Origin of the sequence: Binatus sp. (SeqCode) (assembly GCF_035272065.1) — a bacterium.
Classification (GTDB): Bacteria; Desulfobacterota; Binatia; order Binatales; family Binataceae; genus Binatus.
Genome location: NZ_DATEQZ010000046.1, coordinates 1 through 57671, shown reverse-complemented (window position 1 = coordinate 57671; position 57671 = coordinate 1). Strand labels below are relative to the sequence as shown.

Here is a 57671-nt window from a genome sequence, read left to right as displayed (position 1 = left end):
TTGATCGTCGCGAGCACGTCTTCGGCGGCGTTGCGCTCGAAGAAGAAAAAGTCACCTTCGGCGTCGTTCGATATTTGCGGGAACTCGCCCCGATTTAAACGATGCGCGTTCGCGACGATCAGGCTGCGGTGCGCCTGCCGATAAACCTCCTTCAACTGCACGACCGGCACGAAGTCGGATGCGATCACGTCCTTGAGCACGCTGCCGGGGCCGACTGACGGCAGTTGATCGCGATCGCCGACCAGCAACAACGAGCAGTTCGGCATAAGCGCGGATAGCAGGCTGGAGGCGAGCTCGACGTCCATCATCGAGGCCTCATCGATGATCAGATAGTTGGTGCGGAGCGGAAAATTTTTACAGCGGATGAATCCGCCGCTCTGCGGGTCGTATTCGAGTAGCCGATGGATAGTCTTCGCGTCGCGGCCCGCGGCGTCCTGGAGCCGGCGAGCGGCACGCCCGGTCGGTGCGGCAAGCGTGGGCTTCAGACCGACGTCGGCGAGCGCGACAAGCAGCGACCGCAGCAAGGTCGTCTTGCCGGTGCCGGGACCGCCGGTGATTACAGTGACGCGGCTCGCCAGCGCGCATCGGAGCGCGCTCTTTTGTTCAGCTGAGAGTTCGAGCTCGGATGATTTGATCGCGGTCGCGACCGCGCGATCGATGAGCTCCTTGTTCATCGCGCGGCCCGCGTTCAATTCCGCGATTCGCGCGGCAACGTTCACCTCGGCCTCGTGCAGCCGCGCGAGGTAAATCGCGATGTGATCGTCCGCCTCTTCGGCAATCACCTCACCGCTGGCGGCTAGCTCGTTGACGGCGTCGTGCGCTAGGTCGGGCTCCATTTCGAGCGCAGTGCGGAACTGGCCTTCGAGATACTCGAACGGCGAATAGACGTGGCCCTCGTCGGCCATGCGTTCGAGAATGTACAGGACGGCGGCGCGCGCGCGCTGGATCGAGTTGCGCGGGATGCCGAGTTTCTCGGCGATTGTGTCGGCGGTGCGAAATCCGATGCCGTGAATGGTGCGCGCGAGCACGTACGGGTCGCGCTTCACGACCTCGAGCGCGTCCTTGCCGTAGAACTTGTGGATGCGCCGCGCATGCGACGCCGCCAACCCGTGCCCGCGCAGGAAGACGGTCAGTTCGCGCAGACCCGACGCGTCGCGCCATGCGGCCGCGATTGTGCGCGCGACAGCGGCGCCGATGCCGGGAACTTCGCGCATGCGCTCCGGCGCGTTGTCGAGCACTTCGCCGAGCGTGTCGCCGAAGTGCTCGGAGATTCGGCGCGCGAGCCTGGGGCCGATGCCCTTTATTTCCGAAGCCAGGTAGCGTTCTATCGCGACCGCACCGGCTGGCCGCAGCGTTTCAAAATCTACGACGTGAAACTGTTCGCCGAAACGCTGATGCTGCTCGAAGCCGCCTTGCGCGCGGATGGTCGAGCCAACTTCGAGACCCGCGAGATTTCCGACGACCGTAACGCGGCGGAAGTCGCCATGCTCCTGCGGCACGACGACAACGGCGACCGAGTAGCCGTTCTTGTCGTTGACGAACAGGACCTGATCGAGGATACCCTCCAGCGTCTCGTTCGCTTGAACTGCTTGTGCCACGGATAGAGGATTACGCGCGCCGCGCGCCGCGTCCAGTTGACGGCGATGCGCGCTTCGACCGGCGGCGGTGAGATAAGACTTCAGACTTCGATCGTTTCCCAGTGGCCGGTCTGGAAGCGCCAGACTTTTACTGTCGAGCGGACGACGTAGTCGGCGAGCAGGGACCACCAGATGTAGTTGATGCTGCCGCCGTGGTACCAAATCAGAATAGTGAGGAAGAGCCGCATTCCGTAAAAGCCGGCGAGCGAGCCGTAGAGAGGAAACTGCGAATCGCCCGCGCCGCGCAATGCGCCGGTGATGGTCCAGTCGATCGCCATCAGCGGTTGCGCGGCCGCCAGCGCGTACATGAATTGCACCGTGTACTCGATGACCGTTTTGTCGTCGATGAAGAGCGCCGCGATAAAATGGGCGAAGGTGATAAACACCAGACCCATGGCGGTCATCAGCACGATCGACATCCTGGTCGCTTCCCATCCGGCCTTGCGCGAGAACTTCGGGTCGCCCGCACCGAGCCCCTGACCGACGAGAGTCGCGGAGGCGGCCGAGAATCCGAAGCCAGGCAGAAATGACAGCGCGAGGATCCGCACGCCGATGAAATATGCGGCGATTTCCTTGGCCCCGTAGCGCGCGACGAATCCGACGTAGGCGACGAAGCCGAACTGGATCAACAATTGCTCGATGGCGGCGGGATTGCCGACGCTGAGAATTCGCCAGCCGAGGCCGAAGTCGGGCCACAGCCCCTGCCATCGGAAGTTCAGGACCATCCCGTCGATCGAGAGCGCGTAGAAAAATAAAATTCCGCCGATTGCGATCGCGAGCAAGGTCGCGACCGCCGAGCCGTCAACGCCGAGCGCGGGAAATCCGAGCTTGCCAAAGATGAGCACGTAGTTGAGGAAGATCGCGAGCACGTCGATAATGCCGCCGATCCAGAGCGGCGTGCGCGTGTCACCGGCGCCGCGCAACGCCGATGCGCACATCAGGAAGATTCCCTGGAACGGCTCAGACAGCATCACGACCTGCAAATAACGCGCGCCCATGTCGGCCATCTCGCCATGCACCTGGAACAATCCCATCAGCGGACGCGCGAAAATGATTACGGGGATCGCGATGATCGTCGAAACCAGCACGCCGAAGACGACGGACTGCTTCAGCACGTCCTCGGCACTGTCACGATCGTTCGCACCCACGTAACGCGCCACCAGCGCGACGGTGCCGGTACCGACGGCCGCGATGCCAGCGCGCACCGCGCCGAGGATTTGCGTCGCAAGTCCGACCGCGCCGACCGCGTCCGCGCCGAGCCGTCCCACCATCAGCATTGAGGAGAGGCCGAGAATCGAATCGAGTCCGAATGACAGGATCACCGGCCACGCGAGCGCCCACACCTCGAAGCGGATCCGCTCGATCGGTGGCAGGGTCATCGCGACCCCGCCCTGCCCGCCGGCTTCGGGGACCGCCTCGAGAAACTCGGACATGATTGTGATCAGTTACGCCAGCACAAGGCGCTATAGTCAATGGACCATGTTCGCGGCGGCGCGTGCACGCGCGAACAGGTAAAGATCGTGCGCGCGCGCGGAATCCGCTATATCTCGCGCGCTGGCGGAACGGGGAATCTCGATGACCGATGGATTGCGGCGACGGCCGGTTGAAATCTTCGCGGCGATCTTCGTCGCCGCCGGCATTACCTACGCGTATCATCTTGGCACCGATCCACTCGGCGCGAGCGAGGCTTACAGCGCGTGGGCGGCGGCAAAACCGGGAGTCGGCGCGATCGTTCGCACGCCGGTGCTGCACGATCCAGGCAAGCAGGTCTTTTACTACGTTGTGCTTCATTACTACGCGCGGATTTTCGGACTGAGTGAAATTTCATTGCGCTCGATGTCGGTGATCTTTTCGCTGACAACGCTCGTGCTGGTGTTCGCACTCGGCTGCGAAATGTTCGACGACAATACCGCACTCGCGGCAACTACAATGTGGGCATTTAACCCGCTGGCTGTGGTGTTCGCGCACGCCGCGCGAATGTACCCGATGATCCTGACGCTCGCGCTCGCGCAACTCCTGTCGTTGTGGAGGGTGCGCAAGCGCCCGAGTGCGAGCCTCGCGGTGCTGTGCGGTATCGCTGGCGCCGCGCTGCTCTACACTCACCTGGGCGGCATCCTTTTCATCGGGGCGGGAGTGGCGATGCTAGTGCGCGACTTCATACGCGGGCGGCGAAATCCGATGGCGTGGCTGGCGATGGCTATAACGCTCGCACTGTTCGTCCCGTACTGGCCCGTGGCGCGCGAGCAGAGCGAGACACTGATCGCGGGCCATTGGCTCGATTGGATCGGAACCGCGTATCAGTATCCACTCTCCATCAAAATAGTATTGGCACTCGGAGCGGCTGCGATAGCGGCCTGGTTCGTATTTGGCGCGACCGCAGAATCGGATCGTTACGACGCACTCCGCTGGCTTGGTGCGTGGACGATCCTGCCGGGACTCATGCTGGCCGCGGGTTCGATCGTGATTCGCCCGATGTTCAACCTGCGGTACATTGCGCCGTCAACGGCTACTCTTGCATTGCTGATTGCGGCCGGAATCGCGCCTGTGAGCGTGAAATGGCGCAATCTGACGGCGGCAGGTTTCGCGCTGGCATGCTTGATCATGGTGCCGTACGCTCGGACCACGCCGCAGCCGTGGCGAGCGCTGGCCGCGCGAGTGGCGGCAGGCGGAGCGTCAGAGCCGGTCTTCTTCGAGTCGGGGTTTGTTTCAAGCGAGAACGCGGCGAACGTCGGCAATCGCGGATTTCCGTTTGGCTATTACTCAGTTCCGTTCGATTACTACTTCAAGGGCGCCAATCCACGAGTAGCTATTCCGGGATTTGATAACGCAGCCGCGCGAATGACTATTGAGGAACGGGTGTCATCGGCCGGCGGAGGATGGCTCGTCAGTTGGAAGGAAGGTGATGCAGTTAATTCCGAGCTTCCCGATCCAAAGCGCTTCAGTGTGATCGAAAAATTTCGCGGCGACCGCCTAGCGTTCTACCGGATCACACCGATTGGCAAATGATGGGCCAAAAAGACTACGCGGCCCGCGAGGTTTGCGGTATCGCCATCGAGCCCGCGCCGACGCGAACCGGCAAAATCACCAGGCTGTAACCGTAGAGCTGCAGCCAGTTCTGGATTTCGACGGAGGTGTGATTGTGCAGGAAGCGGCCGATAAACCCTTCGATCTCGTCGGAGAAGATGAGCTTGCCGGCGAAGAACACTACGTGCGGAAATTCGTGCGCGACTTCCAGGCATAGCCGCCGCAGCTCGACGACGACGTCAGGCGCCAATCCGGCGCGCAATTCGGGATGAAGCCCGAGGTCGGCGGCAAACTGGCAATACTCATTCAAGTCTTCCGTCATCCGCGTCTCGAGCTCGTGCACTTCTTCGGGACCCTTCAGCAGCGCCGCATCCACTTCGCCAACTCCGATGAAGACCACGTTGCGGAACTCGCCCTCGAACAATTGCGTGACTGCGATCAGCGTCGCCAGTCCGAGACCGTTGTAGCCGCTGACCAGGATGGCTGCCGTCGGTGCGTTGGGATCGCGCTTGGCGGGCCCGAGCTTTTTAACGGCGTACAGTTTCGGCAGGATGTCGGCCTCGAGCTGCTCGATTGCCTTCGAAACTCTTTCGTAGTGCCGCCGCACTGTGTAGCACAGCGCGATCAGTCCGCCGGTTATGACGACGGTTACCCATCCACCGTCGTGGAACTTGAGTGTCAGCGTGATCATCAGGATTGTCGCAGTGAAAAATGTGCCGACGCCGTTGATGGTTAGCTTGCGGAGCCATCGCTTCTCGTTCTTGCGCTCGAGCCACCAATGCGTCGTCATCCCGAGCTGCGAAAGCGTGAACGTTACGAATACGTTGATTGCATACAGGACGACCAGCAGGTCTCCCTTCGCCTCGGTGCCGATGAGCAGCAGGATGGCGGCGAGGCCGATCGTGATGACGCCGTCCTGCGTTACCAGCCGCGCGCTCAGATTTGCGAAACGCCGCGGCAGCCATCTGTCAGTCGCCATCGTGGCAAGCACGCGCGGTCCGTCCACGAAGCCGGTCTGTGCGGCGACGAACAGCAGCGCGCCCTCGGTCAACAACGCGAAGGTGATGATGCTCGGTCCGACCTGCAGGCCGAATAACTGCCAGTTGCTCGCGAGCCGCTCGAACATCACGGGGTTAAGCGTCTTGCCGGTTTCGGCCTCGACGTTGAGCAGCAGGTAGCCGATCAGAATTCCGCCCGCGACGAAGGCGAGCGACACCGCCATGTAGATCATCGTGCGCTTGCCGGTCTCGGCGCGCGGCTCGCGCAAAATCGGCAGACCGTTGCTGACGGCCTCGATCCCCGTGTAGGTGCCGCCGCCAAGGCTGTAGGCACGGAAAAAAATCACGGCGAGCGCGAGCATCCCGAGGCTTTGCGAGCTGGCGTGGACCTCGCGCACGGCATGGCCCACGATCGACGGCAACTCGGGCGCGCGGCTCAAGATCGCGTAGCCGACCAGCCAAACATGCATAATGATGAAGGCGATGAAGATGGGCAGGAGCGACAGCACCGATTCCTTCACCCCGCGCAGGTTCATCAGGACCATCAACGCCACGACGAGGAGACACAACCAGAACTTGTAGGGCAGCCAGGTGACGGGCAGGAAGCTGAAGATCGCGTCGGCGCCGCTCGCGATTGAAATCGCGATGGTCAGCACATAGTCCACGACCAGCGCCGAGCCGGAAACCAGGCCGAAATATTTGCCGAGCAATTTGGTTGCGACCAGATAGCCGCCGCCGCCAGTTGGAAACAGATCGATCGTCTGCGAGTACGACGCCGAGATAATGAAGACGGTCAGCGCCATCAGCATCGCGAGGAACACTGCCAGGTATTGATGATGCCCGAGCGCGAGGAAGGCCTCTTCTGGCCCGTAGCACGAGGAGCTCAGCCCGTCGGAGCCGAGACCGACCCAGGCGAGAAACGCGATCAGAGAAAGGCTGTGAAAGATCTCGGGATCGCGGACGTCGCGCGGCGGTCCGATAAGAACGTCGCTCAACGTGCGCTTGCCCGATCTCTCGCTGTTCGAGCTGGTAATCTTCGAGCCGATGGTCGGTGATGTCATTCGAGTGCTGCTGCGGACGGTCCCCTACTGCAATTTGCAAATGTACGGGAAAGCAGCTGTTCCGTATTGCTTTGCGCAATCTTTGACTTTGTCGAGCGTACTAGACAGTGTAGCTGGCGCGCTGCAGTCCGAGCTGATAGCGGGCCGCGTCGATCAGGTTCTGCATCAATGCCAGCACGGTCATCGGACCGGTGCCACCCGGGTTGAGCGTAATCCAACCCGCGACTTGCCTGACGCCTTCGAAGTCGACGTCGCCGACGAACTTACCCGGACCGACACGCCTGAAGCCAACGTCAATCACGCATGCGCCCGGCTTCACCATATCGGCAGTGATCAAGTATGCGCGGCCAGTGTCGGCGCCGACGCAGGGGATCAGGATGTCGGCCTCGCGGCAAATGGCGGCGAGCTCGCGCGTGTGACGATGGCACCAGGTAATTGTCGCGTTGCGCAACCGCCCGCCGAGAATCAGCGCCATGGGCTTGCCGGCAATATCGCTTCGCCCGATCACGACGGCGCGCTCACCATCGACGGGCACATGGTAGTAGTCGAGCAAGGTAAGCACACCGCGCGGAGTGCACGGAATAAAGCGTCCCCACTGACCACGATAAAAGCCGCCGACGCTGGCCGAGCTGACAGCGTCGAGATCTTTTTCCGGCGCGATAGTGTCGAACAGGCGGAAGCGATCGACCGAATCGGGGATTGGCAACTGCAGCAGTATCGCGTTGACGCCGGCGTCGGTGTTGAGTTCCGCGATCACGTGGAGCAACGCGTCGGTGGTCGCATCGGAGGACTTCATCCTCACCGTGCGGCTCTCGCACCCAAGCTCGGCGGCTACGCGCTGTTTGTTCTTTACGTATTGGCGAGATGCAGGATCGTCGCCGACCAGTATCGCCGCCAACGATGGCGTGCATCCGAACCGGCTCTTGAGCTCGTCAACGTGGGCGCGCAACTCTGGCATCAGATGCGCGCTCAGCGCCCGGCCATCCATGATGATCGCAGCCATCGAGTATCAGTCGATTATAGCACCGGTTGGCGGCGAGCAAGCCGCTGTGGACAGAAGCCGGCGCTTGTTGGCAGATCGCGCGCGGTTGTCTCGTTCGGCGCAAACGGGTCTGTTAAGATTTTGCCGCTGATGAATGCGCCCAAGCGCACCGTTCTGTTCGACCTTCACCAAAAACTCGGGGCACGGATGACGGTTTTCGGTGGTTTCGAGATGCCCGTCAGTTACAGCGGGATTATCGAGGAGCATCTTGCGGTCCGTACCTCGGCGGGAGTTTTCGATCTCAGCCACATGGGCGAGTTCGAAATCAGCGGACCGCACGCGCTCGCGACGCTCGAGCGCGCGTTCACCAATTCCGCGGCGCGGCTCAAGCAAGGGCACGCGCAGTACACGATTATGTGCGCGGAGGACGGCGGGACTATCGACGATCTGATCGTGTATCGGCTCGGACCTGAACGCTACTTGCTTTGCGTCAACGCATCCAACGTCGACGCGGATCGCGAATGGATTAAAGAACTCAACGGCGGTCGCTCGAAGTTCGAGGATGTGAGCGACGCCACTGCGCTGATCGCAGTGCAGGGACCGGTGGCCGTCGCGATATTGGCGGTGCTCGCGGATTTTCCAATCGCGGACGTCCCGCGCTTCGGAGTCGCCGGCGGACAAGTCGCGGGAATCACCTGCCTGGCCGCGCGGACCGGCTACACCGGCGAGGACGGCTTCGAACTGTTCGTGGAAAATGCCGGCGCGCGCAAATTGTTCGAAGCGATCCTCGACGCCGGCGCCGGCGCCAATGTCAAACCGGTCGGGCTGGGCGCTCGCGACACGCTGCGGCTCGAAGCGGGGCTACCGCTCTATGGTCACGAACTGGATCGCAATTCGTCGCCACTCGAAGCTGGCCTGGCGGCCTACGTCAAGCTGGGGCGTCCGTTCATCGGAGCTGCTGCACTTACTGCGCAACGCGACAACGCGCTGAAGAAGACATTGGTAGGGCTGCAGACTGACGACGGCAGGATGGTCGCGCGTCAGGGCTACCGCGTCTTTCGAAACGGCGACGAGGCCGGCGTCGTCACGAGCGGGACGTTCGCGCCGTCGATTCAACGGCCGATCGCGATGGCGTATCTAACCGTCGCGAGCGCGAAGAATCTGCCGGCCATTGGCGAGTCGCTCGAAGTTGAAATTCGCAATCGCAAAACTCGCGCGACCATCGTGCCGCGGCCTTTCTATCGGCGCGACGAGGGCCATGCGGCATCAACTGCGAGCGTATGATTGAATTGTCAGGCCAAGTGGAGGCTGCGCGGGTGAAGGACAAGTTGATTCCATGAGATTCATGCCACATACCGACAGCGATATCGCGGCGATGCTCGAGACGATCGGCGCGAAGCATCTTGATGATCTGATCGCGCACGTGCCCGCAAACTTGCGCGCCAGCGCGACAATCGATCTCGAGCGCGGGTGCAGCGAAGCGGATGTCGTCCGGGAGATTTCAGTTCTCGCGGCGCGCAACACCGGCGCGTCCGGATTCACGAGCTTCCTCGGCGCGGGTTACTACCGCCACTACGTGCCCGCCGCGGTGCGCGCGGTCATCGCGCGCGCCGAGTTCGCGACCAGCTACACGCCGTACCAAGCCGAAGCGAGCCAGGGAACTACGCAGGCGATTTTCGAGTTTCAAACGCTGATCACGCAGCTCACCGCGCTGGAAGTTGCCAACGCCAGCATGTACGACGGCGCATCGGCCGCCGCCGAGGCGGTCCTGATGGCGCGACGCCTGATGCCCAAGCGTCCGGTCGTCGCACTCTCGCGAGCGCTGTGGCCGGAGTATCGCGCGACCATTCGCACCTACTTGAGCGCGCTCTCCGGGCTCGAGATCGTCGAAATTCCATTTGACGACGCGACCGGCGCGACCGACATCGCCGCGTTCGATCGTGTCGCCAACGATCGCCTGCTTTGCACCGTCACCGGCTATCCCAACGCGCTCGGCGTCATCGAGCCGCTCGGTGCGATCGCCGAGATGACGCATCGCGCGGGCGCTCTCGCAATTTCCGCCACTGCGGAGGGTATCGCGCTCGGCCTGCTGCGCGCGCCGGGCGAACTCGGCGTCGATATCGCCGTCGGCGAGGGTCAGAGTTTCGGACTGCCGCTTCAATACGGCGGACCCGGCGTCGGCTTCATGGCCGCGCGAACCACTCATCTGCGCCAGATGCCGGGCCGGCTGGTGGGACAGACTCTCGATCGCGACGGTCGCCGCGCGTTTTGCCTGACGCTCAATACTCGCGAGCAGCACATTCGGCGCGAACGCGCGACCTCGAATATCTGCACCAACCATTCTCTGTGCGCGCTCGCGGCGACGGTCTATCTCTCGCTGATGGGCCGCAGCGGACTGCGCGATCTGGCGGAGCGAAACGTCGAGCTGGCGCATCAGGCGGCCGCGGAGCTCGACGCTGCGGGCATCCGCCGGCGTTTCTTGGGACCGTTCTTCAACGAGTTCACGCTGAAGCTTGCGAACCCCACGGCCGCTCTGAAAGCGGCAGAGCGCAGACAAATCCTCGCAGGCATCGCACTCGGTGGCGATTATCCCGAACTTTCCGACGCGCTACTGGTTTCAGTCACCGAGATGAATCGCGGCGACGGGTTCAGCAGACTTGCGGCGGCAATTGCGGAGGTGCGGTGATGGCAAGTGCGGGCAGAATCCGGCCAGTCGCGGTCGTTGAAACTCCTTCGACTCCGGACCATATCGAGTCGGTGGCGGGCGTGCCGCTTATTTTCGAACTTTCATCCGAAGGCCGCCGCGGAACCGACCTTTCGCCGCGCGCTGCCGGCGATCGGAGTGGCGCCGAACTGCTGGGTGCCGAGCTTTGCCGCGAGGATCTTCCCGGCTTTCCCGAACTCAGCGAGCCGCAGGTGTTGCGGCATTTCCTGCGTCTGTCGCAGCTCAACTTCGCGCAGGCCCTTCAGTTCTACCCGCTTGGCTCATGCACGATGAAGTACAACCCGGTCGTGAACGACGAACTCGCGGCGCTCCCGGGACTGGCGGGGCTGCATCCCTCGACTCCCGCGCATCTCGCCCAGGGCGCGCTGGAACTGATTGCGCGGATGGAAGCGGCGCTGGCCGAAATCACCGGCATGGACGCCGTGTCTCTCCATCCCGCGGCCGGCGCGCAAGGCGAGCTGACGGGACTGCTGATAGTCCGCGCATATCATCGCAAGCGCGGCGAAGTGCGGCACAAAGTGATCATCCCGGATACCGCGCACGGTACCAATCCGGCGAGCTGCACGCTCGCTGGCTTCGAAGTGATCGTCGCGAAATCGAACCGGCGCGGCTATCTCGAAGCGGCCGAGGTGCGCCGGCTGGTGAGTGACGACGTAGCCGCGATGATGGTCACCAACCCCAACACGCTGGGAATCTTTGAGCCGGAAATCCAGGAGATCGCGGCTACCCTGCATGAACGCGGCGCGATGCTATATCTCGACGGCGCGAACATGAACGCGCTGCTCGGCGTCGCGAAGCCAGGGCACATGGGCGCGGACATCGTTCAACTCAATCTGCACAAGAGTTTCTCGACACCGCACGGCGGCGGCGGGCCGGGCGCTGGGCCGGTCGCGGTGAAAAAGCATCTCGAGCCGTTCCTGCCCATGCCGCGCTTGAAGCATTCCAGCGCCGGTTACGAATTCGATGGCGAGCGGCCGGATTCGATCGGGCGGATGCGCTCGTTTCACAACAACTTCGGAATGATCGTGCGCGCCTACGCGTACATCCTCGCGCTCGGCGGCGACGGACTGGGGATGGCAAGCCGGCTGGCGATCCTCGGCGCGAATTACGTGCGCAAGCGGCTTCAGCCGCATTTTCCGAGCGCGACCGTAGAGCCCTCGATGCATGAATGCGTGCTCTCGCACGACCTCGAAAAGCGCGCCGGCGTGAGCACGCTCGAAATTGCCAAACGCCTGCTCGATTTCGGAATCCATCCGCCGACGATCTATTTTCCGCTGGTGGTGCCCGGTGCGCTGATGATCGAACCTACTGAGACCGAGAGCAAAGAAATACTCGACAACTTCATCGTCGCAATGGAACGGATCTACGACGAAGCGTTGAACGATCCCAAGCGCGTCAAAAATGCGCCGCAGACCTTGCCGGTCTCGCGCGTTGACGAAGCCCTGGCAGCCCGCCGCCCGATCCTGCGCTGGGAGAAGAAAGCGTAGCGCCCGATTTATCTGGCGATGCCCGCCATCTTGAGAGCGTGCTGGTAATCCTCAGGCCTGTTCACGTTGAGGAAGCTCCGGAGGTCAGTATCGATCTTTCTCAGATCCGCCTCGCCCACTCGTCGAGCGTTGATCGATCCCGCAGCGGCGGTTAGCCGCTTCTCACCGCTCGCCGCGAGCGTGTTGATCTGTCTTGCGCATTGCTTGCGATAAACCGCGTGCAGCGGCTGCAGCTTGCCGCCGACTTCCGGAATAACGGCGTCGAAGTCATTGAGCATAGCGACCAAATCTGCCGCAACGTCGGAATTCAACAGCGGTAGATCGCACGAGCAGGCAAAGGCGACGCCGTGTTCGAGCGCATCGAGACCCCGCCCCAATGCGTCTAGCGGCCCGGCGAATGCGGTCTCGTCATGGATGATCTTCAATCCCGGAATCTCGATGCCAGGTTGGCCAGCCGATGCCGGCGCCGCGACAATCACGATTTCGTCGAACCGCCGTTTGAGCTCGATGACTATCCTGGTGAGCAGCGGGACGCCGCCGAAGTCGAGCGTCGTCTTGGGCTGGCCCATCCGCGAGCTTTGCCCGCCGACCAGCACGATCGCGCCGGCTTCATTCGCTAAGTGCACTACTCTCTGGTGCGCGATTCGCGCGCAACTCGGTGCCGATGATCCGCAACACCTCGGGATGAAAGATCAGCGCGAGATGCCCGACGTCGTGCAGCGTCACGATCCGCCCGAACGCGATGCGACTCATCAGCGCCTCAATCGGCGCCGGCACGATCGGGTCGTCGTCGCCGAAGATCCCGACTTCACGGGGACTCCATTGACCGTATGAATACGGCGAGCCGAGCGTGATCAGCGAGCGCACCGCACGCTTCGGCGCACCAGCCGCGTAGCGCCGCGCCACCGTGCCGCCCAGGCTGTGGCCTATTAGATGAACGCCCCTGCCGCCGGATTTTTCCTCCGCGATGCGCCCGAGTTGCGCGGCGGAATCGCCCAGCGTCTGCCATCGCGGGTACTCGAAATATGTCACGTGGTCGAACCCCGCCAACCTAACGTACGCCGCGAGCGCCAGCAGATTGGAGCGGCTGCCGCCGAAGCCGTGGATGAGAAAGACCGGTTCGCTGGACGGCTCGCAGAAATACGGCTCGCCTCTTTTTACAAGCCAGTCCAGAGGATACGAGCCGATTAGCGCACCCGCAGCAGCAATTTCGCTGATAACAGTTCTCGAGTTCACAGTTCCGCTCTCCCGCGACCTAAAGCTAATCACACCGAATGTCTTCGGCAACCGCCTCCACGGGGGTTTGCGCCTGCTCGTATGACCGGCGCACAATGCCAGAAACGCGACGCCCACACCATCAGTTCCGTGCCGCGGCGCCCAATCGAGGTGACCCCAATGAGCGAAGCCAAGCGGGAATCCAAAGGACCGGTGCGCGGATACTTCTTCGACAAATCGGTGGTGGTAACCGGGGCATCGAGCGGTATCGGCCACGACGTCGCGCTCGCATTCGGCGAACAAGGCGCGCAGGTCGCTTTGCTCGCACGCCGGCGCGTCCAGCTCGAAGAACTCGCACACAAAATAAATAAGGCGGGCGGCAAGGCGCTCGCGCTCGATTGCGACGTCACGGATCGCGCGCGCGTATTCTGGGCAATCGAGCAGGTCAAGGAAGCGTTCGGCAAAGTTGACATCCTGATCAACTCGGCGGGATTGCTCATCACGGACACGGTCGAGCAGATGCGCCCCGATGATCTTGAAAAGATGATGGCGGTAAACGTCTTCGGCGCGCTCAACGCGATGCAGGCCGTACTGCCCGTGATGCGCAAGGCCAAGTCGGGCAACATCGTGAACATCTCGTCGCTGGCGGGACGCCGGGGAGTCAGCCCGCTCGGCGGCTACAGCTCGACCAAGTTCGCGCTGGTCGGAATGACGGAAGCTCTGCGCGTCGAGCTGTTCAACACCGGAATAAAAGTGTCGCTCGTGATGCCCGGGGTGATCGACACGCCGATGGCGCGCAACGCGCTCAAGCACGATCCGCTCAAAGCGGTATCCGCCTTGACGGCGATGCCGCCGCGATTGGTGACGTGGGCGGTGCTGGCCGCGGCCGCGTTCGGGCTGACGGAAGTTGACGTCCCTCCCGGCGCCGCGGTAGCGGAAAAACTCGCGTCACTGTTCCCGGGCGTCACCGACGCGCTGCTGAGCGTCGGCACCAGGATCATGCAGGGTGCTGGAACGCTGATGGGCGGGGGCGCCAAGGCGGAGCAGAAAACGAAGTCCTAGCTGAGCAAGTAGAATCCTACATGAAGTACGGTTTCGACATCTCGTCGAATTTGCCGTACATCAGCCAGACGCGGACGTTGAACGCATGCGGATGCTCGACGGGCTCGCGGCCCACCGTCTTGAGCCCGAGTTGTTTGTACATTTCGTAAAGCGGCTCGACCGGATTGGTGATTAGCAGCTTGGGACGCCGCGAAAAAACAAACAGTCGCGCGGTGTCGGACATCATCTTGACCAGGCCCTTGCCCTGGTAGGTCGGGTCGATCACCATCCCGCCGAACTCGAATACTTCCGACGCAAGCAGCCCCTTGAACAACTGCGCGGGATACAGATGGCCAAGCGTCAGCGGCGCTTCCGCCAGGCATCGCGCCCAAAATGCGCCAATCAGCGGTGGGCGCCGCCGCTCGCTGCCCGGACTTACGGCGTAGAGGCCGAAATGGATCGCGAGCGGCCAAAGCAACATGTGCACTCGCTTTTCCTGCACGTTCAGCATTTTCCAGGTCCGCTTGTGCAGCGCCGCGAGCTCGCGCAAGCCCATCGGAGTTCCGATCGGACGAACTTCGAGCCGCCCTTCGATCTGCGAATACGTCGGCGGACGCAGCGCAGGAGAATGAGGCTCGCGCGGTTCGGGCTTGGGCTTTTCGGGGGGAACGTTCTGTTCGGTAGTCAATTTTTCGGCTGGCGTTTCGGCGGGAGTCGCTGGGACGGCTGCTTGCGGCGCGCGACGAGGCGCTCGCGGCGCGATCATCGCCTCGATCGGATCGTCGTTGTTCTCGACCGCCATCAGTGAACCCCGTCGCGCCGTCGGATTTCCCGGCGATGCGATTTCACACCATCCGCTTACGCCGCCCGCCCGGACGGCACATCCTCACGCCATGAGACGTAGCCCGCCGCCGTCCCTATTGGCCGGACGCCAACCACCACTGGCTCACTGCCGTCAATATAAGGGATTCTTCGGGTCAAGCGAAACATGGTTACATCCCGAAAACGTGATTTTTTTACATTTTGGGAATACTGCACTCCCCGCCGCCAAAAAGTAAAGGGCGCCCGGTTGGGCGCCCTTATCTGACAACTCGAAACTGTTTTCGACTAACTGATCACTAGCTCGTCATTAACCGATCTTGGCATAGACCGACTTGATCTGCGTGTACAGATCGATGGCGTACTTGCCCAGCTCGCGGCCGAAGCCCGATTGCTTGTAGCCACCGAACGGGGACATCGGATCGATCATGCCGTAGGTGTTGATCCAGACCGTGCCGGCCTTGAGCTTGCGCGCAACGCCGAGGGCGCGGTTGATATCCTTGGTCCACACGGCGGCCGCCAATCCGTACGCCGTGTCATTGCCCTGGAAGACAACATCGGCCTCGTCCTTGAATTTAATCGCCGACGCGACCGGGCCAAATATTTCTTCGCGCGCGATCTTCATCTGGTTGTTAACGCCGGTGAAAACCGTCGGCTGGATGAAGTAGCCGGATTCCTGCTTGCCCGGCTCGCCACCGGTCTTGGCGGTCGCGCCCTCCGCCTTGCCTGCCTTCAAATATCCCTTGACGCGATCGTGCTGCTCTTTGGAAACCAGCGGACCCATGCGGGTGTTCGGGTCGAGCGGATTGCCGAGTGTCAGGCCGCTCGCCATCTGTGACAGCGAATCGGTGAACTGATCGTAAACGCTCTCCTGCACGAATACGCGTGAGCCGGCGCAGCAGACCTGACCCTGGTTCATGAAGATGCCCAAGGCGGAGCCGAACACCGCGGACGGCATGTCAGCGTCCGGGAAAATGATGTTTGGCGACTTGCCGCCGAGCTCGAGCGATACGCGCTTCAAGTTGCCGGTCGAGGCCTGTAGGATCAATTTGCCGACTTCGGTCGAACCGGTGAACGCGACCTTGTCGATGTCGGGATGCTCGGCGAGCGAGCTGCCGGCGCCTGGGCCGAAGCCCGTGATGATTTGCACGACGCCCTCGGGCAGGCCGGCCTCGCAGATAAGCTCACCGAGGCGAATCGCGGTCAGCGGAGTCTGCTCGGCGGGCTTCAGGATGACGACGTTGCCGCATGCGAGCGCGGGCGCAATCTTCCACGACGCCATCAGCAGCGGGAAATTCCACGGGATGATCTGCCCGCATACGCCAACCGGTTCGCGCAGCGTGTAGTTGAACATCGAGGGATCGGACGGGTTGGTGTCGCCGTAAATCTTGGTCGCGAAGCCCGCGTAGTAGCGGAAGGTCTCGGCGGCGCCGGGGATGTCGATGTTCTTGGACTCGAACAGCGGCTTGCCGTTGTCGATGGTCTCGAGCTCTGCCAGCTCTTCCGCATGCTTGTCTATCAACTCCGCGATCTTCAGCAGGAAGTGCGTGCGCGCGTGAGGACTCATGCTCGCCCACTTGCCTCCCTCGTAGGCCTTGCGCGCGTGCTTGACTGCCTCGTCCACGTCGGCCTTGTCGCCCTCGGCGACGAGCGCAAGCACCTGCTCGTTGGCGGGGTTGAGGGTTTCGAAAGTTTTACCTGACTTCGACGGCACCCATTTGCCGTTGATGAGAAGTTTTTTGGGCGAGCTCTTGAGGAACTCAAGCGCTGCGCTCGACTTGGCGCCGCGGGTCGCCGATTCCAATGACGCTGATGCTGATGCCATTTTTCTTAATCTCCTGTCGAGAAATGTCGGCGGATTAAAGCCTGGTTAACACTCGAACCATAGTAAATCGAGATGAATTCGGCAAAGCGAAAAGTGGGCGAGCGGCCCTTGCTATTGCTATTGTGAGCCGCAATCGCATCAGTGGCAGTCAAGCAAACACCCCTCATCGCGCAGTACCTGAGCGTCAAGCAGCGCGTCCCCGACGCGATCCTCTTTTTCCGCCTCGGCGACTTTTACGAAATGTTTTTCGAGGACGCCGAAGTCGGCGCACGCGTGCTCGACATCCAACTCACCTCGCGCAACAAGGACGGTGTCCCGCTGTGCGGCGTGCCTTACCATTCCGCGGAACCGTACATCGCCAAGCTGCTGAAGGCGGGCCACAAGGTCGCCATCTGCGAGCAAGGCACGCCCGACCCCAAGACACCCAAGCTGATGCCGCGGCAAATCGTGCGCGTGATCACGCCCGGCACTGTCGGCGAAGAGATGGTGCTGACGGCCGCCGAGAAGAGCTACCTGGTCGCGGTCACCGGCGCGGAGGGACTCGGGTTCACATTGGCAGCACTCGACGTCTCGACGGGCGAGTTTCTCGCTACGCAAGTTCGCGAGGCCTCGACGCTGTGTGAGGAAATCTCGCGAATCGCGCCGCGCGAAATAGTAATCGCCGCGCAGGACGGCGAGTTGGGCGTACTCCTGAAAGACTCAAACTGTCCCCTGACGATGCTCGATCACGAATCGTTCGGCGCCCAGCGGGCGACTGCGGCATTCTCGAATCGGTTCGCGACGGCTGCCGCCGATTTCCACGAATCGATCGCGCATACTGCGGGGATCGCACTGCTCTACGTTGAAGACACCTTCGGCCACGACTTGGCGCATATTGCGGCGCCGCGTCTTTATCGAATAGCCGAATACATGTTGGTCGACGAAACCACGCGGCGGCATCTCGAACTGATCGCCTCGACTGACGGCGCGCGCAAAGGCTCATTGCTCTCAATTCTCGATGAGACCCTGACCGCGGTCGGCGCGCGCACGCTCGCCAACTGGATCACCTACCCTCTGCTCGCGCTCGACACGATCCGCGCGCGGCACGACGCGCTCGAAGAACTCTTCGACGCCGACCTTGGCGGCACTCTCGCCGAATCGTTGAAGCGAATCGGCGATCTCGAGCGGCTGGCAGGACGCATCGGCGCGATGCGCGCGTCGCCGCGCGATTGCCTGCGACTGGGCGACGCGCTCGGTGCGGCGGACTCGCTCAAACAAGCGATGGGCGCGCTAAAGAGCCCTCTCATCCGCGAGCATGCCGCGCGGATCTCGCCGATGCCCACGCTGGTCGCGCAAATCGCGGCGACGCTGTCCGACGAACCTCCCGTCAATCCCCGCGACGGCAACGTGATTCGTGCGGGCCTCAGCACCGAGGTTGATGAACTGCGCGGCCTGGCGTCCGGAGCGCGCGGCGTGATTGCGAAGCTGGAGGCAACCGAGCGCGAACGCACCGCAATCCCGTCGCTCAAGGTGCGCTACAACAATATCTTCGGCTATTACATCGAGGTGACGAAGCCCAATCTCGAGCGCGTGCCGGCCGACTATGAGCGCAAGCAAACGCTGGTCAGCGCCGAACGCTTCACCACGCCCGCGCTCAAGGAACTCGAGCGCAAAATCCTGACGGCGGAATCGGCGCTCAAGGAACTCGAGCTGCAGATTTTCACCAAGCTGCTGCGCGACTTGCAGTCGCGCGCGGCGACGATCCTCGAAACCGCTCGCGCGGTTGGCGAATTCGACGCAGTGATGTCCTTGGCGAAAGTCGCGCGGCATCGCGGCTACGTCCGTCCCACCATCAACACCGGCCTGCGGATTCGAGTCCGCGACGGACGCCATCCGGTGCTCGAAGCCGGGATGCGCTCGGGCGAGTTCGTGCCCAACGACCTCGACGCCGAGCCCGATACGCGCCAGATTCTCCTGATTACCGGCCCCAACATGGCCGGCAAATCGACGTATCTGCGCCAAGTCGCGTTGATCGCGATCATGGCGCAAATCGGCAGCTTCGTTCCCGCCGCCGAAGCGACTATCGGGCTAATCGATCGCGTGCTGACGCGAATCGGCGCGCGCGACGAACTTCGCCGCGGCGAGTCCACCTTCATGGTCGAGATGAGCGAGACGGCGCGCCTGCTCAAGGGACTCTCGGAGCGCAGCCTGTTACTACTGGACGAGGTCGGCCGCGGCACCAGCACCTTCGACGGACTCGCGATCGCATGGGCCATCGCCGAGTACCTGCACGATCAGACGCGCGCCAAGGTGCTGTTCGCGACGCACTTCCACGAGCTGACCGACCTCGCGCGCGAGCGCCCGCGCGTCAAGAACCTCAGCATGGCGGTACGCGAATGGGGCGACGAGGTGATTTTTCTACGTCGGGTGATCGAGCAGCCGTCGTCGCGCAGTTACGGTATCGAGGTGGCGCGCCTGGCGGGAGTGCCCGATTCGATTATCAGCCGCGCGCGCGAAATTCTCGCCAACCTCGAGCAAGGTGAACTGGACGAAGCCGGGATGCCGCGAATCGCCCGCGACCGCCGCGCGAAAGCTCCAGCGCCGCAGCTCGGTCTGTTCTCTCCGCGCGACGAACGTATCGTCGATGAACTGCGCGCACTCGACATTGAGCGGATGACCCCGATGGACGCGCTGAATGCCCTCGCCCGCCTGGCCGCCCGCCTCAAGCAGCAGGGGTGACCCCTGCACCCCCAGTATTAAGACCGCCCGCCGTTGGCGCGCGCGGCTCCTGCCAACGGCTTAATATTGCGCTACCGTCGCCACGGCCAAGGGTATCCCCTGCACCCAATGTTTAAGCAGCCAAGTGCAATGGCTGTCAATTTCTTGGGAAGTGGTCAGAAATGGCGCTGTTCTGTTGGAGTTTTCACGAAAATGTTCACGTGAAACGTTTTTTTGTTCAGGAGAACAAATCACGAATAATGGGTGGTGGCGTGGCGATCACTTCCAACGGTCGTTATCCTTGTGCTGGGTGGAGGGGTGCAGTAATGCGGAGATTGATGGCGGTGGCCGTCGCGACGGTGATGATTTGTGCGATGGTTGTGGCCGCGCGCGCCAGCGTTCCCGCGCCGGTTCTGACCTCCGCGCGAATCGAGCATCACGGTCCGACTCTCGAAATCCATTTCGGATTCAGCGGATTAGCTCCACCCCTCGATCTCAGCACGCACGGCAGCGAACTCTGGATCGAACTGGCGCGCACTCATGTCGCGATCCCTCCGCGCCCGCTGTTCGGTTACGAAACGGCGCCGATCGCCAGCGTCCGCACGATCGAGTCGGATGGCAAGTCGCGAATCGTGGTCGAGGTAATTGGCAAGGCCGACTACGCGATCGCACGGCTCAAAAACAGAAATGAAATTGTGTTGCGAGTCGCATCCTCCGGCGCGGATCCATATATCGCGGCTCCTATCATTGTTCACGATGACGCGCCGCATCGCCCTGCCCCATCCGCCGCGCGCCCTGTGTCATTCGCGCCGGCCGAGAACCCTCGTCCTGTCTCTGTCGCACAACCGGTCGCGCCAGCCAATGCGAATGAGGACAATCGTCAACCCGGTCACTTCCTGGTGATGATCGATCCCGGCCACGGCGGCTACGATCCCGGCACTCAATCGTCCGCCGGCGCAATGGAGAAGGATCTCGCGCTGCAGATCGCGATGCGCCTGAAGGCCGCTCTGGGAGCCCGCGGTATCCGCGCCGAGCTCACGCGCTCGACCGACGTTTTCATCAGCCTCGCCGAGCGCACACGAATCGCAAATCGCGCCGGCGCCGACCTGTTCGTGTCAGTGCATCTCAATTCGAGTCCGAACACCGACACGACGGGAATCGAAGTTTATTACCTGAACAACACCACCGACCGCGCGACGATTCGGCTGGCGCGAATGGAGAACGGCGGCGCCGACGGCTATGGCACACCGGACGCCTCCAACTTAAACTACATTCTGACCGACCTGCGGCAGAACTATAAGGCGTCGGAAGCAGCCTCTCTGGCCCGGATGATCGACGCGCAGACGGTCGCCGATCTCGATGCCGGACTTGGACTGAACGTGAACGCGCTGGGAGCGAAGATGGGACCATTTTATGTGCTGGTCGGCGCGCATATGCCGGCCGTGCTGATCGAAGGCGGCTTCATGTCGAACGCCGCTGAGGCGACGCGGCTCGCGGCGCCGGATTACCAGGACCTGCTGGCAGGCGCGATCGCCACAGCCGTTGCGCACTACCTCAACGCCGATCTCGCGGTGGGAAATCTGTGAGTCTCGTCACGGGCGCGAATCGCGCCGAGCCGGTCCACGCAACTGCATCTTCGCCGCGCGGCCAGGCCGCTCTGCTCGCGCAATTCGTCTCGAGCAAAACGCCCGGCGTCAATGCGCGCACCTATCTGGAATCGGTTCGCGCCGAGTTCGCCGAGCGCCATTTCGCCGGCGCGAGCGGCAGCGAGATCACGGCCGCGATGACGGCGGCGATGGACGACCTGCTGCGCGCGCTTTATTATTACGCGGACGCCGAGCACGGCCGCCGATCGCCCAAGCTCAACCAGAAGATTGCGGTGGTCGCGCGCGGCGGCTACGGGCGTGGCGAGCTGAATCCGCAATCCGACGTCGATCTGTTGTTTCTGCACGACTACAAGCGCGGTCCGTACGCCGAAGTCGTCACCGAGATAATTCTGCACGCGCTGTGGGACGCGGGGCTGATCGTGGGGCACGGGGTTCGCACGGCCAAGGAATGCGTGCGGCTGGCCAACGAGGACCTGAAGGAAAAAACCGCGATCCTCGACGCGCGCTTTTTGTGCGGCGACGAGAAGCTGTACGCCGATCTCGACGAGCTGCTCATCGCCGAGGTTCTCAATCGCAACCAGGACAAGTTCTTCGCCACCAAGCTCGAGGAAAGCCGCAAACGCCACGCCCAGTACGGCGATTCGATCTACCTGCTCGAGCCGCAGATCAAGGAAGGCGAAGGCGGGCTGCGCGATCTTCACACCGCGATGTGGCTGGCCAAGGTCAAGTACAAGGTCCACTCGCTCGAAGAGCTGGTGCAGAAGGCCGTCATCACCGAGCCCGAGGCGGCCGAAGTGATCGAGGCGCGCGATTTTCTCTGGCGAGTGCGCAACTCGCTCCATTTCCTGACTGGCCGCCACTTCGATCAGATCACTTTCGAGATGCAGGAACGGATCGAGCCGCTGCTCGGCTTCAAGCCCGAGGACGGACAGGCCGCCGGTTCCGCCCTGATGCGTGCGTACTACCAGCACGCGTCGACGATTCACCGTTTTGCCGAAGGCTTGATCGCGCGCGTAACCGAGAACAGTCCCGGCGGACGATTTTTTCGCCGCACGCCAACGCGCAAGATTCGCCCTGGTGTAATCGTCCAGGGCAGCCTGCTGAGTATCGCCGAGCACGATTTCTTCAAGCGCGATCCGCTGAACTTGATCACAATATACGCGGACTGCCAAGCGCAGGACGTCAGCCTCTCTGGCAGCACGTACCAGTTGGTGCGCGACAATCTTGGCCTGATCGACGACGATATGCGCAAAGACCCGCGCGTCGCCGAAGCTTTGATGACGATTCTGTCCGCGCGCCGGCGCGTTGCCGAAACCCTCGAGGCGATGCATCTGTCGGGCGTGCTCGGCGCAGTCATCCCCGAGTTCGGCAACCTCTACGCGCGCGTTCTGCACGACCTCTACCACATCTACACCGTCGATCGGCATTCGCTGGTCGCCGTACGCGAGCTCGAACGCCTGCGCGCCGGAGAGTTCAAGGACACCACTCCCCTGCTGACGGAAGTCGCGCGCGAGCTCCCTCACCTGCCGCTCGTGTTCCTCGCGCTGTTGCTCCACGATATCGGCAAGGGCCACGGTCATGATCATCATGAGCGCGGCGCCAGCCTGACCGCCGAAGTTTCGGATCGGCTGGGACTCAACAGCGAGGAAATCGATCTCGTCGTGTTCCTCGTCCGCAACCATCTGATGATGTCGCAGGTCGCGCAGAAGGGTGACCTTGACGATCACACCACGGTCGAAGAATTCGCGCGCGCCGTCGGCTCGATCGATCGCCTCAAAGCGCTCTACCTTCTCACCTACGCCGATATGCGCGCGGTCGCGCCGAAGGTCTACAACAACTGGCGCGATATGCTGCTGAGCGATCTCTACATGCGCGCGCTCAAGGTTCTCGAGCAGGGCGATCATGAGGCGGTCGATCCCGCGCGCCGGCTCGCGACCGTCAAAGCCGCCGTCCGCGAGACCCTGCTCACCGCGTCGGCTCCTGAAGCCGACGTCAGCACGTTTCTCGACGAGATGCCCGACCGCTACTTCTTCACCGTGCCCGAAAACGACATCCCGCTGCACTTCGAGCTGATGCGCTCGCTCGAGGACCGCCCGCTGGTTTGCCGCATCAGGCATTTCCCCGAACTCGAGTTCAGCGAGTTCATCGTCGTGACACGGGACCGGCCGGGACTATTCTCGATGATCGCGGGCGCGCTGACCGCCAACAATCTCAACATCTTGTCGGCCCGAATCACCACGCGCACCAACGGTATCGCGATGGACGTGTTTCGCGTGTCGCATCAGATGGGCGCCGTCTCGATGGCACTGGAAGACGACCGCTGGCTGCGCGTGGAGCACGATCTTGAACGCGTCATCACCGGCCAGCAGGATATCGCGGCGCTCGTCGCCGCCGCGCATCACGTGCAGAGCGCCGGCCGCAAATTCGTGCGCCACGTGCCGACCGAGGTCACCGTCGACAATCGCACCTCCGAGCAGTTTACCGTCATCGACGTGTTCACGCAGGACCGCGTGGGCCTGCTGTTCGCGATCACCCACACGCTATTCCGGCTCGGCTGGCGGATTCATCTCGCGCGCATCTCGACCAACGCCGATCAGGCGCTCGACGTCTTTTATGTGAGCGATCGCGATGGCGGAAAAATCGAGGATCTCGATCGGATGCGCGAGCTGCGCGCCGCGTTGCTCGAAAAGGTAGAACAGAATCCCCGCGCAGGAGCACCAGCGTGAGCACCGCCGGCTGGGACGAGCTGATCGATCGGCATCTGTCGCGCCAGGCAGTCGAGCGCGGGCTCAGCCGCCATTCGATGGAGGCATACGCGCACGACCTCAGCCTTTTCCAATCGTGGTGCCGCGAGGCTGGCCTGACGCCCGAGCGTCTCGACGCCACCGCGCTGACCGCGTACCTCGAGGCGCTCGCGGACCAGGGCTTCGCCGTCAGCTCGCAGCGCCGCCATCTCGCCAGTCTGCGCGGGCTCGCGCGCGAGCTGGTGGACGAAAAGATTATCGAGCGCGATCCCGCACCCGCCGTGAAACTCAGGCCGCATCCGCGCAAACTCCCGCGCACGCTCTCGCCCGGCGATATTGAAAATCTTATCGCCGCGATCGACGCGCAAAACGCGCGAGGACTGCGCGATCGCGCGATGCTCGAAATGGGCTACGGCTGCGGGCTGCGAGTTAGCGAGCTGGTCGGGTTGCAACTGCACCAGGTGAATCTCGCCGCCGGCGCCGTCGTCGTGCTCGGCAAGGGCAGTAAGGAGCGGATGGTGCCGATGGGCGGCGCGGCGATTCGCGCCTTGGAGGCCTACCTTGATCGCCGAGATGAAATTCTAAATCCAACCGCTGGCGGCAAGCGTGGCAGAAAGAAAGTTCCGCGTCGCGTCTCCGCCGTTTTCATCACCCGGCTCGGCCGCGCGATGACCCGGCAGGGATTTTTCAAGGCGCTCAAAGGATGGGCCGCCGCCGAGCCGCGCCTGGCATGGATCAGCCCGCACACCTTGCGCCATTGCTTCGCCACGCATCTGCTCGAGGGCGGCGCCGATCTGCGCGCCGTGCAGGAGATGCTAGGTCACAGCGACATCTCGACCACTCAAATTTATACGCACCTATCCAAGAGCCACTTGCGCAAGGTGCATCGCACGTTTCATCCGCGCGCGACCCGCGCGAGCGCGGCGGAAGGCACGGACTGACTTGGGCGATCTGAACGGAACCATCGCGACCATCTGCATCGTTGCGCCGCCGATCATGTTCGCGATTATCGCCCACGAGGTTATGCATGGTGTGGTAGCGCTGCGGCTCGGCGACGATACCGCTCTTCGCGCCGGACGCCTGACGCTGAATCCGATTTCGCACATTGATCTCTTTGGGACGATCATCCTGCCGTTCGGGCTGTATCTGTTTGGTCTGCCCGTGCTCGGCTACGCGAAGCCTGTCCCCGTCGATTTTCGCGTGTTGCGCGGCGGTCGGACTGGAATGCTGAAGGTGGCGGCCGCCGGGCCGCTGACGAACTTCGCGCTGGCGATCGTGAGCGGACTTCTCCTGCGCGCGATGCCGGCCCTTGTTCACGGCTCGCTCGGCCCCACCGTCGTCGAGCCGCTTGCGCGGATGCTGCAGGCGTCGGTGATCGTCAATGTCGAACTGGGAGTCTTCAATCTCTTTCCCGTGCTGCCGCTAGACGGCGGCCGCGTGTTGTTCAGCATTCTTCCGATCGCGGCCGCGCGCGCTTACGCGCATACCGAGCGCTACGGCTTCCTTATACTGCTGGTGCTGCTATATACGCATTGGCTGGATATCGCGATCTATCCGGTCATGAATTTTGCGCTGGGCGCGATCTCCTGGATGGTGCAACTTTGAGCGACGACGCCAACACGCCGCCCAGGCTCGGTGCCGACGCCGGCGTCCGCTTCCGGCTCCCGATTTACGAGGGCCCGCTCGACCTGCTGCTGCATCTGCTCAAGCGCGCCGAGCTCGACCCGCACGAGGTCACCGCCAGCGTTATCACCGAGCAGTACCTCGCGTGGCTCGAGTTGCTCGACCAGTTGAACCTCGACGTCGCCGGCGAGTACCTCGTGATGGCGGCGACGCTGCTTCTGATCAAGTCGTTCGCGATGTTGCCGCATCCGGAGCTCGCCGACACCGAGGAAGCCGAGGAGCTCAAGCGCGATCTGGTCGAACGGCTGCTCGAATATCAGCGCTATCGCGAGGCGGCTGAAAAGCTCGCCGAGCGTGCGCTGCTTGGCCGCGACGTGTTTACCACACCCGGCGAGACCGCGCCCGAAGACGCGAACGCCCGGCAGTACACCGTTTCGATTTTCGACCTGGTCGAAGCGATTGGCGCGGTCCTCAAGCGCATCGCCGACAAGACCCCGCGCGCCATCGAGCTGCGCGACATCCCGGTGGCGGAGTGTATCCCGCGAATCTTGCGTGCGCTCGAAGGCACGGGACGAATCCAGTTCGCCGCGCTGTTCGAGGATGCAAACGATCGATCGCTCGTAATCGCGACCTTCATGGCGCTGCTCGAGTTGATACGCCGGCGCGAAGTTCGCGCATTTCAGGAAGTGCGCTTCGGCCCGATTTTTCTCGAGCGCGGCGCCGCGGCGGCATGACGGAGGTTGAGTGGAAGAAGAGCGACTGAAATCAATTCTCGCAAGCCTGCTGTTCGCGGCCGGCGAGCCGGTCTCGCTCGCACGGCTGACCGCCGTTTTCGACGACCTCCCGCGCGCGGCCGTGCAAAAGGCGCTCACCGAGATGGCCTCGCAGTACGCCGCCGAAAACCGAGGCATCGTCATCGACGAAGTCGCCGGCGGCTACCAGATGCGCACGCCGAAGGACCACGCCGGCTACGTTCGCAAGCTGCTCGCCGCACGGCCGCCGCGCTTAAGCCGCCCGCTGATGGAGACGGTCGCGATAATCGCGTATCGGCAGCCGATCACTCGCCCAGAGATAGAACAGTTGCGCGGTGTTGACACGGGAGGCGTGCTCGAAACGCTACTCGAAAAACGGCTGGTCAAAATTGCCGGCCGCAAGGACGCGCCGGGCCGCCCGATAATTTACAAGACCACCGACGAGTTCCTGGAACTGTTCGGACTGAAGGACCTTGAAGGCCTGCCCGACCTGTCGGAGTTCCGCGAGATCGAGCGCGCCGTCGAACAGGCCAACACCGGCCCGGTGGAAGGCATCGAGACTCATCCCGAGGATTCCGCCGCGACTGCGGAGAGTCTTTCAGAAGAGCCAGCCGAGCCGGAGACTGAGACTTCCGACGACGACGAGACCTCGCACTGAATCGGAGAACCGACAATGCACCGATTCCGACTACTTCTTCTAGTGGCACTGACTTCCTTTGCCTTCGCGCGATCGTCGTCGGCTGAGCAAAAGCCGCCGGCGGCGCCCGAGAATGATCCGCTCTATATGCGCGTAGTCGCGATGCCTTACCCACCCGAGGCGCAAATCCTCGACGGCGCCGGTCATCGTCATTCGGCCTACGAGCTGTACGTCACGAATTGGGGCAAGACCCCGTTGAAGATCACCAAGCTCGATGTTCAAGGAAAAAACGGCGACGACGTCGTAGTGAATCAGTCGGCCAACGGCAAGCAGCTGGCCGCGATGTTCGTGCCGGTGGACGGTGATGGCACCAAGCCTAACGATCCGGCGCTGAAGCCCGGCGCGACCGGCGTCTTCTTTATTTTCGCCGAGTGGACTCCCGACCAGGGCGATCCGGACAATTTTGATACCGCCATTACGATCGAGCAGCACGGCGAGCGCGCCGGCTCCGGAACCATTCACGCCGCCGCGATCGATTTGAACCAGGACGACCCGATCGTGATTCACGCTCCGCTCCGCGGCAAAAATTGGCTCGCGGCCAACGCCCCCTCGAACACCTCGCCGCATCGGCGCGCGATGCTGCCGGTTAACGGACAGCCGCACATCGGCCAGCGCTACGCGATCGACTGGATTCAGCTCAGCGGCGACGGCAAGTCGTTCACCGGCGATGAGCGCAAGAACAGCAGCTATCACGCATGGGATCAGGAGATATACGCGGCCGGCGACGGCAAGATCGTCGAGGTCAAGGACGGCATTCCCGAGAACGTCCCCAACAGCAGCAAGCTCGCCGTGCAGATGACCTATGACACGCTCGCCGGCAATCACATCATCCAGGAACTCAGCGAGGGGCACTTCGCCGCGTACGCACATCTCCGGCCCGGCACGCTCAAGGTGAAGGTGGGCGACACTGTTCACGCCGGCGACGTGCTCGCGCATCTGGGCAACACCGGTAATTCATCGGAGCCGCATCTGCACTTCCAGGTCTGCGACTCGCCGTCGTTCCCGGCCTCAGAAGGTCTGCCGTTCGCGATCGATCAGTTTACCTACGAGGACTACAAGCTCGACAAAGCGCCGAAGCCCGCGCTAACCGTCATGTCGTCCCATCCGATGACCAAACAAGAACCGATGGAAGACGAACTGGATTCGTTCTAGACGCCGGTGTCTTCGAACACGCCCGTCTCCGGCGTGTAGTTCTCGAAGCGCGTGTAGTGGTTGATGTACGTGAGCTTCGCGGTGTCGGTGGGGCCGTTACGCTGCTTGGCGATGATGATCTCGGCGACGCCCGGCTCCTTGCTCTCCTTGCCCTTGTACATTTCTTCACGGTAGATGAACGCGATCACGTCGGCGTCCTGCTCGATTGCGCCCGACTCGCGCAAATCCGCTAGCATCGGGCGCCGATTCTCGCGCGACTCGACCTGCCGGTTGAGCTGCGACAGCGCGATCACCGGCACCTTGAGCTCTTTCGCCAGCGCTTTGAGCGAGCGCGAGATTTCCGCGATCTCTTTTTCGCGCGACTCGCCCGGCCGCGCCGATCTCATCAGTTGTAGATAGTCGACCACGATCAACCCAAGGTTCTTGGCCCGTTCGCGCTTGAGCCGCCGGCACTTCGCCTTGAGCGTGATCGACGTCGTGTCCGACGAGTCATCAATATAGATGTTCGACTCCGACAATCGCGCTGCCGCCTGCGCGAGCTTGGGGAAATCGCGCTCGCCCAAAAAACCCTGCCGCGCCCGCGCGCTGTCCACCCGCGCCTCCGAGCACAGCATGCGCAGCACAAGCTGCTCCTTGGACATTTCCAACGAAAAAAATGCGACGCCCACGGGAGGGTCCGCATCCATCGCCGCGTAGGCCGCAATATTCAGCGCGAGCGCTGTTTTGCCCATGCTGGGACGGGCCGCGATGATCACCAGGTCCGACGCCTGGAAGCCCGCCGTGATGCGGTCGAGATCGATGAACCCGCTCGGCACGCCGGTGATCATCTCGCGGTTTTCATACAGCCGCTCGAGGATCTTCAGCGACTCGCGCGTCAGCTCGGACATCGTGTGGAACGACGGCTTGATCCGCCGCTCCGAAATCTCGAAGATGCGATGCTCGGCTTCATCGAGGAAACCGTCCACGTCCGAGGGCGCCTCGTACGACGAACTCGCGATGTCAGTCGCGATCGAGCCGAGGCTGCGCAGGACAGCCTTGTCGTGCACGATTCGCGCGTAGTGCGCGACGTTCGCGGCAGTCGGCACTACAGACGCCAGCTCCGCGATGTACGCGGGGCCGCCGATCTGCTCGAGCACGCCCCTGGTGCGCAGCGCGTCCGTCAGCGTGATCGCATCGACCGGCTGGCTGTGGTCTGTGAGTTCCGCCATCGAGCGGAAGATTTGGCGATGCGACTCGCGATAAAAGTCTTCCGCTGACAGGATTTCGAGCGCGTGGTTAATCGCGTCATTGTCGAGCAGAATCGCGCCCAGCACCGACTGCTCTGCTTCGAGATTCTGGGGAGGAACGCGCTTTAGAATATCGTCCGACGATACCGCCACCTGACCACCACCTCCTCAACAACCGCGCGCTCTGAATTTCAGGAGCGCCGATTATTTCTTATGCGATGACTGCGTACAACTATTACACCAGCCGCAAGCCAACGGTTGTCACCAAACCGTCCACAGCCGATGCACAGTCGACTAATGCGAGCGCCGCCGGCGCGGACGATTCATCGCGAGCATCGGTCCGAGCGCGACGCCGAACATGAAGCCGCCCACGTGCGCCCACCACGCCACTCCCCCCATCGTCCCCGCCCTGCCCCCTTCTTCAAGTCCCGCGTAAAGCTGCACCGCGAACCAGAACAGCAGGTAGATGACCGCCGGAATCTCGACGAACTGGATAAAAATGAAAATCGGCAGGATCGTCAGGATGCGCCCGCGCGGGTAAAGGATAAAGTACGCGCCGAGCACGCCGGCAATCGCGCCGCTCGCGCCGATCACCGGCACGGTCGACTCGGGCGCGATCCACACCGTCGCGAGCGCCGCCGCGATTCCGGCGGCGAGATAAAAGAACAGGTAGCGCAGCGCGCCCATCCGATACTCAATAGCCGCGCCGAAGATGAACAGGTACAGCATGTTGCCCGCGACGTGCCAGAAACCGCCGTGGATGAACATCGACGTGACGGTGGTTATCAACGGCGCGAGCGCGCCCACGCTGCGATGCGCGTTGGCCGAGAGCTCTCGCGTCACCGCCGCCGGCACCAGCGCGAATCGCTCGACGAAAGTCGCGACGCGAGCGCCGAGCGACAGTTCATAAACGAAGACCGCGATGTTCGCAGCGATAAGCGCGATGTTGACCGGAGTCAGGCGGCGCGGCGCGGCGCTATCGCGAAGTGGGATCATCTAAACATCAGGCCGAGCACCTAAATTGATCGACCGGCCGAGCAATACTAGCGGCGCGCGGCAGCCAGGCGCGAGTCGGAGCGTCGTGCAAAAAGCGCGTCTATATGGATTCTGTGAGACGTCTAGGTGGATATTCGACCCCAAACGCAATGGGCTCCGCTAACACCTGAGGCGAGCGGACGCCGAAATTGAGAAGGCAGAGGGAGTTGTGGGCGACAGAAATGGGTGCAGTTCGATCTGTTCTTTCTATGACATAATGTCACTGTGCGAACACAGGTAGTTGATGTTATATCTCGGCGGGTGATCTGGTCGCGCCGAGCTACCGGCGTCGCGATCGCGATGTGTGCCGTCTTGTGCGCGCAAGACGGCCTCACGAGCGCGCAGCCAAGTCCGCCTCTCGCTAATAGCAAGCTCCGTGCAGGATTGTCGCCAAAGAAGGTCGATTTCGGCAAATTAGCGGCAGGGACACAAAGCAGTCCGCAAACTGTCACTTTCACCAACAGGAGCAACGTCGAGTTGTCGGCTCCGATCGTAAGTATCAGCGGCACCGGCTTCGGCCTCGATTCGAATGGATGCACGGGAGCAATGCCCCCGGCAGGTAGCTGTCCGGTCTCGGTCACGTTCACGCCGCCATCGAAGGGCAAGTTCAAACATGGCCTGCTGACGTTTACCGACGCAGCGGCCAAGAGTCCTCAAAGGGTAAAGCTCATCGGAATTGGTTTGACAGGAACATCGGCCTCGGCAACCCCACCGCGTCGCCGACGCTGACCGCGACTCCGATCCCGACTGCGACCGCAACAGGGACCGCCGCCCCAACCGCTACCGCGACCTCGACTGCGACCTCGGCTTCAACTGCGACTCCGACTTCGACTCCAACCGCAAGTCTGACCGCAACTTCCACTGCGACATCAACTCAGACCGCATCAGTGACTCCAACCTCGACTGCGACCACAACTGAAACCGCAACTGCGACGAGGACCGCAAGTGCCTCCGGCTCTGCTACCTCAACCGCGACCAGATCCGCAACTGCCACTGCGTCAGCGACACCAACCGCAACCAAATCCGCCACTGCCACTTCAACACTTAACCCGCCTTCGACCGCGAGCGTAACGCCGACTGCGACCGCCACTGCCACGCCGACCGCAACCGCCACGCCGACCGCAACAGCTACGGCAACGCCGACGCTCACAGCGACACCGACTGCAACTCCGACTCCAACCGCCACGTCGACTCCGATCTTCAACGTCGTCTTCGTGACGTCAACCAGCTCCAACGGTGACTTGGGAGGCCAGGCCGGCGCCGATGCGGACTGCGCGAGCCTCGCCGCAGCGGCAGATTTGTCGCCGGGCACCTACAAGGCATGGCTCTCGACTTCGACCATCAACGCGGTCGCCAAACTGGGAAGCGCGCGAGGCTTCATCCGCCCCGACGGTCAACCCTTCGCCGACCAGGTTTCAGATATCGCCGGCGGCAGCATCCTGAATCCGCTCAACCTGGACGAGAGCGGTGGTGATGTCGGGCGTCAGAACGTCTGGACGGGCACCAACGACGCCGGAACAGTGAACGGCTCTACCACCTGCGGCGACTGGACGATCGGTAGCGGTAGCTCATTTGGCGAGATGGGTTTGAGCACCGGTGGAGCGGGCGCGTGGAGCGACGACGCAACCGAAACTGCTTGCCTTGCGTCCGCACACTTCTATTGCTTCGACACCAGCCACGTCAGCACGCTGACAGTGACTCGTGTGCCCGGGCGAATCGCATTCGTGTCCAAGGGAAGATTCGCCACCAGCCTGGCCGTGTCCGGCGCCGACGCTCTCTGCCAGAGCGAGGCAACCGCGGCCGGTTTGGCAAATCCCACTCAATTCCTCGCGCTGCTATCCACCTCGACGACGTCCGCCGCATCGCGCTTCGATATGTCGGCGATGTCAGCGCCGTATGTGCGGCCCGACGGCATCGAGATCGCCGACGCGCCAACGCTCGCGTCGGGCGCCACTCTCGCAAGCGGCATCTGGCAGCACGCCGATGGCAGCTACGTAACCGAATTCGCGGCTGCTGCGTGGACGGGATCTGCGGCGCCAAACGTCACCGGCACATTGGCTACCACCTGCCAGGATTGGGTCACGCTGAATGGAGCGGATACCGGGTCCGAGGGCGTGAGCAACGTAACGGACACCTGGTGGAGTCCCGGTGCGATCGCCTCGTGCGGCAACCCCGCACCGGTTTTCTGCCTCGAGCAATAGGCCACGGGCGATTCATTTCATATTTTCTCGCTTGAGCCGGACCCCGATGTATGCGAGAAAGATCGCCGGATCGCCGTTCGCGTCAAACGCGATCCGTGATCGCTACGCGCTCGTCAGCGGACGCGAATCTCTTAACGGAGGTTTCAATCATGGAAGTAGTCTCGAATGAAGTGTCGGTTCGTACCGGTGCCGAGAAGATGCCGGCGCATCTAGCGCGCCCCGCGTCCGGCGGTCCCTATCCGGCGCTGGTCGTCGTGATGGAAGCGTTCGGCCTCAACGATCAAATCCGGCGCATCACCAATCAGTTCGCCTCCGAAGGCTTCGTTGCGATCGCGCCGAATCTTTATTTTCGCCAGCCCAACAACGTCGTCGGCTACAACGATTTGCCTGGCGCCTTTCGCCTGATGGGCTCGGTCAACGACGATCAAGTCGTCGCCGACATGGGCGCCGCGATCGATCACCTCAAGGCGTTGAAGGAAGTGAAGCCCGCATTCGGCACCACCGGATTCTGCATGGGCGGCCGTGTTGCTTTCATGACCGCATGCCGCAATCCCGCTGTCAGAGCCACCGCGCCTTACTACGGCGGTGGGATGGTGAAGTCCCGGCAGCCGGGCGTGAAGCCGCCAATTGAATTCGTCAGCGGACTGAACGGCCCGGTGCTCGCCTTCTTCGGCGGCAAGGACGCGTTCATTCCGATCACCGAAGTGGACGAATTTCGCGACGCCCTCAAGAAAGCCGGCAAACCGGCCGAGGTGGTCTTCTACCCCGACGCCGACCACGGCTTCATGTGCGACGATCGTCCGTCGTTTCATCCGGTGCACTCCAAAGAGGCGTGGGCCAGGACCATCGCGTTCTTCAAAGGGTATCTCGGCTGAAAATTCGTGGTCGCGTTTTGTTGAAATTATTTCGGCGGGCCGGTCTTTGCCGGCCCGTCTATTTTCTCACGATTGCGAGCGCCATTGTCGCGGCCACGGCATGCTATTCGTCCGACTACCGCCGCACGATGAAGGCGAACGTGTCGCTGCTCTCTGATATGTCCGACAAGCTCGCAGACTACTGCCGCACTTATTTCAAGCTCGATGATCGTCAACTGTCGTCCGAGGAGATGGGCGAGTTCTATTACGCCTTCAACAAGGCCAACGCGTTCTCATCCTCGACGCCGCGCGAGTCCTCGCGCCCGTCGCATCGCGACTTCGTGAAGTTGCTGAACGCCTACGAGAAATTCGCGCACGCCGCCGACGAGTACCGGCTCGGCGGCAAGTCCGACCCGGCCGTGCTCGCGTCGCTGCTCTCGCAACATGACCAAGTCCGCCACCTGGCCGGCAAAGTCACCGAAGACTTAAAGAACGAGCCCGACTGATATTTCCCGCACCGCTCAACCATTCCAGTGGTTGCCGTATTTGTCCAGGTACGCGACCTCGCTCACCGGCCGCCGCTTGATCGGGCCGAACTTCCCATCCGGATATCCGATCGGCATCAGCGCGTACGTCTGCACTTCGGGCGGCAGCCCCAATATCTGTTTCACCTCGTCCTCGAAGAACGTGTGAATCGTGGTCAGCACCGTGCCGAGACCGAGTCCGCGACAGGCGAGAATAATATTCTGCACAGCGGGATAGATGCTCGAGCCCGAGGTTCGCGCCAGGCTTTTCATCGCCGCGGCGATCTCGGGCGGAAGTTTTGGCGGCGCTCCCGTCGGCGCGGTCTGCTTCAGACATGCGAGCAGCAGCACCGGCGCATCCGCCATGTGATCGATCAGGTAGGTCGCCGAGGCCATCAGCTTGCGGTAAGCATCCTCGCTCATGTGCGCGGGCTTGACGCGATTCGCGTATAGCTCCATCAAAATTCCGCCGCCCTTGCGATACACGTCGCCGATTTTCTTGCGCTGCGCCGCGTCCTTGACGATCACGAACTCCCAACTCTGTTGGTTGCTGCCCGACGGCGCACGAATCGCCGCGTCGAGTACCTTCGTGATCACATCGTCGGGAACCGGATCGGACTTGAATCGCCTGAGCGATCGCGCGGAGTAAATTGCCTCGAAAAGTCCTATCTCTGCCATCGGTAACGCTCCTGATTCGGATTCGGATTGTTGCTCAGCCGGAGAATGCATCCCCTGGCGAAAAAAGAAAAGCGACCGCGCGATCGCAATCGATCGCGAGCCGCTTTTTCAATAGTTAATCAGCCGCGTTCACACGGGGGTGCGATTCGCCTTGGGAGAAGACTGCGGACCCATCAGCGTCTTGTAAACTTTCTTCGCATCCGCCGGATCGCTCACCATCGGCCCCGGCTGATCGTGATGCTTCATGACCTTGTCTTCTTCGGTGAACGCCCGGACCGTCGCGCAATATTCGAGCAGCAGGCCGTTGGGATCGCGAAAGTAGATCGAGCGACACCATTCGTGATCGACCACCGGCGTCACCTCGATGCCCTTCCCGATCAGTTCCTCGCGCTTGGCTTCAAGCTCTTTCACGTCGTCGCAATGGAACGCAAAATGGTAGAATGCGCCCGGCAGTCCCTGCGCGCTGTTGATATCGGTCGCCCACTCGGTCGGCACGCCCGGCACTTTTTCCGGACACATGAATGCCACCATGCTGCCGTCGCCGGTGTTCAGAAAGACGTGCTTGATCTTGCCGCCCTCAGCCGGCTCGATAATGTCTGCCCACGCGACTTCCCACCCCAGCTTCGTGGTGTAGAACTCGACCGTGCGATCGATATCGAGAGTCGCCAGCCCCAGATGGTGAACGCCCGTGCGCTTCATAGCCTCGCCTCCAGTGAGTGTTCGGAAACCGACGCCAACCGATCTACTAACACGGCTCAACCCGGAGGCAAAGACTCCAGAACGATCGTTCAATAACCGTGGGGAAGGATTAAGTAGCCCGCTGGTGTTCTACTGCGATGTCGGAGGCGCAGTCGGCGGCGCGCCTTCCTCGGGCGGCATATGATCGTGATCGCCACCGTGGTCGTCGCCGTGCCCGCGATGCACCCAGGGCTGCGTGAAGTCGCGATCGAATATCTTCTGTTGATCCGGCGTCAGCACGCCGCGAACCTGCGCGAGGCCCTGCCAGAACAGGTCATGCCGCTGATGATCGAAATCGCGCCGCGCCTGCATCACCTTGAACCGCGTATCGCGCAGGATGTCGCCGATTCGATCGCGTTGCGCCGGAGTCAGGTTGAGCTCGCGATCCATTCGCTCGATCAACCCGCCCCCCGGCACTCGCAAGTAACGATACCGGTAGGCCATGGTGCTGAGCGCGAACCCAATCAGAAGGCACGAGATTCCGACCAGCACGCCGAACCAGATATTCGACTTAGCTGGCAAGATCGCTCTCTGTCAGCGGCATCTCCGGCGCCAATGGGTCGCCCGCGGTTTCGGAAGTCATGCTCGACTCGGATACCGATAACGCCTCGCCGATCGACTCATCCGGCGTGCGCGCTGAAAGATACGCCGCGCTGGTCGCGAACACAAATATCGCCGCGGCCGCCGCCATCGGGAGCCATCGATTCGGCCGCGACACCTCGCGCGTTACCGACGCAAATCGCCACGGCCTGTCCGCCAGCGAGAACTCGCGCCTGGCCGGCCGCAACGCTCGCGACGCCGCCTGTAGCTCGATCTCGCCATGCAGCACCGGCGCCGTCAGCGCGAACACGCGAAACGCATGATCGCACTTCTCGCACCCCTTCAGATGCGCCAGCAGCTCGGTCCGCCGCTCGGATGCCAGCGTCTTGCGCCACAGCGCGGGAAATTCCTGTCGTGCTTCAAAACAATTCATGACTGTTACCTGTTGCGTCCCGCCGCGAGCCTCCGCTCCGCCTGCTTGCGGAGCGCTTGCCGCGCCCGGAACGCGCGAATTTTTACTTTCGCCTCACTCCATCCAAGCGTCTCGGCGATTTCGCTGACGCTCAAGTCTTCGCTCTCCTTGAGTACCATCACCATCCGGTCCTCGGGTTTGAGCGTGTCGAGCAGGCGATGCGCCAAATCGTATGCTTCGCGCCGCTCTTCGGCCTCACCGACGATATCCTCCGGCGACGCGACGTTCGCCGTCTGCATCCACTGCACTTCCGGCGCGCTGAAGTCCCCGACCAGTTCCTCGGGCCGCCGCCGCCGGCGGCGCAACTCGTCGTAACACAGGTTCACCACTATCGCGCGCAGCCATCCGCCAAACGGCATCTCCGCCCGATACGACGCCAGCGCGGTGTATGCCCGGATAAAACTTTCCTGCGCGATATCCCGCGCCATCTCTTCGTCTGAAAAAAATCGCCGGCATAACCGCTCCACACGAGGCCGATGCCGCCCGGCAAGCTCGGCAAAAGCGTCGTTCTGCCCGCCGAGGACTTCGGCTATCAGTTCCTCGTCGGGTTTGGCGCTCAATCTCCACCCTGCCCTTCGACGCGCCGAGCCACCCAACATAACTGTTTATTAATACGCACAGTCCCGCCAACGGTTACACGATTCTTCGCCGATTTTCCGCCCCCTAGCGGGGACGCTTCCGACCATAGAATAAGGGAGTTGAATCGCCTGGGCCAGACGAACCCGAAACCCTACGGTTTCGGCGGCCCAGTCTCAATCAACGGCAGGCAACGAATGCGGGCTGGTCTCGCGTCGCTCACTTTCCCAGTTTGCGCGTTTGGATACAGCGGTCAATTGACGAGAGACAAGATCGAGTTCCTCGGGTCGTTCCTGTATCGAGACCGAGCGAAACGGGGCGCATCGATACCTTTGATATTAGGATCGCGGCGCTCCAGGTACCTCATCGCAGTGGTGGTGAGCCCGGCCCTGACTGACGGATAATAACGGCGTCCCCTGGTGAGCCGGCACTCGAACCTCACGGCGACGCGTGGCCTGTTGTTGACTGCTTGTAGGGCCTCGACTGTCCCTGGCCACCATCGTCCCCTGCCCAAGTGTACGACCCAAACCCAAATCGCGAGCCAAGGCTCAGTTTGTATACTTCGGTGAGGTGAATTTGGTATTCGCCGTTTTTGGAATCCGCAGCCAGATGCGATCACAGGCGCGTGAATGCTCTCCACACTTTGGGACGGCTAGTACTCGATCGATGCCGTTCGCGTCAGGTCTCGATCGCGACTTCAGTCGCACCCACGGTTGGATTTGAAACCTTGGTCTTTTTTCTCGACCGAGGCTTCTTGACGGGAGTTGTCGATGACACGCGAGCTGCCTGGCCATCCCCGGTCATTGTTTCCGGATGCTCAACGTCGTTGAGTCCGGCCTCACGTTCCTCAGGTTTGGCGAGTATCGCGCTCGGTACAAAATTGGGCCGGTCGTCGCCTTTCAACTGGGGATCGCGGAGTTCAAGATAACGCATTCGGGTGGTAGTGATGCCGACGAAGGCTGGTCCGTCCGTTCCGTTTTTCCCCGCCGATCGACATTCGAAACGGGTGTAGATCATTGGAAAGGGCTCAACTGCCGTGATGGACAGCACCGAACCCGGCCACCACCTGCCTTTTCCCACGCGCACGATCCAGACCCATACGGAGGTACCTGGACCAAGTTCGCAGACCTGATGAGCTTCCATTGGATCAGTCTTCCCTCCAACTCAGCTAGTACGTCGATCACGGTCAGTCATCGCGGTTTTGGCTGAGTCTGGTTTGTCGCCGAGGTATCCAAATCACGCTCGGCATCGGATAGTGCCTCAAAGATTGACTCCGCCGTCGCGGCGTCCATCAAGGTCGAAAGCGTTTCAGGCCGCGAACACATCTGCGGCAGCTTTGCCAGCCAGGGCAGGTGCAGTTCGTGATACTTGAGGCCGAGCACGAAAAATAGATGAGTAGCCTTACCGTCGAGAGCATCGAAATCGACGCCGACCCGCGATCGCCCCAAAACCATGAACGGCTTAACCACCTGCTCGGGATGCCGATTGAGCGTGTGCAGGAAAGCAAGCCCGTTACCGGTCGCACTCGGCATGATATTCTCGCGCTCGATAAGTGCGCCGACAAACCAGTTCTTGTCCCTCACCAGCTTCAATCGGCTCGCCAAGTTCGCCAGCTCCTCGATCACTCCGGTTTTTGTGTTCGCCTCGAGGTCGGGAATTATCTGGCTTGGCTGAAAGCAACTTGCGAGATTGAGCAACCTGCGGGCCGCGGGGGCGCCTCTCGAAACGTCGACGCTGCGGGGAGTTACCCCCAGCATTTGATCGTCGAGCCAGGCGTCGAGCATCGCCTTGCGGAATCGCCACTGATTTCCGATTTTGACACCCGGCAGCTCCCCCTCGGACACCAACTTGAGCACAGTCCGCTCATTGAGGTTCAGGTAGGCAGCTAGCTGGCGCACCGTCATCAACCGGTCGACAAGCTCGTAGGAGCTTTCGTTGGCTTTACGGTTAATATTCGGCATTTCCATTAAAATACGTAGGATTACCTAAAAATGCAACCGACTGTTAAAAACTAGGAGAGAAAATCGCAGATGCTCCAAAGTCCTGTAACTGTTCGCCCCTGCTGACGCGAAGTAACGGCAGAGAGACTGTGACAGCCTCTCCACTATCCCGACCTTCAACGACGAACCAGGCCCTACGACGAGCACTCACTTCCTGGGGGGGGAGGTAGGCCCGCCCGCGCCAGGTCGGACGGCGTGTCCAGGTCGAGATTGATTCCTGGATCATTCACTTCGACGTAGGCTACCCGGGCAGCGTCGGCGTCTACTACGTGACGGGCGCCCTCTTCTTCTGGGGCAGATCGGAGTTCGGTGAACATTGCGCGATCGAAAATTACCGGATGGCCGCGGTGGCCGTCGTAGCGCGCGATCACTATCGGCTTGCCCTTTCGATTGTAGCAATCGACTATCGCCCGGAAGGTTTCCACGCGGACCATGGGATGGTCGCCCAGATGCACCAGCGCGCCCGCTGCGTCCGGTTGAATTGCGCTCAGGCCCACCTTAAGTGACGACAGTTGGCCGCGCGAATAGTTTGGATTTTCGACGATCGCGATTCGCGCATCGCGCGGAATCGCGGCGCGGACACGCTCGCGATGCGCCCCGATCACAATCACGACTCGCGGCACCACCACGAGCATCGTCACTGCAATCTGCTCGATAAAGGTCCGCCCGCCAATCTCGAGGAGCGGCTTCGGATAGCCCATCCGCCGCGACTCCCCCGCCGCCAGTACGATCCCCTCAAGATGTTGCGGCATCGAGGCGCGCTACTTCGAGCGTTTGAGGCTGCCGAGACGGACGCCGAGCGTGAACTCGTCGCGCTCGTCGGTGCGGCGCTCGCGGATAATTTCGGCGATGATCGAGATTGCGATTTCCTCGGGCGTCTCGCCGCCAATCGCCACGCCGAGCGGCGCGTGAACGTCGGCAAGGCGCTCTTGGGGAACCCCGCTCTCGCCGATTCGTTCGAGCGTGGCCTTCACCCGGCGGCGCGAACCGATCATCCCGACGAATCCGCACGGCTGCATCAGCGCCGCGCGCACAACTTCCTCGTCGAACGAATGGCCGCGCGTCACGGAAACCAGGTAACAGTGCCCGTCGAGCGCGAGCGAGTCGATCGCGGCCGTGAAGGGCTTGACAATTATTTCGTCGGCTTCCGGGAACCGCTCACGGTTCGCGAATGACGCGCGATCGTCGATCACCGTGACGTGAAACCCAAGCATCGCACCGAGCGCGCACAACGGCACCGCGATATGGCCCGCGCCGATGATTATCAGCCGCTGCGCACCGACAATCGGATCGACGAACAACCGCACGCCGCCATTGGGTTCGAGATGCGTGACGGGTTGAAGAAGGCCGGCATTATCGACCTCGAGCAAGGTGGGAATCGCGTCGGCCGTCCGCTCGACGATCTGCGCGAATCCCGCGGCCGGCAGATCGATCGGTCCCGCATCGCGCGCGCCCTCATCGCGAGGATCGATAAACGTCCGCGACCCGGCCGGCACTTCCGGGCGCGAACCGGGATCAACCACGGTCACCAGCGCGCCCGGAGCGCTGCGGCCGGCGGCGTCGGCCAGCTTGCGCGCGATTGCCAGGTCGCGGGCCGGCGACCACAGATCGACGAAGACGTCCATGATTCCGCCGCAGGTACCGATCTCGCGCTGATCGAAATCGCCGGTAAGATCCACTTCGGTGAGACGCGAGCCGCCGTCGGCGTTTTCTTCAAGTAATACACGAGCTTTTCGGAAAACCTCGGCCTCGCCGCATCCGCCGCCGATAGTGCCGAACTGCCCGTCCGCGCGGACGATCATCTTGGCGCCGACTTCGCGCGGCGTGGAGCCGCGCACATTCACCACCGTCGCCAGCGCGAATGGCTGCCCGCGCTCGAGTGTGCGCAGCGCTTCAGCCCAGATTTGATCGGAACCGCTCATTTCAGACTCGCGATTAGAACTTACCAGAACTCGCACGCGCGATGAATGCGCTAGCGGCGCGTCAGTCTGAGAGCTGGCGCAGAATCGCCTGCGCCTGGAGCAGGCTGTCCTCGGCGGATCTGTAGTCGCCGGATTTGATCGCCGCCTCGCCCTTCTGTTCCAACTGGCTCGCGTCGAAGAGTTGTTTGCGCTTGACGGGATCGGTGGGACCGCTGTCGCGCACGTGCGCCAGCTCGAGCGACACCTCTCGCTCCAGCGTGACCAGTTCCGGCGACGGCGAAGCAGCCATCGTCGGACGACCGTTGGCAAGAGTTGCGAGTGCTGCAATCGCCGCAAAGATGCGCGTGCGCATTCTCATCGAAACGGAATTCTGATCGAAGCAACAGAAGTTTTCCAGCTTAGAGAGTAGGCTGGATGAAGGGCCGGTGCGGATTCTCGGCGATCCCGTAGCGTGTGAGCATCCGGTAGAGCGTCGAGCGCGAAACGCCCAGCAGGTCGGCGGCGCGCCGTCGATTTCCCTCAGTCTCTTCCAGCGAGCGCACCAGGGTCTTCTTGATCACGTCGTCGAGCAGGAAGCCCAGCGGCTCGGTGCCGAAATCTATCGTGGGCAGGCGGTGCGCGACTGGTGCGCGCGTATGCCCGTTGGCGGGCGGTTCCTCATGCGGGTTCAACAACTCGGCGCCGGTTCCGTCGACGACCTGTTTCGGGGAGATCGGATACGACGATGCGATTGTTCTCGCTCAAAATAACGGCGCTCTCGATGGCGTTGGAAAGCTCCCGGACATTTCCCGGCCATTGATACGCGCATAGAACGTCGATGGCGGCGCGAGAGATCTCCGAAACGTTTTTGCCGAACAAGCGGTTGTATTGCTCGATGAAATATCCGATGAAGGCCGGAATCGCCTCGCGGCGCTCGCGCAGAGGCGGAATGAAGATCGCCGCAGCGCTCATGCGGAAGTAGAGATCGTCGCGAAACTGTCCCGCTCTGACCATCGCACGCAGGTCGCGATTCGTCGCCGCGACCAGACGGAGATTGACCTTGTAGCAATGCGACGAGCCGACGGGCTGAACCTCGTGCGTCTCGACCGAACGCAGCAGCTTGGGCTGGAGCTTGAGCGGCAATTCGCCGATCTCGTCGAGAAACTGCGTGCCGCCGTTGGCCGAGCGGAAGTACCCCTGCGACTCATCGCGTGCGTCGGTGAAAGCGCCGCGGACGTGGCCGAATAGCTGCGACTCAGCCAGCGATTCGACCAGGTTGGAGCAGTTAAGCGTCACGAAGGGACCGTTTGGAACTGGACCCAACGTATGAAGCGGGCGCGCGACCAGTTCCTTGCCGGTACCGGATTCGCCCGAAATCAGCACGGTCGCTTTGTACGGACTCAACTGCGATACGGATTTCAAAACCTTGCGCACCTGCGCCGAGCGTACGACCATGCCGCCGAGCCGGTCCGCGCTATGCACGAGATGCGCGAGCGAGACCATCTCGGCCCCGTCTCCGTTGGCAGTCGCGCCTTTCGCGGGCTGAGTTCCTGAAGCCGGAGTATCGATATGCTGCACCACGCTTTTAGAGCAAAAGATGGACCATCGTGTCGGAATCGGGACACTCATTGAACGGTTGTCTGCAATAGGCACAGTTGCGCAAACGACCGAATGCCACTGGCGATGCGGCATTTCGATGCCGCCGAGCGGTCAGAATTCGACATCGGTTTGCCGCTATTCGGATGCCGATTGGTCGACGGGCGTTACACGCCGAGGACGTCGGCCAATACGCGGGCCGGATGGTCGCGAGGATCGACCTGGTCGTACACGCGTTCGATCTTGCCATGCTCGTCGAGCAGGAAACTCACGCGCTCGGGATACCGCGCGTCACCTCCCGCGCATGCGCCGTATGCAATCGCGACGGCATGATCGGTATCGCTGAGAAGTGGAAATCCGAACTCGTAACGGCGGGCGAAGGCGGCATTGTCTTCGATTGAGTCGAAACTCACGCCGACGACGCGGATGTTATTTTTGTCGAAGTACGATTGATGGTCGCGAAAGCCGCGGCCCTCGAGCGTACACCCGGGCGTGTTGGCCTCGACGAAGAACCACAACAGCACCTTGGCGCCACGAAGACTTTTCAGAGCAAGACTTCCGCCGTCATGCGAGGCGAGCGTGAAATCGGGGGCGAGCTCTCCGACCTTGATCACTTCAATTCAATAAGGCGCGGAGTTGCGCCAGCGCAGACTCGCAAGTTGGATCGCCGGGTGCGATTGCGAGTGCGCCTTCGAATTCGTCGATCGCCCGCTTCACCATTCCCTTGGCAGCGTAGATTTTCCCCAGGTTCATGAACGGGTAATGACGGGGATCGTAGCGCGGCGCGAGCTTGGCCTTCTCGAGCCACTCTATCGCCTCGTCGGGCTCACCCTTGGCGAGCAGATATGCGCCGATATCGTTGTAAGGATTGCCGAATGCGGGATCGATTTCGATGGCGCGATGACATTCCGCGATCGCGTCGTCAATTCGGCCCATTCCCTCAAAGGCCCATCCGCGAAACGTGTAGGCTTCGGCGGTCGGAAATACTTCGATCGATTTGGTGTAGAGTTCGACCGCGCGCTCGAGGTCGTGGTTCATGTGAAAGCGCATCGCCTCGTTCCACAACTCGAGGGCGTGCGTGCGCGGTTCCGAATCGGCCATGCTCGATCGATATTGTGCTGATCCGCCTACGTCAAGAGAGCGGCTAATGCCCAGGTACGGCGGTTAGTGCCCGCATGATCGTAATCATGGCGGGTCCGACGATCACGCTCATCATAGCGGGCAGGATGAAGAGCACGAGGGGAAAGAGAATCTTGACGGTGGTTTTGGCGGCAGCTTCTCCGGCGCGGAGCCGCCGAGTGGTGCGCATCGTGTCCGAGATCGAGCGCAGCGCGGGGCCGATTTGCGCGCCCAGCTTTTCGCTCTGCACCAGCGTGGCGGCCAGAGGCTTGATGTCTTCGACCGCGGTGCGATCGGCGAAACTTTTCAGCGCCTGGCCAAGCGTGCTGCCGGCGGCAAGCTCGGCTGACACGATCGACAGCTCGGTCCCGATTTTGAGGTTTTGGCGCTGCGTTTCCGAGCCTACGATCTTGATCGCCTCGCTGAGACCGAGTCCCGCTTCGACGCAGACTACGAGCAAATCCAAAACGTCGGAAAGTTGGCTGGCGATTTCCTGCTGGCGCTTCCTGGCCAGCCGGCCGATGTAATAGCTTGGGGCAAACGCACCAACGCCCGCGCCGACCAGCATGAAGACGAGCGGCTTGATGCCGGTAAAGCCAAACGCAATCGATGCGACCATCGCAATGAGCGCAGTTCCGGCGGTCGATGAGAGACGGGCGAAGTGAAAGGTGCGGACGGCGCGGGGGCCGGGAAAGCCTGCGCGGACCAGGGTCTGTGCGAGCTTCTCGCGCTCGGGACTGTTCAGCGGGGGTTCGGGAAGGTGCTTTGCGACCCATCGAAACAAACCGTTAGCAAACGAGTCCGACTCCATGTCGACGTTAGCGGGATTTCCGTAGGTGACGCGCATCTTGACGCCCATCTCGGTGATGCGATCGTCAAACGGGCGATTAATGCCGTAGATGGCGGCGTAGATCGCGACAGAGATCGCGCCGAACAAAAGGAACACCGTAAGGCTCGCGTAGACTGCCGGCATCGTTGATCTCTCAGTACTTGACCTTGAGCAGCTTGCGGATTGTCAGGAACGCCATGACGTCCAGAACGGCGGCGACCTCGAGAATCTTCTGGCCGCTCGGATCGAAGAAGAGCGTGTTCGTGTAGCTGGGCTGGATGATGCTGAAAGCGCCGAGCATCACGATCGGCAGGAACCCGACCAGTATCCCACTCATCTTGGATTGGGCCGTGAGCGCCTTGATCTGCTGTTGCAGGCGCTGGCGGGTGCGAACGATTTCCGAGAGCCGTCCGATTATTATCGCGAGCGAACTGCCGACTTCCGATTGCACGCGGACGCCAACGACCAGCAGCCGGAGATCCTCCTGCGGCACGCGCTTGAGCATCTCTTCCAGCGCGCGCGCCAGCGGGAGGCCAAGCCGGCTCTGTTCGATGGCGGAGCGGAATTCGGTGCCGATCGGATCGGCGAACTCCGACACCACCACTTGCAATCCGCGCAGCAGCGAATGGCCTGCTTCAAGTGACGACTTAATCAAATCGAGCGCGTATGGAAGTTGCTTGGCGAACGCCTTGAGGCGCCGCTGCCTGCGCACCCGTACATAAATGATCGGCAGGCTTGCCAGAGCGGCACCCATCACGATCGAGATGAGTACGTTGCCCCAAATCGCCTGGCCCGCGAACAGTCCGGCCGTCAACATCAACAGGATCACGAGCAGAACATCGGCGATGCGGGCGTAGATGCCGGCCTGCCAGAGGTTTTCCTCGAGCTTTTGCAGCAGATTGAGGCGATAGAACCAGCTCAGAAATTCCCGTCCCGTCAGTCGGCGGCGATCGGTCTTGGTGATATCGTCGAGCGCGCTCACGTCGGGCCGCGACATGCGCCGCATCACGGTGCGATTAACGCCGGGGCGATTGTAGCGGCGCATGAACCACAGCGCGCATGCCACCAGGAAGAAGCCCGCGACCGCAGCCGGAATCAGCAGGTCGTCAAAGTTCATCGCGCAGCCGCTTTGATCACCTTCGACTCGGTCTTGTAGCCGGCCGTCTCAAGACGGTTGTTGTATGTCGAACGAATGCCGGTCGATCGAAAACTGCCGTTGATTTTTCCCGTGGCGGTGGTGTCCGCGCGGGCAAACTCGAACAAGTCCTGCATCATGATCATCTCGCCTTCCATCCCGCTGATCTCGGAAATCTTCATGACTTTGCGCGAACCGTCGGAGAGCCGGCTGACGTGAACGATGATGTTGACGGCGGATGCTATCTGCTGGCGCATCGCACGCTGCGGAATCGAGACGCCCGACAGCAGCATCATCATCTCGAGCCGGCCCAGGCCCTCGCGCGGGCTGTTGGCGTGGATGGTGGCGATAGAGCCGTCGTGGCCGGTGGACATGGCCTGCAACATGTCGAAGACTTCAGCGCCGCGGACCTCGCCGACGACGATTCGGTCGGGGCGCATTCGCAGGCAGTTTTTGACGAGGTCGCGCTGGGTGACCTCGCCGCGCCCCTCGAGGTTGGACGGGCGCGTCTCGAGCCGCACGACGTGAGGCTGTTGCAGGGAAAGCTCGGCGGAATCCTCGATTGTGACGATTCGTTCGTTTTCGGGAACGAACGCGGACAAACAATTGAGCATCGTGGTCTTGCCCGAGCCGGTGCCGCCGCAGACGATCACGTTGAGGCGCGCGCGAACCACGGCGAGCATAAACTCGACGAGGTCCCAGGTGAGAGCCTCCTTTTCGACGAGCGCGCCGATGTCAAAGCGATGCTTGCCGAAGCGGCGGATCGAGAGCGCCGGGCCGTCGAGTGCAAGCGGCGGAATGATTGCGTTGATACGCGAGCCGTCGGGCAGGCGCGCATCGACCATCGGCGACGATCCATCGACGCGTCGGCCGACGCGCGACACGATGCGATCGATAATAAGCATGAGATGCTGGTCGTCCTGGAAGACGACGTCGGTGACATGCAGCTTGCCGTGCTTTTCGACGTAAACCTGGTCGTGGCCGTTGACGAGGATGTCGGTGATCTCGTCGTCGCGAAGCAACGGCTCGAGTGGGCCCAAGCCGAGCAGCTCGTTTTTGAGTTCCTCGATCAGCCGGCCGCCGTCGATGTCGGTCAGCAGGCGGCCGTCTTCGTTAAGAATCTCGTTGATCGCGGCGGTGACTTTGGTGGAGACCATCGCGGGCTCGAGGGTCTCGAGCTTGGAGACATCGATAGTCTCGAACAGTTTGTTGTGAACCTTGACCTTCAGGCGGCGCGAGCTGTCCGCGATTGCGTCCTTGCGCCGCCGCACCGTCGCGCCGATGAGCGAGCCGCCGGCGCTGGTGGAGTCCTGAGGGCGTGTCCCCTTGCTCGTATTCGACAGCCTGTCGGTCAGTCCCATCTTGCATTACCTCTTTGACTTCAGTGCGCAGACTTCAACGCGTGCCGAACGCCGATCTGAGCCGCGACATGAACGTTTCCTGGGGAGCGACGGGCTCAGAGCGCGGCATTACGAGCGCCGCCAGCTCGAGCATCGCGCGCGCAACCGGGGAATGCGGCGCCACCTGGAAAAGGTCCTGCGCCTTCATCTCGATGGTTTCAAAAGTCCAGTCGTCGGTTGGAATCTTCGCATAGATGGCCTTGGCGAGAGTTGTTTCGATGGCCTTCTCGGTCAGGGGATGCGCTGGGTTATAACGATCGAGAATGAAGCGCGGTTCGAGCGTGGTCAGGCCCAGGCGCTCGAACAGATCGATGAATCGCCATGCGCATCGCGCGGCCGCGATCGACTGGTTAAGCACGTAAAGGAGATGGTCGGAGCGCTCCCATGCCGCGACACTGTTTTCGTCAACATGGTCGCCGCAATCGACGATCACGTAGTCGAACAACTGGCGGATCAGATCGAGCACCGTGCCGACCGTGATGTCGGAAACGAGTTCGCCCTCCTCGATGCGCTTGGGCGCGGCGAGCAAATAGACGCCCGATGGATGCTTGGTCAGGGCGGATTCGAGCTGGATCGAATCCAGCTTACGGTCCAGCCGCACCAGCGGCATTATGGTTACTTCCGGATCGAGGTTGAGAAAGACCGCGAGGCCACCGGTCTGAAGATCAAGATCGACCAAGGCCACGCGTTGATGCAACGACGCGAGCGCCAACGCGAGGTTGGCAGCCAGCGAGGTCACCCCAACGCCGCCAACCAGGCTGGCGACCGAAATCACCAAGCCACCTTCGCGCCGCTCGGTGCGCCAGCGCGCTTCGCTTACTTTCAGCAGGGCGCGGGTGGCCTCTCCCGGGTCGAGCGGGATGAACAGAATCTCGTCGGCGCCCGAGCGCAGCGCCCGTTTCATGAGGCTGGGCGAGCGCGCGGTGAGCAGGGCGAGCAGAGTTGGGCGCGGCGAATGGAGCGACTGGCTCTGGAGAAAGCTCAGGGCAGCCTCCTCGTTGCCGTTGACCATCACCAGGGTTGCGTCGGGCGGCGCAGTCGCATTCTCCGAGAGATTCGCGGCGGTGGCGGCCTCACCTTCGACGATCTCGAGTTGAGGTTCCGCCAATCCCGCCAGCACCGTCTTGAGCTGGGTGCGCTGTTCGCCGGGACCGCCGACCAGCATGACCTTCATAGTGCTGCGACGACCCTCGCTCTTCGATCCGTTGAATGGCACTCGATCTTTCTCCGTAGCGCTGCGCCTAGAAGCGGGGCCGGGCCGCATCCGGCGGCTCGATCGGTTTGGTCTTGATTTCTTCCGCGCTCAGTTCGCCGCGATTGGTGGGCAGGAAAACCTGCCCGCCCTGAGGCAGCGGCCGGATTATCTCAGGCGTCACGCTCATCACGAGGTCGCTCTCCTGGTCTGAGTAAGAGGTGGTGCGAAAAAGACCCCGTACCCACGGGATGTCGCCGAGGTAAGGCACCTTCTGCACCTGGGAGGTCTTTTGATGGAGGATGAGGCCGGCGAGAATCAGCGTCTGGCGGTCCTTCAGACGCACCATCGTCTCCGCGCGGCGGGTCACAAAGGCCGGCACGGTGAAGCCGAACAGACTAACGCCTTGAGCAAAGTCCGGCTGGGATACTTCGGGTTTCACCAGCAACTCGATATCGTCGCGGCCCACGACGGTTGGAATGAACTCGACGGAGGTGCCGTAGGTTTTGAAAACGATCGTCGAGTTGAGCGCTTGGGCAATTACAATCGGGATTTCGCCGCCGGAAAGAAATTTGGCCTTCTCACCGGAGTTCGCCAGCAGATGCGGCTCGGCAAGAATTTTGCCGAGGCTGTGATTCTCGAGAAACTGGAAGAATGCCTGCCACATAACGTCGGCATTTTGCGCGGCCAGGCCGTAGGTCATCGTCGAGGACAACAACAGCGGGATTATCTGGCCGCCAGCCGGCAGGACTCCGTTGGGCGAGGTCGTCCCTGACAAAGATCCTGACGAAGCTGAGCTCTGAAGAGTGCTGCTCGCGTTGTAAGGTGTCGCGACGGTGCCCGGCAGACCTACCAGCGACAGGCCCATCTTCGAAAATGCAACCGAAAGGTTAATTCCCTGATTTTCGAGCTTCTGGCGGTCGAGCTCGGCCACGATAGTGTTGAGCATCACTTGCTGGCGGCCGCTGGCGTCGATGCGCACGGTGCGTTCCTGGTAGCGTCCGTTGGCGTCCCAAACTGCGAGTGTGGTGAAGCCGGGCTGATGCGCAACGAGGTTGAGCTGGAAGGGATCGATCACCTGCACGTCGGCAATCTTGGAGTCGGCGACCGAGATGCGCGTGACGCGGCGCTGAAAGTCGATAACCTCCGAGGTGCCCATCATCAGAGAGATGGCGTCCGCCGGCATATAGTGCTTGCCGCCGGAGACAGTGTCGCTGCTGTAGCCCGAGCCTGAATCCAGCACCGAGGGATCATTTCGATACTGACCGGCGCGCGATTCGAGTGGCCCAACTGATTGACCTGGCTCGTAGGCTTGCACGCCACTGCCGGGTTGAGGAGGCACACTCCATGTCGCATCGTTGTAGGAAGGCGTTTTGGCGGGGAGCGTCACGCTGTAAGGAACCGGCGACGATGGCGTCGAGGACGACGAAATGGTCGCCAACTCCGGCGTTGCCGATGGTGTCGACGTGGACGCACCGGCGCCCGGCCGCGAGTCGAGTCCCTCATCGCTCAACGACCGCGGCGCCTTGCCCGGTGTCAGCGGCGCGCCGGGCTTCGCGACCGCGAACGCGTTGACGTCGTAGCTGACATCCCGATCCGAGGTGTTGGTAACGGTAACTATCCAGCGGCCGGCCGCGGCGCTGAGCATGGTGAGCTTGCCCGGCGGCGAGTCGTAGCTGACGAAGGCATTTGGATTCTGCTCGACCTTAAACGACGGTTTGGTGCCCGGCTTGATATCATTGATGACGTAGGTCTCGCCGGCGTTTATCGAAACCGGAACCCAATCGGCCAGATCTTTCACCTGGGCCCGGGCGGTCCCTGCACTGACGACCAGCAGCAACCCCGCGGACGCGAGCAGCCGACAGAGTGTCTCCGCCGGCCAAATATTTGCGTAAATTTTGCGTTCCCTCATGGCTTCCCCCTTTATTGCCACCTGCGATCACGGAACCTGATAGGTCTTTGGCGCCGCTTCATACCCCGGGTCTCCCGGTCTCAGCGCCGGCAGATTCATCGACGCGCCGCCGTTAATGGCCTCGTTTCGAATCGCTGCGAAGGCAGCCGCGGGCGGTTCGGCGAAGCTCGCGGACCACACCGGCCTGGCAGACGTGACCGGCGATTCCGGCCCGTCAGGCAATTCTGGAGCCGCGGGCATCGGCGGCTCCGCAGCGGCAGGCGCGTCCTGACGCTCTTCAACCGAAGTGCGCGTTCCGATGCCGGAATGCACAAAGGAAATCGCCTCCGACGATTTGCCGTCGCGCATCACTTCGACTCGTAGCGCCGTGGGTCCATGCGCCGGACGTGCGGTCAGCGCAGGCGCCGGCTGTATTTGCATCAGGGGCAGGGTTGCGCCGGTTGAGCCGCTCCGGTGCAGAAGGTCGGTTAGTGCGATCCCGCTGGTCGCGACGATTTTGGCGTCGCTGTAATTGCGCATCGCGAGCCGCAACAATCCCTCGCGACTTGCCAAGGTAAGTTTTTCGGCGTCGACCGGTGTCACCAGCAGCGTGACGACTCTCACTACTTCGGGCGCGTCCTTGACGTGTTCGATTTCCTGGGCGACCGCCAACACTTCGATGTTCTGGAGCACGATGCGCGAGAAGGAAGGCTCCGGGCCGGTGCCCGCGACCGCGACCAGAATGTCGACGCGGGTATGTGGCGCGACGAAGCCTGCGATGTCCGCGACCTCATCCACCGGCACTGACATCGCACGCATTCCGGACGGAATCAGCAGCGGCATGACGCCGGAAATTTTTTCGCCCATGAACAGCTTGCTGGCGACAATCGGCTCGTTGGCGACGAACTCGTTCTTGGCGAAGGAGCCCGCTACCGCCTGCGGATCGGTGAAGGCGCCCTGCGGCACGCTGTCGCGTGACCATCGAGCCAGCTTGACGGCGTCGGGCGCGAGTTTCGCGCCGAGCGGTATGTCGTTGGCCGCGACCAGGACTTCGACCGTGTGCGCCATCGCGCGCTGCACCTCGGACTCGCGTTTTCTGATTGCGGAAAAGACCACAATCGCGGCCGGCACCGCGCCCATTCCAGCGAGGATTACGAACACTATCGGTCGTTTCATCTATGCCCCCATTCTTGCGCTGCCCGCCGCCGCGGACCCGCCCCGTCACGAGCAGAATTCAATCGCTCACATTCCCGTCTCCACCTCCGAATATGCGCGGCGGGGAACTAGGTCCCCGCCGCTTGTCCCGCGCGCCTGGTTTTAGACAGCGTGGGCTTGGGGGCAGCTTTTACGCAGCCGAAAGAGTCGCGGTCACGTTTGCGATGATCGCATTGATCCCGCCTTCGAGGCCCTGGTACGCGATGTAACCGGCTACCGCGATCGCCGCGATAATCAGCACGATCAGTCATCGTCTGACCCTTGCGGCTTTCGCGGATCCCAACAACGAGTTTGTTGATTAACCTCATTGTCGATGTCCCTCCTTGTCGTTCGCCTGAGCGCAATCGACTTGTTTGCGAAAAACCAGTGGTCATTACGCGGCCTTCAGAGTCGCGGTCACGTTCGAGATGATCGTGTTGATTCCGCCTTCGAGGCCCTGGTACGCGATGTAACCGGCCACCGCAATGGCCGCGATAATCAGCACGTACTCAGTCATCGTCTGGCCCTGCTTGCTCTCGCGGACTCTCAGCATCAGCTCGCTGATGTAGTTCATTGTTGATGTCCTCCTTTGCGCGTTTCGTCAGCGCAATCGATTCGTTTCACTGGGATTCCAACGGCACCACTTGTGCCAGCAAACGCTGCGAGCGAAAGACGACGTAGCTGCCTCTAGAGAAACCCGAGCACCCGAATCTGAACCCGCCCGTGTCGCATCGCGTTACATCTAATGATTCAGTCGCTGCCGCGGCGTTACCATTTGTCATCGCGACAGGTAGGCAATAGGCTGCCGCCTTTGCCATAATCGACTCATGCCTCGCCACCCCCGCATCTCGACGCTGCCTGGTGCTTTCGCGCGGATTGCCCGGCATGCGGCAGTCGCGGGCGCGCTTGCAGTTGGACTCTCGGCATGCGCCCCGTCGGCGCTGACCGCAGCACGCAGCCAAATTGCCGCCGCCAATTATCCGGCAGCGCGTCAAGAATTGGCCGCTTTGTCGGCGCGCAGTGACTTGAGTGCGAGCCAGCGGCGCGAAGTGATGGACGACCTCTGTCTCTGTGATTTCAAGATTGGCCGCCCGACCTACACCCTGGCCGAGCAGCGCAGCGTCTGCCTCGACGCGTCGAAGGTGCCCGGCAGCCAGAGCAGCTCGATCATCGCGCAAATCGACGACGCTGAGCGCCGCAAGCACGCCGACGAGGTCGAAGCCGCTCTGTCCGCTCATGACCTGGCCGACGCCGAGCGCGCCGCCACCGACTATCAGAGTTTGCCCGGCGGCGATCCCGCGACGATTTCGCGATGGTCGAAGCAAATCTGGACGTTGGCTGACGCCCAGGTCTTCGCCGATTCCACCGCGAAGAAGCACTCGCTCAACGCCGCTATCTCCGAGGCGCGCAAGAACCATCCGAACGTCCAGCACATGGACAAGATCCAGTTCACGCGATGGGTCGTCGAGACCGCGACGGTCTCGGGCACCGCCGTTGCTTCGAGCGTCGAGATGAAAGACTCGACCTTGAAACTCTCCGTCGACGACGCCAACCTGCAGCTCGCCGCGCTCAGCCTCGATCGGCTCGCCACGATAAACGACGGGATGGCGGCGCGATGCGGTTGCGACGCGCGCACCAACGTGGCCGTCGCCGAGACCGGCTTCCCCGCCTACTTCATCAGGCTCGATCCAGAGACAAAAATGTCCGAAGTAATGATCCTGCCGCGCGGCGATCGCGCGATTGCGTCAGCCGTCTCGAACTAAACCCACAAGCTCCGTCAAGCTTCCGCGCTCGCTCCCGCCCTGCTTAGTTATAAAAATGTTTTGTGGTAATCCTCTCGCTGACTGAGAGGGCTGCGAAAGAATCTTGTACGCAATTATGCGGCGCTGGTGGTTGACGATTGCCATTGCCATTGCGGTGGCAGGCTGCGCGCCTGTTGCCGCGCTCGCCAACGACTGGGGGATGGGCGATTCGAATTCCAGGATTCCCCCGAGCAGCGTCTTCGATTCGGTCTCGACTCCGGCCCACGAGATCAACACGCTCGCGTTCTTCGTGGTCTCGATCACGACCGTTATTTTCCTGATTGTCGCCGGCCTGCTGACTTACAGCATCGTCCGTTTTCGCGCGCGTCCCGGCGACGACGGCCGTGAGCCGCCGCAGGTGTACGGCAGCAATCCGATCGAGTTCGCATGGACGACGGTCCCCGTCATCATTGTATTGGTCCTCATCCTCATCACGGCCCGTACCATATATACGGTGCAGGCGCCGGCGCGGCCGCCGGGCGCGCTGAGCGTCCACGTCATCGCGCATCAATGGTGGTGGGAGTTCCGCTACCCCGGCCTCGGCATCGTCACCGCCAACGAACTTCACGTTCCGCTGAGCGATCTCCAAAGCCCCACGCCGACCTTTCTCGACCTCGAGTCCGCCGACGTCGCGCACAGCTTCTGGGTGCCGCGCCTCGCCGGCAAGACTGACGTCATCCCGAACAAGAAAAATTCGATGTGGATCGATCCGCACGTCGCCGGCACTTACCTCGGGCAATGCGGCGAGTACTGCGGCACCGAGCACGCGATGATGCTGCTGCGTGTGATCGTCGAGCCGCGCGCGGATTTCGATCGATGGGTCGCCGCGGAGCAGCAGCCGCCGGCCCTCGACGCATCGGTCGGTCACGGACGCCGGGTCTTCGAATCCACCGCATGCGTAAATTGTCATACCATTCGCGGCACCGCGGCGGACGGCCGTTTCGGACCCGACCTCACACACCTGATGACGCGTGAGACAATCGGCGCCGGCGTCGCGATGAACACTCGCGATCACCTTAAGGTCTGGGTGAGCGATCCCCGCGTCATGAAGCCCGGCGCGCTCATGCCCGCGATGAATCTCGGCGACAAGGACCTCGACGACCTCGTCGCCTACCTGGCCACGCTGCGCTAATCGGGAACAACGGGCATGGCGGGAAGCATCGACCACGAAATCGCTCTCGGCGCTGTTGACGAAAGGCAATCCCTGCCCATCCTCGGCCACATCCACGAATGGGTCGTCACGGTCGATCACAAACGCCTGGGCATCATGTACATCGCGGGCGGCCTCTTCTTTTTCCTCGTCGCCGGATTGCAAGCCGCCACCATTCGCCTTCAACTCGCCGTTCCCGACGCGGGCATCGTGCCGCCGCAGGTATTCAATCGCCTGCTCACGATGCACGGCACCGCGATGGTGTTCCTGGTCGGCATGCCGATCCTTACCGGTTTCTTCAACTACCTCGTGCCGCTGATGATCGGCGCGCGCGACCTGGCGTTCCCGCGCCTCAACGCGTTCGGTTTCTGGCTGTGGTTCTTCGGCGCGCTACTCCTCTACTTCAGCTACATCGGCGGCGACGGCCTCTACGGCGCGGGCAGCGCGCCCGACGTCGGATGGTTCGCGTACGCACCGCTGACCGAACTGCCATTCTCGCGCGGCAACAGCACTGACTATTGGATACTGAGTATTCTACTGACTAGTGTCGGCTCGACCGCGACCGCCATCAATATAATAGCCACTGCATTCTGCCTGCGATGCGAAGGGATGACGCTCAACAAGATGCCGGTGCTGGTGTGGCTCGCGATCGTCGTCGCATTCATGATGCTCGTGGCGTTGCCTCCGCTCTCCGCCGCCCAGGCGATGCTACTGCTCGACCGCTTCCTCGGCGCGCACTTCTTCGACACGCAAGCGGGCGGCTCCGCGATCCTGTGGCAGCACTTCTTCTGGATCTTCGGCCACCCCGAAGTCTATATCCTCGTAATTCCTGCCTTCGCATTCGCCTCCGAGATCATTCCGGTTTTCTCGCGCAAGGTGATCTTCGGTTACAGCGTGATGGTTGCGGCGTCGTGTGCGATCGCGTTCATCAGCCTGAGCGTATGGGCGCATCACATGTTTGCCGTCGGCATGACGCCCGCCGGCAACTCGTTTTTCGCCGCCTCGACGATGCTGGTAGGGGTCCCCACCGGCATCAAGATTTTCAACTGGCTCGGCACAATCTGGGGTGGCAAACTCCGCTTCAAGGTGCCCATGCTGTTCAACCTGGCATTCCTCTTTCAGTTTCTCGTCGCAGGCCTGACCGGCATCATGCTCGCCGTCGCGCCCTTCGACTGGCAATTGACCGATACCTACTTCGTAGTAGCTCATTTTCACTACGTACTAATCGGCGCAATAGTCTTTATGATATTCGCCGCTATCTACTACTGGTTCCCAAAGGCTACCGGCCGAATGCTAAGCGAGACTCTAGGCAAGTGGCATTTCTGGCTATTCCTGATCGGCTTCCATCTGACATTTGATACTATGCACTTCGCCGGACTGCGCGGGATGCCGCGTCGCATCTATACCTATCAGCCGGGCCGCGGGCTCGAGACGCTCAACTTGATCGAGTCGATCGGCGCGCTGGTGCAGGGCATCGCGGTACTAGTCTTCGTAATCAACGTTCTTTGCTCGCTTCGTGCCGGCAAAGCAGCCGGCAACGACCCGTGGGACGCATGGACCCTCGAATGGTCCACGACCTCCCCACCCCCGGAGTACAACTTCGCCGAGCCACCTGTGGTGCGCAGTCGGCGGCCATTGTGGGACTTGAAACATCCGGAAGACCCGGACTGGAAGTACGAATAATGGCCGCCGCATCCAGCGTAATTCCAGCAACTGCTGCGCGATGGCGCGAAACGCTGCCACGGCGCGGGCATGTTGGCATCCTATCCCTGATCCTCACCGAGTCCGCCTTCTTCTCGATCTTCGTCGTCGCCTACATCTTCTACCTTGGCAAAAGCCTGACCGGCCCCTTCCCGAAAGACGTCCTGTCTCCCCCAATCCTGAACACCGTCTGCCTGCTGTCGAGCAGCACAACTATCGTCTTCGCAATCCGCGCCCTCCGCGCCAACTCAATACGCACCTTCGCCATCTGGTGGTTCATCACCTTCGCGCTAGGTCTCGAGTTCCTAACCGGCACCGGGCTCGAATGGCATCGACTCATCTATCACGACGGCCTGACCATTCGCACCAATCTCTTCGGCAGCACCTATTACTCACTGGTCGGTCTGCATGCACTTCATGTGACTATCGGCCTTTTGCTGATTCTCCTCGTCCTGATACTGACTATGTGCGGCTACATGAACGACCGTCACATCGAGCGAACCGATGTCCTCTCATGGTATTGGCACTTCGTCGACGCAGTATGGGTAGTAGTATTCCTGACCGTGTACGTGATCGGTCGATGAGCTAAAGCAATGGCTATTGACGAGACTTCCAACAGAGTAATCGAAGCACCCGCACCGACCGCGTGGCCGATGATCATGGCGCTAGGCCTGACGCTCGCCTTTGCCGGCCTCGTCACCAACGTCGCAGTGAGCATGGTCGGCTTCGTCCTAACTATCGCGGGCGCCGTCGGATGGTTTCGGGAAGTACTTCCGGTCGAGCATCGCGAGCCGGTTCCCGTCGAGCCGGCCGTGGAAGCCATCGTTCCCGCAAAAATCGGAATCGACTACCTGCAAGTCGGCGAACTCGGCAATCGCGCCGTCCTCCCTCTTGAAATCTATCCCTACTCCGCCGGAATCAAAGGCGGTATCGCGGGCGGCGTCGCGATGGCTGCACTCGCGGTGCTGCAAGGCATCGCGCTTCACGGCAGCCCCTGGTACACCGTCAACATTCTCGCCGCGACCGCGATGGCCAATCTCGCCAACGCCGACACCGCCACGCTCTCGTCGTTCATCCCACAAGCATTTGTCGTCGCGCTCATCATTCACGCCTCCGCCTCAATCCTGGTCGGACTGCTCTACGGCGTGATGCTTCCGATGTTTCCGCGCTACCCCGCGCTCTGGGCAGCGATTGTCGCGCCGCTGTTGTGGACCGGCCTGTTGTGGTCGTCACTCAGCGTGATCAACCCCGTGCTCGAGGCTCGCATCGAATGGCGATGGTTCATCCTATGCCAAATCGCGTTCGGCGCCGTCGCTGGTTTCGTGGTCAACTTGACCGAGCGCGTCCGCACGCTGCAGCACATGCCGTTCGCCGTTCGCACCGGCATCGAAGCGCCGGGCCTCGGCGAGAGGCGCGAGGACTAGCACCAAGTTGAACCCGCGCGGGCTCAAATCGCTCCTCGCGATCGCATCGATGACAGCAACCCTGCTCACCGGATGCGATTCTTTTCCCGGCCGCCCAACGCAGGCCGATCTCCCGCTGCGCCCCACCAACGTGACCAACTTCGCCACGCTCTACGGCGAGAATTGCGCCGGATGTCACGGAGCCGACGGCAAATCAGGCGCCGCAATCGCGATGAACAATCCGGTGTATCTCGCGATCGTCGACGACTCTTCGATGCGCCGCGTCATCGCCGGTGGAATTCCCGGTACAGCGATGCCGCCGTTCGCGCAACGCGCCGGAGGTTCACTGACAGATCAACAGATCGCCATTCTCGTCGCCGGCATTCGCAAAAGTTGGGCTGTCGCACCTGACGCGGCCGCCGGCGCCC

Annotated in this window: 56 protein-coding genes (1 of these 56 running past the window's edge); 23 read left to right on the top strand and 33 right to left on the bottom strand. The window is 62.0% G+C overall.

What is annotated here, in order from left to right; all coding sequences use genetic code 11:
* Nucleotides 1–1598 carry the 5' portion of an SF1B family DNA helicase RecD2 gene (gene recD2 / locus VJX68_RS08410; protein WP_324095229.1) on the bottom strand. 574 nt of this gene lie to the left of the window's left edge, so 1598 of the gene's 2172 nt are visible here — the first part of the coding sequence; it begins with the start codon at nucleotides 1596–1598; its stop codon lies beyond the left edge, outside the window.
* Nucleotides 1599–1678: 80 nt separating this feature from the next.
* Nucleotides 1679–3070, bottom strand: a complete 1392-nt coding sequence (locus tag VJX68_RS08405) for an MATE family efflux transporter (protein WP_324095228.1) — start codon at nucleotides 3068–3070, stop codon at nucleotides 1679–1681.
* Between the two features lie 39 nt (nucleotides 3071–3109).
* Between VJX68_RS08405 and VJX68_RS08400 the strand changes: the two genes are divergently transcribed.
* Both VJX68_RS08400 and VJX68_RS08395 read left to right on the top strand, forming a co-directional pair.
* Nucleotides 3110–3244, top strand: a complete 135-nt coding sequence (locus VJX68_RS08400; RefSeq protein ID WP_324095227.1) for a hypothetical protein — start codon at nucleotides 3110–3112, stop codon at nucleotides 3242–3244.
* A complete protein-coding gene (locus tag VJX68_RS08395) occupies nucleotides 3213–4643 on the top strand; it encodes a glycosyltransferase family 39 protein (RefSeq protein ID WP_324095226.1) in 1431 nt (476 codons plus the stop codon). The genes VJX68_RS08400 and VJX68_RS08395 overlap by 32 nt, the downstream gene beginning before the upstream one ends.
* A gap of 13 nt (nucleotides 4644–4656) precedes the next feature.
* Here the strand turns inward: VJX68_RS08395 and VJX68_RS08390 are convergent, their stop codons facing one another.
* Nucleotides 4657–6720, bottom strand: coding sequence for an APC family permease (locus VJX68_RS08390; RefSeq protein ID WP_324095225.1), 2064 nt, complete (start codon nucleotides 6718–6720; stop codon nucleotides 4657–4659).
* A 100-nt stretch (nucleotides 6721–6820) separates the two neighbouring features.
* Entirely contained in the window at nucleotides 6821–7723 is a 903-nt protein-coding gene (locus tag VJX68_RS08385) for a bifunctional 5,10-methylenetetrahydrofolate dehydrogenase/5,10-methenyltetrahydrofolate cyclohydrolase (RefSeq protein WP_324095224.1), read from the bottom strand.
* Between the two features lie 129 nt (nucleotides 7724–7852).
* Here VJX68_RS08385 and gcvT point away from each other — a divergent pair, with 129 nt between their 5' ends.
* The 3 genes from gcvT to gcvPB are packed head-to-tail and all read left to right on the top strand — an operon-like array spanning nucleotide 7853 to nucleotide 11914.
* Nucleotides 7853–8986 (top strand): glycine cleavage system aminomethyltransferase GcvT, encoded by a 1134-nt coding sequence (gene gcvT / locus VJX68_RS08380; RefSeq protein WP_324095223.1) that lies wholly within the window; start codon nucleotides 7853–7855, stop codon nucleotides 8984–8986.
* A 52-nt stretch (nucleotides 8987–9038) separates the two neighbouring features.
* Entirely contained in the window at nucleotides 9039–10388 is a 1350-nt protein-coding gene (gene gcvPA, locus VJX68_RS08375; RefSeq protein ID WP_324095222.1) for an aminomethyl-transferring glycine dehydrogenase subunit GcvPA, read from the top strand.
* Entirely contained in the window at nucleotides 10388–11914 is a 1527-nt protein-coding gene (gene gcvPB / locus VJX68_RS08370; protein ID WP_324095221.1) for an aminomethyl-transferring glycine dehydrogenase subunit GcvPB, read from the top strand. Before gcvPA ends, gcvPB begins: the two co-directional genes overlap by 1 nt.
* 8 nt (nucleotides 11915–11922) lie before the next feature.
* Here gcvPB and mobA read toward each other — a convergent pair whose 3' ends face one another.
* Together mobA and VJX68_RS08360 are read right to left on the bottom strand one after the other, a co-directional pair.
* Nucleotides 11923–12540, bottom strand: a complete 618-nt coding sequence (gene mobA, locus VJX68_RS08365) for a molybdenum cofactor guanylyltransferase (protein ID WP_324095220.1) — start codon at nucleotides 12538–12540, stop codon at nucleotides 11923–11925.
* Nucleotides 12524–13150, bottom strand: a complete 627-nt coding sequence (locus VJX68_RS08360; protein ID WP_324095219.1) for an esterase/lipase family protein — start codon at nucleotides 13148–13150, stop codon at nucleotides 12524–12526. The genes mobA and VJX68_RS08360 overlap by 17 nt, the downstream gene beginning before the upstream one ends.
* Before the next feature lie 159 nt (nucleotides 13151–13309).
* Between VJX68_RS08360 and VJX68_RS08355 the strand changes: the two genes are divergently transcribed.
* Nucleotides 13310–14191, top strand: coding sequence for an SDR family NAD(P)-dependent oxidoreductase (locus tag VJX68_RS08355; protein ID WP_324095218.1), 882 nt, complete (start codon nucleotides 13310–13312; stop codon nucleotides 14189–14191).
* A 16-nt stretch (nucleotides 14192–14207) separates the two neighbouring features.
* Here VJX68_RS08355 and VJX68_RS08350 read toward each other — a convergent pair whose 3' ends face one another.
* Nucleotides 14208–14972 carry a hypothetical protein gene (locus tag VJX68_RS08350; protein WP_324095217.1) on the bottom strand — a complete coding sequence of 255 codons (765 nt, stop codon included), beginning with the start codon at nucleotides 14970–14972 and terminating at the stop codon, nucleotides 14208–14210.
* Nucleotides 14973–15299: 327 nt separating this feature from the next.
* Complete coding sequence (locus VJX68_RS08345) at nucleotides 15300–16814, bottom strand: aldehyde dehydrogenase family protein (RefSeq protein WP_324095216.1); 1515 nt, start codon at nucleotides 16812–16814, stop codon at nucleotides 15300–15302.
* A gap of 141 nt (nucleotides 16815–16955) precedes the next feature.
* Here VJX68_RS08345 and mutS point away from each other — a divergent pair, with 141 nt between their 5' ends.
* From mutS to VJX68_RS08305, 8 genes are all read left to right on the top strand, one after another.
* Entirely contained in the window at nucleotides 16956–19532 is a 2577-nt protein-coding gene (gene mutS / locus VJX68_RS08340) for a DNA mismatch repair protein MutS (RefSeq protein ID WP_324095215.1), read from the top strand.
* A gap of 317 nt (nucleotides 19533–19849) precedes the next feature.
* Nucleotides 19850–21097: an N-acetylmuramoyl-L-alanine amidase gene (locus tag VJX68_RS08335; protein ID WP_324095214.1), complete on the top strand. Its 1248-nt coding sequence runs from the start codon at nucleotides 19850–19852 to the stop codon at nucleotides 21095–21097.
* The gene (gene glnD, locus VJX68_RS08330) at nucleotides 21094–23844 is read left to right on the top strand and encodes a [protein-PII] uridylyltransferase (protein ID WP_324095213.1); all 2751 of its coding nucleotides are present in this window, start codon (nucleotides 21094–21096) and stop codon (nucleotides 23842–23844) included. Before VJX68_RS08335 ends, glnD begins: the two co-directional genes overlap by 4 nt.
* Nucleotides 23841–24803 (top strand): site-specific tyrosine recombinase, encoded by a 963-nt coding sequence (locus VJX68_RS08325; RefSeq protein WP_324095212.1) that lies wholly within the window; start codon nucleotides 23841–23843, stop codon nucleotides 24801–24803. Before glnD ends, VJX68_RS08325 begins: the two co-directional genes overlap by 4 nt.
* Before the next feature lies 1 nt (nucleotide 24804).
* Entirely contained in the window at nucleotides 24805–25467 is a 663-nt protein-coding gene (locus VJX68_RS08320; protein WP_324095211.1) for a site-2 protease family protein, read from the top strand.
* Nucleotides 25464–26219: a segregation and condensation protein A gene (locus VJX68_RS08315; RefSeq protein ID WP_324095210.1), complete on the top strand. Its 756-nt coding sequence runs from the start codon at nucleotides 25464–25466 to the stop codon at nucleotides 26217–26219. Before VJX68_RS08320 ends, VJX68_RS08315 begins: the two co-directional genes overlap by 4 nt.
* A gap of 10 nt (nucleotides 26220–26229) precedes the next feature.
* Nucleotides 26230–26895: an SMC-Scp complex subunit ScpB gene (gene scpB / locus VJX68_RS08310; protein ID WP_324095209.1), complete on the top strand. Its 666-nt coding sequence runs from the start codon at nucleotides 26230–26232 to the stop codon at nucleotides 26893–26895.
* Between the two features lie 42 nt (nucleotides 26896–26937).
* A complete protein-coding gene (locus tag VJX68_RS08305; RefSeq protein WP_324095208.1) occupies nucleotides 26938–28086 on the top strand; it encodes a M23 family metallopeptidase in 1149 nt (382 codons plus the stop codon).
* Here VJX68_RS08305 and dnaB read toward each other — a convergent pair.
* The 4 genes from dnaB to VJX68_RS08285 form a co-directional block, all read right to left on the bottom strand.
* Entirely contained in the window at nucleotides 28083–29465 is a 1383-nt protein-coding gene (gene dnaB / locus VJX68_RS08300) for a replicative DNA helicase (RefSeq protein WP_324095207.1), read from the bottom strand. The two genes, VJX68_RS08305 and dnaB, sit on opposite strands and share 4 nt — an antisense overlap.
* 141 nt (nucleotides 29466–29606) lie before the next feature.
* Nucleotides 29607–30308 (bottom strand): rhomboid family intramembrane serine protease, encoded by a 702-nt coding sequence (locus tag VJX68_RS08295; protein WP_324095206.1) that lies wholly within the window; start codon nucleotides 30306–30308, stop codon nucleotides 29607–29609.
* Nucleotides 30309–31014: 706 nt separating this feature from the next.
* On the bottom strand, nucleotides 31015–31209 hold the full coding sequence (locus VJX68_RS08290) for a hypothetical protein (RefSeq protein ID WP_324095205.1): 195 nt from the start codon (nucleotides 31207–31209) through the stop codon (nucleotides 31015–31017).
* A 12-nt stretch (nucleotides 31210–31221) separates the two neighbouring features.
* Nucleotides 31222–31551, bottom strand: a complete 330-nt coding sequence (locus tag VJX68_RS08285) for a hypothetical protein (protein ID WP_324095204.1) — start codon at nucleotides 31549–31551, stop codon at nucleotides 31222–31224.
* A 10-nt stretch (nucleotides 31552–31561) separates the two neighbouring features.
* On the opposite strand from VJX68_RS08285, the gene VJX68_RS08280 reads away from it, so the two are divergent.
* From VJX68_RS08280 to VJX68_RS08270, 3 genes are all read left to right on the top strand, one after another.
* Nucleotides 31562–32548 carry a hypothetical protein gene (locus tag VJX68_RS08280; protein ID WP_324095203.1) on the top strand — a complete coding sequence of 329 codons (987 nt, stop codon included), beginning with the start codon at nucleotides 31562–31564 and terminating at the stop codon, nucleotides 32546–32548.
* A gap of 149 nt (nucleotides 32549–32697) precedes the next feature.
* Nucleotides 32698–33423, top strand: a complete 726-nt coding sequence (locus VJX68_RS08275) for a dienelactone hydrolase family protein (RefSeq protein WP_324095202.1) — start codon at nucleotides 32698–32700, stop codon at nucleotides 33421–33423.
* 20 nt (nucleotides 33424–33443) lie between these two features.
* Nucleotides 33444–33908 carry a hypothetical protein gene (locus VJX68_RS08270; RefSeq protein WP_324095201.1) on the top strand — a complete coding sequence of 155 codons (465 nt, stop codon included), beginning with the start codon at nucleotides 33444–33446 and terminating at the stop codon, nucleotides 33906–33908.
* A 15-nt stretch (nucleotides 33909–33923) separates the two neighbouring features.
* On the opposite strand, the gene VJX68_RS08265 is transcribed toward VJX68_RS08270, so the two are convergent.
* From VJX68_RS08265 to VJX68_RS08165, 21 genes are all read right to left on the bottom strand, one after another.
* Nucleotides 33924–34604, bottom strand: a complete 681-nt coding sequence (locus VJX68_RS08265) for a nitroreductase family protein (RefSeq protein ID WP_324095200.1) — start codon at nucleotides 34602–34604, stop codon at nucleotides 33924–33926.
* Nucleotides 34605–34733: 129 nt separating this feature from the next.
* Nucleotides 34734–35303, bottom strand: a complete 570-nt coding sequence (locus tag VJX68_RS08260) for a VOC family protein (RefSeq protein ID WP_324095199.1) — start codon at nucleotides 35301–35303, stop codon at nucleotides 34734–34736.
* A 129-nt stretch (nucleotides 35304–35432) separates the two neighbouring features.
* Nucleotides 35433–35864 carry a hypothetical protein gene (locus tag VJX68_RS08255; protein ID WP_324095198.1) on the bottom strand — a complete coding sequence of 144 codons (432 nt, stop codon included), beginning with the start codon at nucleotides 35862–35864 and terminating at the stop codon, nucleotides 35433–35435.
* Nucleotides 35854–36315, bottom strand: a complete 462-nt coding sequence (locus VJX68_RS08250; protein WP_324095197.1) for a hypothetical protein — start codon at nucleotides 36313–36315, stop codon at nucleotides 35854–35856. The genes VJX68_RS08255 and VJX68_RS08250 overlap by 11 nt, the downstream gene beginning before the upstream one ends.
* Before the next feature lie 5 nt (nucleotides 36316–36320).
* A complete protein-coding gene (locus VJX68_RS08245; protein WP_324095196.1) occupies nucleotides 36321–36914 on the bottom strand; it encodes an RNA polymerase sigma factor in 594 nt (197 codons plus the stop codon).
* A gap of 694 nt (nucleotides 36915–37608) precedes the next feature.
* The gene (locus VJX68_RS08240) at nucleotides 37609–38073 is read right to left on the bottom strand and encodes a hypothetical protein (protein ID WP_324095195.1); all 465 of its coding nucleotides are present in this window, start codon (nucleotides 38071–38073) and stop codon (nucleotides 37609–37611) included.
* A 47-nt stretch (nucleotides 38074–38120) separates the two neighbouring features.
* On the bottom strand, nucleotides 38121–38891 hold the full coding sequence (locus VJX68_RS08235) for a PTS sugar transporter subunit IIA (protein ID WP_324095194.1): 771 nt from the start codon (nucleotides 38889–38891) through the stop codon (nucleotides 38121–38123).
* Nucleotides 38892–39064: 173 nt separating this feature from the next.
* Nucleotides 39065–39682: a nucleotidyltransferase family protein gene (locus VJX68_RS08230; protein ID WP_324095193.1), complete on the bottom strand. Its 618-nt coding sequence runs from the start codon at nucleotides 39680–39682 to the stop codon at nucleotides 39065–39067.
* Nucleotides 39683–39691: 9 nt separating this feature from the next.
* On the bottom strand, nucleotides 39692–40852 hold the full coding sequence (locus VJX68_RS08225; RefSeq protein WP_324095192.1) for an XdhC family protein: 1161 nt from the start codon (nucleotides 40850–40852) through the stop codon (nucleotides 39692–39694).
* Between the two features lie 61 nt (nucleotides 40853–40913).
* Nucleotides 40914–41210, bottom strand: coding sequence for a hypothetical protein (locus VJX68_RS08220; RefSeq protein WP_324095191.1), 297 nt, complete (start codon nucleotides 41208–41210; stop codon nucleotides 40914–40916).
* Between the two features lie 40 nt (nucleotides 41211–41250).
* Entirely contained in the window at nucleotides 41251–41523 is a 273-nt protein-coding gene (locus tag VJX68_RS08215; protein WP_324095190.1) for a helix-turn-helix domain-containing protein, read from the bottom strand.
* On the bottom strand, nucleotides 41510–42460 hold the full coding sequence (locus VJX68_RS08210) for a sigma 54-interacting transcriptional regulator (protein ID WP_324095189.1): 951 nt from the start codon (nucleotides 42458–42460) through the stop codon (nucleotides 41510–41512). Before VJX68_RS08210 ends, VJX68_RS08215 begins: the two co-directional genes overlap by 14 nt.
* A 134-nt stretch (nucleotides 42461–42594) precedes the next feature.
* Nucleotides 42595–43041: a peroxiredoxin gene (locus VJX68_RS08205; RefSeq protein WP_324095188.1), complete on the bottom strand. Its 447-nt coding sequence runs from the start codon at nucleotides 43039–43041 to the stop codon at nucleotides 42595–42597.
* 1 nt (nucleotide 43042) lies between these two features.
* Nucleotides 43043–43528, bottom strand: coding sequence for a tetratricopeptide repeat protein (locus VJX68_RS08200; RefSeq protein WP_324095187.1), 486 nt, complete (start codon nucleotides 43526–43528; stop codon nucleotides 43043–43045).
* A 43-nt stretch (nucleotides 43529–43571) separates the two neighbouring features.
* Entirely contained in the window at nucleotides 43572–44519 is a 948-nt protein-coding gene (locus VJX68_RS08195) for a type II secretion system F family protein (protein WP_324095186.1), read from the bottom strand.
* A gap of 10 nt (nucleotides 44520–44529) precedes the next feature.
* Nucleotides 44530–45492: a type II secretion system F family protein gene (locus VJX68_RS08190; RefSeq protein ID WP_324095185.1), complete on the bottom strand. Its 963-nt coding sequence runs from the start codon at nucleotides 45490–45492 to the stop codon at nucleotides 44530–44532.
* Nucleotides 45489–46871, bottom strand: coding sequence for a TadA family conjugal transfer-associated ATPase (locus VJX68_RS08185; RefSeq protein WP_324095184.1), 1383 nt, complete (start codon nucleotides 46869–46871; stop codon nucleotides 45489–45491). Before VJX68_RS08185 ends, VJX68_RS08190 begins: the two co-directional genes overlap by 4 nt.
* A gap of 34 nt (nucleotides 46872–46905) precedes the next feature.
* Nucleotides 46906–48126 carry a CpaE/TadZ family protein gene (locus VJX68_RS08180; protein ID WP_324095183.1) on the bottom strand — a complete coding sequence of 407 codons (1221 nt, stop codon included), beginning with the start codon at nucleotides 48124–48126 and terminating at the stop codon, nucleotides 46906–46908.
* A gap of 25 nt (nucleotides 48127–48151) precedes the next feature.
* Nucleotides 48152–50014: a type II and III secretion system protein family protein gene (locus VJX68_RS08175; protein ID WP_324095182.1), complete on the bottom strand. Its 1863-nt coding sequence runs from the start codon at nucleotides 50012–50014 to the stop codon at nucleotides 48152–48154.
* Between the two features lie 27 nt (nucleotides 50015–50041).
* On the bottom strand, nucleotides 50042–51169 hold the full coding sequence (gene cpaB, locus VJX68_RS08170; RefSeq protein WP_324095181.1) for a Flp pilus assembly protein CpaB: 1128 nt from the start codon (nucleotides 51167–51169) through the stop codon (nucleotides 50042–50044).
* Between the two features lie 412 nt (nucleotides 51170–51581).
* Nucleotides 51582–51761 (bottom strand): Flp family type IVb pilin, encoded by a 180-nt coding sequence (locus VJX68_RS08165; protein ID WP_324095180.1) that lies wholly within the window; start codon nucleotides 51759–51761, stop codon nucleotides 51582–51584.
* Between the two features lie 253 nt (nucleotides 51762–52014).
* Between VJX68_RS08165 and VJX68_RS08160 the strand changes: the two genes are divergently transcribed.
* The 6 genes from VJX68_RS08160 to VJX68_RS08135 form a co-directional block, all read left to right on the top strand.
* Nucleotides 52015–52950, top strand: a complete 936-nt coding sequence (locus VJX68_RS08160; protein WP_324095179.1) for a hypothetical protein — start codon at nucleotides 52015–52017, stop codon at nucleotides 52948–52950.
* A gap of 130 nt (nucleotides 52951–53080) precedes the next feature.
* A complete protein-coding gene (coxB, locus tag VJX68_RS08155; RefSeq protein WP_324095178.1) occupies nucleotides 53081–54121 on the top strand; it encodes a cytochrome c oxidase subunit II in 1041 nt (346 codons plus the stop codon).
* Nucleotides 54122–54136: 15 nt separating this feature from the next.
* A complete protein-coding gene (ctaD, locus tag VJX68_RS08150; protein ID WP_324095177.1) occupies nucleotides 54137–55822 on the top strand; it encodes a cytochrome c oxidase subunit I in 1686 nt (561 codons plus the stop codon).
* Nucleotides 55822–56424: a cytochrome c oxidase subunit 3 gene (locus VJX68_RS08145; protein ID WP_324095176.1), complete on the top strand. Its 603-nt coding sequence runs from the start codon at nucleotides 55822–55824 to the stop codon at nucleotides 56422–56424. The genes ctaD and VJX68_RS08145 overlap by 1 nt, the downstream gene beginning before the upstream one ends.
* A gap of 9 nt (nucleotides 56425–56433) precedes the next feature.
* The gene (locus VJX68_RS08140; protein ID WP_324095175.1) at nucleotides 56434–57264 is read left to right on the top strand and encodes a hypothetical protein; all 831 of its coding nucleotides are present in this window, start codon (nucleotides 56434–56436) and stop codon (nucleotides 57262–57264) included.
* Nucleotides 57265–57313: 49 nt separating this feature from the next.
* The coding region (locus VJX68_RS08135) for a c-type cytochrome (protein WP_324095174.1) at nucleotides 57314–57671 on the top strand (358 nt) is incomplete at its 3' end.

Coding starts and splice junctions, on each gene's coding strand:
- VJX68_RS08405 (WP_324095228.1), bottom strand. CDS start 3,070: ATGTCCGAGTTTCTCGAGGCGGTCCCCGAAGCCGGCGGGCAGGGCGGG.
- VJX68_RS08400 (WP_324095227.1), top strand. CDS start 3,110: ATGGACCATGTTCGCGGCGGCGCGTGCACGCGCGAACAGGTAAAGATC.
- VJX68_RS08395 (WP_324095226.1), top strand. CDS start 3,213: ATGACCGATGGATTGCGGCGACGGCCGGTTGAAATCTTCGCGGCGATC.
- VJX68_RS08390 (WP_324095225.1), bottom strand. CDS start 6,720: ATGACATCACCGACCATCGGCTCGAAGATTACCAGCTCGAACAGCGAG.
- VJX68_RS08385 (WP_324095224.1), bottom strand. CDS start 7,723: ATGGCTGCGATCATCATGGATGGCCGGGCGCTGAGCGCGCATCTGATG.
- gcvT (WP_324095223.1), top strand. CDS start 7,853: ATGAATGCGCCCAAGCGCACCGTTCTGTTCGACCTTCACCAAAAACTC.
- gcvPA (WP_324095222.1), top strand. CDS start 9,039: ATGAGATTCATGCCACATACCGACAGCGATATCGCGGCGATGCTCGAG.
- gcvPB (WP_324095221.1), top strand. CDS start 10,388: ATGGCAAGTGCGGGCAGAATCCGGCCAGTCGCGGTCGTTGAAACTCCT.
- VJX68_RS08355 (WP_324095218.1), top strand. CDS start 13,310: ATGAGCGAAGCCAAGCGGGAATCCAAAGGACCGGTGCGCGGATACTTC.
- VJX68_RS08350 (WP_324095217.1), bottom strand. CDS start 14,972: ATGGCGGTCGAGAACAACGACGATCCGATCGAGGCGATGATCGCGCCG.
- VJX68_RS08345 (WP_324095216.1), bottom strand. CDS start 16,814: ATGGCATCAGCATCAGCGTCATTGGAATCGGCGACCCGCGGCGCCAAG.
- VJX68_RS08335 (WP_324095214.1), top strand. CDS start 19,850: ATGGCGGTGGCCGTCGCGACGGTGATGATTTGTGCGATGGTTGTGGCC.
- VJX68_RS08295 (WP_324095206.1), bottom strand. CDS start 30,308: ATGATCCCACTTCGCGATAGCGCCGCGCCGCGCCGCCTGACTCCGGTC.
- VJX68_RS08275 (WP_324095202.1), top strand. CDS start 32,698: ATGGAAGTAGTCTCGAATGAAGTGTCGGTTCGTACCGGTGCCGAGAAG.
- VJX68_RS08265 (WP_324095200.1), bottom strand. CDS start 34,604: ATGGCAGAGATAGGACTTTTCGAGGCAATTTACTCCGCGCGATCGCTC.
- VJX68_RS08260 (WP_324095199.1), bottom strand. CDS start 35,303: ATGAAGCGCACGGGCGTTCACCATCTGGGGCTGGCGACTCTCGATATC.
- VJX68_RS08250 (WP_324095197.1), bottom strand. CDS start 36,315: ATGAATTGTTTTGAAGCACGACAGGAATTTCCCGCGCTGTGGCGCAAG.
- VJX68_RS08240 (WP_324095195.1), bottom strand. CDS start 38,073: ATGGAAGCTCATCAGGTCTGCGAACTTGGTCCAGGTACCTCCGTATGG.
- VJX68_RS08235 (WP_324095194.1), bottom strand. CDS start 38,891: ATGCCGAATATTAACCGTAAAGCCAACGAAAGCTCCTACGAGCTTGTC.
- VJX68_RS08230 (WP_324095193.1), bottom strand. CDS start 39,682: ATGCCGCAACATCTTGAGGGGATCGTACTGGCGGCGGGGGAGTCGCGG.
- VJX68_RS08225 (WP_324095192.1), bottom strand. CDS start 40,852: ATGAGCGGTTCCGATCAAATCTGGGCTGAAGCGCTGCGCACACTCGAG.
- VJX68_RS08220 (WP_324095191.1), bottom strand. CDS start 41,210: ATGAGAATGCGCACGCGCATCTTTGCGGCGATTGCAGCACTCGCAACT.
- VJX68_RS08210 (WP_324095189.1), bottom strand. CDS start 42,460: ATGAGTGTCCCGATTCCGACACGATGGTCCATCTTTTGCTCTAAAAGC.
- VJX68_RS08200 (WP_324095187.1), bottom strand. CDS start 43,528: ATGGCCGATTCGGAACCGCGCACGCACGCCCTCGAGTTGTGGAACGAG.
- VJX68_RS08195 (WP_324095186.1), bottom strand. CDS start 44,519: ATGCCGGCAGTCTACGCGAGCCTTACGGTGTTCCTTTTGTTCGGCGCG.
- VJX68_RS08190 (WP_324095185.1), bottom strand. CDS start 45,492: ATGAACTTTGACGACCTGCTGATTCCGGCTGCGGTCGCGGGCTTCTTC.
- VJX68_RS08185 (WP_324095184.1), bottom strand. CDS start 46,871: ATGGGACTGACCGACAGGCTGTCGAATACGAGCAAGGGGACACGCCCT.
- VJX68_RS08175 (WP_324095182.1), bottom strand. CDS start 50,014: ATGAGGGAACGCAAAATTTACGCAAATATTTGGCCGGCGGAGACACTC.
- cpaB (WP_324095181.1), bottom strand. CDS start 51,169: ATGAAACGACCGATAGTGTTCGTAATCCTCGCTGGAATGGGCGCGGTG.
- VJX68_RS08165 (WP_324095180.1), bottom strand. CDS start 51,761: ATGAACTACATCAGCGAGCTGATGCTGAGAGTCCGCGAGAGCAAGCAG.
- VJX68_RS08160 (WP_324095179.1), top strand. CDS start 52,015: ATGCCTCGCCACCCCCGCATCTCGACGCTGCCTGGTGCTTTCGCGCGG.
- ctaD (WP_324095177.1), top strand. CDS start 54,137: ATGGCGGGAAGCATCGACCACGAAATCGCTCTCGGCGCTGTTGACGAA.
- VJX68_RS08145 (WP_324095176.1), top strand. CDS start 55,822: ATGGCCGCCGCATCCAGCGTAATTCCAGCAACTGCTGCGCGATGGCGC.
- VJX68_RS08140 (WP_324095175.1), top strand. CDS start 56,434: ATGGCTATTGACGAGACTTCCAACAGAGTAATCGAAGCACCCGCACCG.